This is a genomic window from Mucilaginibacter sp., from assembly GCF_965225845.1.
Classification (GTDB): Bacteria; Bacteroidota; Bacteroidia; order Sphingobacteriales; family Sphingobacteriaceae; genus Mucilaginibacter.
On sequence record NZ_CBDDBL010000002.1, the window covers coordinates 1901440 to 1959110 of the forward strand.

Below are 57671 nucleotides of genomic sequence, written 5' to 3' on the forward strand. Positions count from 1 at the left end.
TGAAAGATCATGGTGTTGAAATGAACTTCGAAAAAAATAAATATTCGATCAACAAAGGTATATGGGGTACTTCAGTTGGTGGCAAGGAAACGTTAACCTCGAACTTAGGTTTACCTGAAGATGCCTGGCCAACTCAAGTTAGCGAAACAGAAACCCGCAATATCGAACTTGAATTCAAGCAAGGTGCTTTAATCGCTATTGACGGCGAGAAATATGATCACCCGACAAAAGCAATACAGGCATTACAAGCTATTGCAGGGCCTTATGGTATCGGTCGCGATATACACGTCGGTGATACCATCATCGGTATTAAAGGCCGCGTTGGTTTTGAAGCCGCTGCGCCAATGGTAATCATCAAAGCACATCATACTTTAGAGAAACATGTGTTAACCAAATGGCAGTTATCATGGAAAGATCAGTTATCTTCTTTCTATGGCAACTGGCTGCATGAAGGCCAATTCCATGACCCGATCATGCGCAATATTGAAGCCTTTTTGAATGATACACAGCAAAATGTCAGCGGTAAAGTGTTTGTTCAATTAAATCCCTACCGATTCCAGGTTGTTGGTATTGAATCAGACCATGACTTGATGTCGAACAAATTTGGCACTTATGGCGAAATGAATAATTCGTGGAGTGGTGAGGATGTAAAAGGTTTCTCGAAAATATTCGGTAACCAGGTGATGATCTATCATAAAGTAAATAATCACGAATAATATGGACAACCCCGTTTTTTCAAAAAGCGAATGCTTGAGCCATTATAAATGGGGTGATGATTGCTATGGATGGAATTTTATTGACACTGATGCCCTATCAGTAAAACAAGAATTGATGCCGCCTGATACTGCTGAACAACTGCATTATCACGATAAAGCCTCACAGGTGTTTTTTATCCTGAAAGGTAAGGCAAACTTTACTATTGATGGCGTTGAAAGCATTTTGAAACCGGAGCAGGGAATAGAGATCAAGCCGGGTCAGAAGCATTTCATCAGTAACAAGGAAAACAGCGATTTAGAATTCATTTTATATTCAACACCTTCAGCAAAAAATGACAGGATCAACATTGAATAAAATCAAAGCCGGAATAATTGGAGGTGCAGGGTATACCGGCGGCGAAATGCTGCGGATACTGGTAAATCATCCAAATGTTGATGTTGCTTTTGTAAACAGCAAAAGCAATACCGGCAACTATATTTACGAGGTTCACACCGATTTGTTCGGCGATACGGATCTGCAATTCAGCGGTAAGATTTCGCACGATATTGATGTATTGTTCTTATGCGTTGGCCATGGTGACGCAAAGAAGTTTTTGGCTGAGAATGAGATACCTGATAAAATCAAAATCATTGATCTGAGCCAGGATTTTCGATTAAGTCAAAATTCAAAAGTAAAAAATAAAGATTTTATCTACGGGTTACCGGAGTTAAATCGCGAAGCCATAAAATCAGCTCAAAACGTTGCTAATCCTGGTTGCTTTGCTACTTGTTTGCAATTGGGGCTACTACCTTTAGCTGCAAGCAACAACTTGAACAGCGAGGTACACATCACCGCGACAACTGGTTCAACAGGTGCAGGGCAAAGCCCGTCAGCTACCACGCATTTCACCTGGAGAAACGATAATTTGTCGATCTACAAAGCATTCGATCACCAGCATTTGGGCGAGATCGGGCAATCGTTAAATCAACTGCAACCTGATTTTGGGCAGACATTGAACTTTGTCCCTTACCGTGGTGATTATACCCGTGGCATTATCGCATCAATTTATTTAGATATCGAATTAAGCGGCGATGAAGCATTTAAACTTTACGAAAATTATTACGCAGCCCACCCGTTTACACATGTGACCAAACGTAATATCGACCTTAAACAAGTTGTGAATACCAATAAGTGCTTTATACAGGTACAAAAATTGGGTAAAAAACTATTGATCACAAGCATAATTGACAATTTGACCAAAGGCGCTTCAGGCCAGGCAGTTCAGAACATGAACTTGCTGTTTGGACTGGAAGAAACTACCGGACTAAAACTAAAGGCTACAGCCTTTTAACTTTCAACTAATATGAAGCTATTTGACGTTTATCCAATCAATCCCATCAACATTGTAAAAGGTGTTGGCAGCCTTGTTTATGACGACAAGGGAACAGAGTATCTTGATCTTTATGGCGGCCACGCTGTAATTTCTATCGGGCATACCAACCCGCGATATGTTAAGCGATTGGAGGATCAGTTACATCAAATAGGTTTCTACTCTAACTCTATCGAGATCCCTTTGCAAAAGGAACTGGCTGAAAAATTAGGCAAAGTTTCCGGCAAAGAGGATTACCAGTTGTTCCTGTGTAATTCTGGTGCTGAAGCAAATGAAAATGCGCTTAAACTTGCATCGTTTTACAATGGAAAAAAGAAAGTTATTGCTTTCAGAAATGCTTTTCACGGCCGTACTTCATTAGCTGTTGCTGTTACTGATAACCCTAAGATTGTAGCACCTGTTAATGAAACGGACAATGTAATTTTTGTTCCCTGGCAGGATGAAGCTGCTTTGGAGCAAGCTTTCGCTAAAAATGAAATCTCATCGGTAATTATTGAAGGTATTCAAGGTGTTGGGGGTATACAAGTTGCCAGCGCAAGTTTCTTACAAAAGATCCGTTCGCTTTGCGACCAATATAACGCGGTATTTATTGCAGATTCTGTTCAATGCGGTTACGGCCGTACCGGCAAATTCTTTTCGCATGATTTTGCAGGCGTTAACGCCGATATCTACAGCATGGCTAAAGGTATGGGTAATGGTTTCCCTGTTGGCGGGATCATTATTTCGCCTAAAATTCAACCGGCTTATGGCATGTTGGGTACTACGTTTGGTGGTAACCATTTAGCTTGCGCCGCGGGATTAGCGGTGTTGGAAGAAATTGAGCAAAACAACCTGATGCAAAATGCTGCTGAAGTTGGTGAATACCTGATCACTGAATTAAGGAAATTTCCGCAGGTTAAAGAGGTTCGCGGCCGTGGTTTGATGATCGGCATTGAGTTACCTGCCGAGCTTTCAAATGTACGCAAGGATCTACTTTTCAAACACCATATTTTCACTGGTGAGGCCAAGCCAAACGTAATCAGGCTTTTACCGGCATTAAACTTAACCAAAGCCTACGCCGACAGGTTTTTAGAAGCATTTACAACTGTATTAAATCAACAATTAGTCCCTTCTTCCTAAACGGAGAAGGCCATTAGCCTATGAAACTTTTCACTTCTGTACATGATGTAACTGATATTAATGCACTTGCTGCCGAGGCTTTGCAGTTAAAGCAAAACCCGTATTCGCAGCAGCATTTGGGCAAAAACAAAACCTTAGGGCTTGTTTTTTTAAACCCAAGTTTGCGTACCCGCATGAGTACCCAAAAAGCCGCCTTGAATTTAGGCATGAATGTAATGGTGCTGAACATGGATAAAGAAGGCTGGGCATTGGAATTACAGGATGGTGTTGTGATGAATGGCACATCTGTAGAACACATTCGTGAAGCTGCGGCTGTATTAGGACAATATGTTGATATTATAGGGGTGCGCTCTTTTCCGGGATTAAAAAATCGTGACGAGGATTATAACGAAGAAATATTTAACAAATTTGTTAAATATTGTGGTGTGCCGGTTGTGAGTTTGGAATCAGCAACCCGTCACCCATTACAAAGTTTGGCTGACTTGGTGACGATCACCGAGTTAAAAACAAAACCCCGCCCTAAAGTGGTATTAATCTGGGCGCCGCATATAAAACCATTGCCTCAAGCCGTTCCAAATTCCTTTGCGGAATGGATGTGTAAAGCTGATGTTGATTTTACCATCACTCATCCAAAAGGTTACGAATTGAGTACCGATTTTACTCAAGGCGCTACAATTACCCATAACCAGGATGAAGCTTTGGCTGATGCTGACTTTATCTATGTAAAAAACTGGTCGGCTTTTGAGCCTTATGGTAAAGTATTGCCCGGTAACGAGGATTGGATGCTGACCAATGAAAAATTGAAGATCACCAATGATGCAAAAGTAATGCACTGTTTACCTGTTCGCCGTAATTTGGAATTGTCTGATGAAATATTGGACGGGCCATCATCTATTGTAGTGCCTGAAGCGGGTAACCGTGTATGGGCTGCCCAGGCTGTTTTGAAACAAATGCTGGAATCACTGTAAAATGTATATACCAAAATTCAATGCTTTCCCGGATAAGAATGAGGTTATCAGCTTTATGCGGAAGTATAGTTTTGGAACGGTCATAACTTCTGTCGATAATTTACCTGTCGCAACGCATTTGCCATTTTTAATAGAGGAAAAAGATAATCAGGTTATGATCTCATCACACTTTGCTAAAGCAAACCCACAAGCTTTGGATGTGGACGGCATTGCTAATCTTGTAATTTTCACCGAGCCACACGCTTACATATCTCCAAAGAATTATCCTAAGGAAGCTGAGGTGCCCACCTGGAATTATATTGCTGTACATGCCTATGGCAAAGCCCGCTTATTAGAAACGGAGGACGAAAATCTGAGCTTATTGAAGCATACGATTAATACCTACGAGCCCGAATACTTCAAACAATGGAAAAAACTACCCCAGGAGTTCAAATCTAAAATGATTAAAGGTATTGTTGGATTTGAAATTGTTGTGACCGACTTACAAGCCAAAAGTAAACTCAGCCAAAACCGTAGCGGGGTTGAGAAGGAAAATATCATCCACTCCTTAAGTAAAAGCCCGTTTGAAAGTGAGCGGGAGATTGCTAAATACATGGCTTCATTAAAAAAGCACTAAACTTCTTTATCCCTGAATGAAAAGTTAATTACCTTGTTTAAGGTGAGCCCCTGCACTACAATCGAAAAGATAACCACGAAGTAGCTACCAGCCAAAATAATTTCGCGGTATGCGGAGTGTGGCAACGAAAGTGCCAGGGCTATCGAAATGCCACCACGTAAACCAGCCCAGGTTAAAATATTTACGTTACTGTAGTTTATTTGTAACGTACGCCTCAAAAAGGTTGATGGTATGGTGATGCTTATCCACCTGGCAATCAGCATTAATATAATAGCAAGCGCGCCTGTCTCTAAATAACCCGTAATAAAGGAAAGATTGATCACTTGTAAACCGAGCATTACAAATAGCACTGTATTTAGCATTTCATCAATCAGCTTCCAGAAATTTTCGAGTGCCTCGTGGGTATGTTGCTTACTATTTGAATTAATGGAGCGATTTCCCATAAACAATCCGGCAGCAACAACAGCCAACGGCACCGATAAACCAGCGTAGATACAAATAATAGATATACTCATTACCAATGCCAGCGACACCAAAACGATTGTTTGAAAATCAGTTATTGAGCGCATTAAACGAAACGCCAGGAAACCCATCAGTACACCCAATGCGATACCGCCAAATACTTCTCTAACAAATAATAAAGCTGTTTTGCCAATGTCGATATTATCAGCACCTGTCCGGGTTATTTCGAGCAGGGTGATAAATAGTACCAGCCCTACCCCATCATTAAATAGAGATTCCCCGGTGATAATGGTTTCCAAATGCGTAGGTAACTTGGACCCCTTAATAACCGCGCCCACGGCAACCGGGTCTGTAGGCGAAATTAAGGCACCGAATAAAAAGCAGTAGATAAGGTTTACATGAATATTAAACAATAAACCAACATAATGAAACATCAACCCAAATACAGCGGTTGAAATTATAACGCCAATAGTGCTTAACACCATAACAGGGAACATTTCCCGGCGCAACTTCTTGGTATCTACATTTAGCGCCCCGGCAAATAACAGGAAAGCCAGCATAATATCCAACACCACTTTAGAAAAGTCGATATTTTTAGCCAGCAGTGTTAAATATCGTGCGACATACGGGTCGGCTTTATCTACTATAAGCGTGATCACAGATACAATTACCGCAATAGTGATTATGCCGATAGTCCCCGGCAGGCGAATAAACCGGGCATTGATATAAGAATAGATAGCGCTTACAATTACCAAAAGGGCTATAATTAAAAACAGATCCATAGGATTATCAATTATTGCCGCTTCGGCATTATACATGATCACTTCGCGTCCGGCTCAGTCATCATCGTTTCGGTGTTAAAATATCTTACCACTAACCTGTTGTCGCTGTTCCTGTTAAAATAGTTCAGGATCCAGGTTAAAAACACACTTAGCTTATTACTAAAGCCGGCCAATGTGAGTATATGCACAAATCCCCAAAGCAACCATGCAAAAAATCCCTGGAAATGAAACATCCCCAGATCGGCTACTGCCTTGTTGCGTCCGATAGTAGCTAATGATCCTTTATCAAAGTATTTAAAAGGCACTGTTGGTTCGCCTTTTATCAGGTGGACAATATTTTTCGCCAGGTGCTGCCCTTGCTGCATTGCGGCCGGAGCTACTCCCGGTAGCCCGTTAGGCATATCCTGTGTGATCATCGCAGCAACATCGCCAATGGCAAAAATATTCTCATAACCATTTACACGACTGATATTATCGGTTAAGATACGGCCCCCTTTCGCAATGTTTTCCTGCGGGATACCGTCGATCAGTTCGCCTTTAACGCCGGCAGCCCAAAACACATTTTTAGTATGGATAACTTTACCATCATCTATCTTCAGTTCATAGCCATCATAGCTTTGCACATGCACGCCATTATATATGGTTACTTCGCCTTTCTCTAAAAACTCCTTTGCCTTTTGTGATGCTTTTGGGGTCATGGCAGCAAGCAACCGATCCTTTCCTTCAACCAGGTACACTTTCATGTGCTGTTTTTTCAAGCCATGATAATCCTTCATTAATATCAGCTGCCGCATTTCGGCTAATGCGCCCGAAAGTTCAACACCGGTAGGTCCGCCGCCCACCACTACAAAGGTCATTAAGGCTTCACGCTCATTGTAAGTTTTAGTAACCAGTGCTTTTTCAAGATTCTGTAAAATTAAGCTTCTCAAGTTCAGCGCCTCCGGTATATTCTTCATCGGCATGGCGAAATGCTCAATCTCTTTATTACCGAAGAAATTGGTATTAGAGCCTGTGGCAATTACCAGATAATCATAGGTTATCTCCCCAATATCTGTACTTACCGTATTGCTTTCAGGATTAACCTTTTGTACATCAGCCAAAAAGAACCTGAAATTATCCTGTTTAGTAAATATTCTCCTGATTGGAAAACCTATGGAATCAGCCGGGATAGCGCCCATAGCAACCTGGTAAAGTAATGGTTGAAAAGTGTGGTAATTATGTTTATCAAGCATTAACACCTTTACAGGAGCATTTTTAAGGTTTTTAGCAAGTTGTATTCCGCCAAATCCCCCGCCTATTATTACAACGCGGGGTACCGTTTTATTTGGTGTGTCCATAATGTAGTATAAGCAATAAAATTACCGTTTGTGTTTTAAATAATATGATAAAGGAATCGCTTAGCAGTTAGAATGACGTATCGGTTACAAAAGCTAATTATTTCCAAATTTTAAATAAGCTAATTTTAAAGTATCATAAGATAATTTTCGATAAAAAATATGAAGTAATTAGATATAGATTTATCATTAAATATGATATTAATACTAAATTAACGGCTAACACTTCATTTTTAGGTAATATTATGTTAATATTTGCTATAAAGTGATTAAATTTTAATAATTATTGAGAACAAATCATTATTTTTAACCGCAACAGCGCTAATAAATGAAAAAAATAGCTCTTTTTATCTGTATAATATTAAATTTTTCAGCATCACAAGCCCAAGTAAAAAAGGTTGACAGCTGGACAGACGGCAAATTTGTAACCGTAAATGGCGCCAAACTTTGGGTAGTAGTTGTAGGCGAAGGCGATCCGATAATTTTCATTCCGGGAGGGCCGGGTGGAAACCATTTAGGCTACCGCGCCTTTGATCCATTGGCAGAAAATCATCACCAGTTAATTTACTTTGATGCCTTTGGCAGAGGTAAATCCGACACGGCAAAAAATGTAAGTGAATATACCCTAGCACGCGATATTGATGATATCGAGGCACTGCGTATAGCCTTAAAACTGGATAAGATCACCCTGCTGGGCCATTCATATGGCGGAGTTGTGGCACAAGGGTACGCCTTAAAATATCCATCGCATTTAAGTCATTTAATTTTGGCGGATACCTTCCACAGCTTTTTAATGTGGCAGGAAAATGATGATAACAGTAACCGCGAAATAAAAACAAATTATCCTGAAATCTGGGATCAGTTAATGAAAATACGCAATGCAGGAGCAATATCAAGTGACCCGGAGCACCAAAAGATTTATGGAGAGGTTCCATACGGTTTTCTATACGCCTGCAACCCTGAAAAGTTTGAATATCATGGAGATACTTCTAATCAAATAGTTAAAATGTATCGTAAGCATGGGCCTTATCCTAACCCAAACAATGCTAAGCTTTACTATCAAATGGTTGGTAAAGATGGAGATTTTATTGTAGGAAGCGATATTGGCACGTTTGATTACCGCAAACAGCTTAAAGACCTAAAAATGCCTGTTTTAATAGAAACAGGCCGATATGATCGTGTTGCAGTGCCGTGGATGGCTTTAAAATTTAAGGAATATTGCCCGCAGGCCGAGTTTGTAATGTTCGAGCATTCGGGGCATAACCCACAGGTTGAGGAACCTGAAAAGGATTTTAAAATAATTAACGATTTTTTAGCTAAACAGTAGCGAAAGTACTTATACATTCGTACAGGTATTTGGTGAGTTATGGATAAAAGTAAAAAGGAAAACGCTTTACATATCATTAAAATTGGCGGGAACGTTATCGACAATTCAGAGAACCTGCATAAATTCCTGAAAGATTTTACAGCACTGGATGGGTTTAAAATATTGGTACATGGTGGTGGTAAGGTAGCCACACAGCTGTCGGAGACATTAGGAATCGAAGCTAAAATGGTAGATGGCAGGCGTATAACTGATATTGAGACTTTACGAATAGTAACCATGGTTTACGGTGGCCTCATTAATAAAAATATAGTAGCACAGCTTCAAAAATTCGGCAATAATGCCATTGGGCTTACAGGTGCCGACGGGAATTTTATACGTACAAAAAAACGACCGGTAAAAACGATTGACTATGGTTTTGTAGGTGATATTGATGATAAATCGGTTGATGCCGAAGGTATAAAACGGTTGATGGAAGCTGGCTTCACCCCGGTTTTTTGTGCAGTGACACATGATGGTGACGGGCAATTATTAAACACCAATGCAGATACTATTGCATCGGCATTAGCGGTATCATTAGCAAAACTCTTTGATACCACACTGATATACTGTTTTGAAAAGCAGGGGGTGCTAAAGGATATTAATGATGAAACATCTTTAATAAAGGAAATTGACCCGGTTTATTACGAAGAATTAAAACAACAAAAAATAATCCACAGCGGGATGCTGCCAAAGCTGGATAACGCTTTTACTGCCATTAATTGCGGTGTAAGCTCGGTTATTATTGGCCATGCCGATAAACTTGGAAAATTAAAACACAATAGCTCATTTGGGACCCGTTTAAGTAAAAATGCATGAATTCACAACAAAATATTGCCATAATCGGCAGCGGAAACATTGGCTTATCATTAGCTAAGGGATTGGTAAAGGGAGGGATATGCAAACCGCATCAGATCATGCTTACCCGAAGAAATATAGCATCATTATCATTACTGGTTGATGAAGGCTATTATGTTACCGATAACAACATTAAAGCCGTTAAACGTGCCGATATAGTGGTATTGGCTGTATTGCCACAGCAACTAAATAAATTGCTTGATGAAATAAAACCCGCCATAAAATCGGAGAAACAATTGCTTGTTTCGGTGATATCTGGCGTTACCTGTGCCGATATCAGGAAACAACTGGATATCAATGTGCAGGTTATTCGCGCTATGCCTAATACGGCTATCGCCATAGGCCACTCCATGACATGTATTGCTACGGATAACGGCAGTAACAAAAATATTAACCTGGTAAAATCTTTATTCGATACGGTTGGTGTAAGCATCCAGATAAACGAAGAATTAATGACATCGGCAACCGCGCTTTGCGCCTGTGGTATCGCATTCTTTTTACGCTCTATACGTGCTGCGTCACAAGGCGGAACAGAGATTGGGTTTCACTCCGCAGATGCGCTTAAAATGGCTGCTCAAACTGCCAAGGGGGCTGCCGACCTGATCCTGCAATTGGCATCGCACCCGGAACAGGAAATAGATAAGGTTACTTCGCCAAGTGGCTGTACTATTGCCGGCTTGAATGAGATGGAACACAATGGTTTTAGTTCGGCAATGATAAAAGGAATTAAATTATCTGCGGATAAAGCCGGTGAGTTATATCATCACGAAAGTTAGTTCTTAATGGATTTTTTTCCTTTTGATACTGTAGGATTAACCGTAAGCCAGTTTGATGATTTTTATCAGACTTATACTAAACTCGATGCGCAATTCAGCATTCAATCCACAGGTAATATTGACTTCCATTTAGATGATTTTGAATCATTCAGATCTTATAGCGACATTAAAGTCAGAGGATCGTTTGTGATCAAGGGATGCAAAAATGATTGTTACATCCTGTTTGTTGAAAGTAACCACAACAGTTTAAGTGATAAAGCAAACAGTACTGACTACCAAATTTGGGCAGTTGCCTATCTAAAACAAGATTTTGGCCGGGTATTGATCCGCAGGGAAACATTAGCTGATAAAATTACAGAGCTGGTTCACCCTGTAGAAATTGATTTTGCGGAGGACAAGGCGTTTAGTGACACTTTTTATGTTTTGGCTAATAACCATCAAAAAGCAGTTGCAGGTATGAACCGCAATTTTAGGAACGCCGTTATGGATACCAGGTCGGATGATTTTATTATTGAGATCAATGAGCATTCATTGCTGATTGGACACCCGAATTCAATCTCAGCAGAAAAATCAGTTCACCTTGCCGAATTTATTAAGCGTATCGCAAATTTGTGTTAAACTTTGATCGTGCTCCTATCCACTTTGTGGATATCGGTATTTAAATAATCTTTTTCCACCAGGCCATCGCGCATGCGTACAATACGGTGTGCGTGCTGGGCAATATCCTCTTCGTGAGTTACCAAGATGATGGTGTTGCCTTTGTCGTGGATATCCTCTATCAATCCCATTATCTCAATGGAAGTTTTGGTATCCAGGTTACCCGTTGGCTCATCAGCCAATATAATAGATGGATTATTGATCAGCGCCCTTGCCACAGCAACACGTTGCCTTTGTCCGCCCGAAAGCTCATTAGGCTTATGCGTTATACGATTGCCAAGGCCTACATTTTCCAGGGATTTTTGCGCCCTGTCAAGCCTTGCATCCCGGCTTATTCCTGCGTATACCAATGGTAATGCTACATTTTCTAAGGCGGTATTACGAGGCAAAAGGTTAAATGTTTGAAAAACGAAACCAATCTCTGAATTACGCACTTCAGCCAGGTCATTTTCAGTCATATGACTTACGTTGATGCCGTTTAGGATATATTCGCCTTTGCTCGGGGTATCCAAACAGCCCAAAATGTTCATCAGGGTTGATTTTCCCGAACCGGAGGGCCCCATCAAAGCCACAAATTCTCCTTTATTAATCGTTAGCGAAACCGATTTAAGCGCGTGAATGGTTTCCGTGCCTATTACATATTTTCGTCCGATATCTTTAATGGTGATTAATGGCTCCATGCGTTTTTGTTTATTGGACTAAGGGTATGATGGTTTTGTTACAGGGGAGTTGAAAGTTTAAAGTGAAAAGTTTAAAGTAAATATCATGCTTAACTTTTCACTTTAAACTTTCAACTATTTCTCTATCACTTTAGGCACTAAAAAATACTCATTCGTATGCTTAGGTGAATTTTTCAAGCCATCTTCTGTAGTTATCTGTTGTTTTACAACATCATCACGTAAAACGTTAACCTCATCGGTCATGTAGATCAGCGGCTCTACGCCAGACGTATCTATCTCATTCAGCTTAGCCATAAAATCAAGTATCTTGTTCATATCCTTAATCATCCCTTCCTTTTCATCTGCTGCCAGTTCAAGGCGGGCAAGGTTAGCTACTTTTTCTACTGTTTCTTTATCGATTATCATGATACTGACTGTAATTTCTGATCCATTATTTCATAAACCCTATCGCGCAGCGCATCAGCGTCATCTACCGTCATACCTGCCGTTACAATAGGCTTATGCACAAATATATGACAAACACCCGGTTTACTGCCATATTTAAGTCCGTCGTCCCATAAAACCTTCCAGGTATCCAGGGCCGTAACCGGGATGATCGGTGCCTGCATTTCTATAGCCAAACGGAATGGGCCATTCTTAAACTCCACTAATCTCGGCGGATAATTGCCTGATATGGTTCCCTCGGGAAAGATAACCATACTCATGCCTTTTTCCATTCGCTCGGCTGCTTTTTTATATGCCCTGAATGAGGCTATTTTACTATTACGGTTTACCGGTATGTCAATGGTTCTAAAATATAAACCCGTAACAAAACCCTTCAGCAGTTCCTCCTTACCCATAAATGAAAAGTTATTTTTGGTGAGAATACTCACAGCAGAAATATCAAGATTAGAGGTGTGATTTGGACAGATCACATAAGTGCGCGACCAATCGACTGCCTCCTCAAATTCAAAATGATAGCGAATTCCTGCAAGTCCTGAGCTTACCAGTCCCCAAAAACGGCGCATTTTATTCATCGAATTATACCGCTCCGGCTTGCGCGAAAAGTAATACATCAACGGCCAAAGAATAATATAAAAAGTGCCCACACTATAACGGTAAAAATAAGTGTGTACTTTTTTTAGGAATAATTTCATTACGCCCAAATGTAATAAATAGTTGATGTTTGGCTGTGCATCAGGCTACCAATTTTTCATTAATTATGCCGTAAACCTTATCGCGTAATTTATCAGCATCTTCCGGTGCAAAGTCAGTTGTATCAATGGGCTTATGCACATAAAAATTACATATGCCGGGTTTAGTACCATGTTTAGTACCATCGTCCCAAAGCATTTCCCATGTATTTGCCGATGAAACCGGGATGATTGGCACTTTTAGTTCGATAGCTAACTTAAACGGCCCGTTTTTAAATGATTGTAAGGTTGGCGGATATTTGTCGCTAATTCCTCCTTCCGGGAAAATAACCACGCTGGTACCACCTTTTATTTTCTCACCAGCTGCCTTAAACGCACGGAATGATGACATTTTGCTCTCCCGATTTACCGGGATATCGACTGTTTTAAAAAACAAGCCTGTAACTATGCCATCCTTTAGCTCCTCTTTGCCCATAAAACAATAGTCGCCTTTTATCATCACGCACATTGCGGCTATGTCAAGATTAGAGGTATGGTTTGGGCATATGATATAAGTTTTACTCCAGTCTATTGCTTGCTCATACTCAAACTTAAAAAAGAATCCCGCCAGGCCCGAACTCACCGCTGCCCAGCCGCGGCGGAATTTATTCATGGTTTTATAACCCGACGGTTTAAGGGATAAAATTTTGATAAATGGCCATGTAGCATAATACGTAAGCACTACGGATACTACGTATAGATATATGTGTACCTTTTTTAATAGTTTCATCTTTACCAAAAATATAAAAATTACTTACTTTCGCCACATGGAAACAGTAGTTAGTGGTATCCGTTCAACAGGAAACCTGCACCTGGGTAATTATTATGGTGCTATTCAGAATTTTATAAAAATGCAGCATGAATATAACTGCTATTTTTTTATTGCCGACCTCCATTCGTTAACCACACACCCCACTCCTGCCGACCTGCACAAAAACGTGAAACAGGTTTTGATAGAGTATCTGGCGGCAGGTATTGATCCTGAAAAATCAACCATTTATGTACAATCACATGTTCCCGAGGTATCTGAATTGTACCTGTACTTGAATATGAATGCCTACCTGGGCGAATTAGAGCGCAGCACATCATTTAAAGATAAAGTTCGCGCACATCCCGATAACGTAAATGCCGGTTTGCTTACCTACCCGGTGCTTATGGCTGCGGATATTTTGATACACAGGGCTACTAAGGTACCTGTAGGTAAAGACCAGGAGCAACATTTGGAAATGGCCCGCACATTTGGCAACCGATTTAACAGGCTGTATAAGCACGAATATTTTCCGGAGCCTTATGCTTTTAACTTTACCGGCAACCTGGTAAAAATTCCGGGACTGGACGGCAAAGGAAAAATGGGTAAATCAGAAGGCGAAGGCAACGCGGTATTTTTATCGGATACGCCCGAAGCAATCCGCAAAAAAGTAATGCGTGCCGTTACTGACGGCGGACCGACTATCGAAAACCAGGAAAAACCTGTTGAAATACAAAATTTGTTTGATCTGATGACCGTGGTATCAACACCGGATACCTATGAGCATTTTGATAATCTTTACAATACTTGCCAAATCCGTTACGGTGATTTGAAAAAACAGTTAGCTGAGGATATGATCATTGCTACAGCGCCTATTCGCGACCGTATTAATGATATCGCCAATGATGAGGTATATTTACGCCAGGTTGCCCGCCACGGCGCTATAAAGGCTCGTGAAAGCGCGCAAAAAACCATTCGCGAGGTAAGAGAAATTATCGGGTTCAGGAGTTTTTAATCAGAACTATAAAATTCAAGAATTTATAGAATTAGTCTGCTAAAATTCGGTTAATTCTGTAAATTAGGAAAATTCTGATTCAGACAAAAGACAAAATCATAACATGCACATTGCTATTGTAGGCAACATTGGAGCCGGAAAAACTACCCTTGCTGAACTGCTGGCCAAAAGCTACGGATGGGACCCGTTATTTGAAGCCGTTGATAACAACCCTTATTTAGAGGATTTTTATAACGATATGAAACGCTGGAGTTTCAACCTGCAGATCTATTTTCTGAACAGCCGCTATCGCCAGTTGATCGACATACAGGAATCAGGCCGCAATGTAGTACAGGATAGGACTATTTATGAGGATGCCTTTATCTTTGCCGAGAATTTGCATGACATGGGCCTGATGACTACCCGTGATTTTGAGAATTACCGTGCGATATTCGATAATATGACGTCGTATATTAAACCACCGGATCTGTTGGTTTACCTAAAAGCATCGGTACCTACTTTAGTTAATAACATCCAGCGCCGCGGTCGCGAGTATGAAATCGGTATTCGTATTGATTACTTATCCAAGCTTAATGAAAAATATCAGAAATGGATAGGTGGTTATAATTTAGGCAAATTGCTGGTTATCGACAAAGATGTTATTGATTTTGCCAACAATACCGAAGATATGGCAACCGTTGTACAATTAATTGAAAGAGAAATAAACGGGTTGTTTTAATCCGTGTTCATTTGAAAAGGTACGGAGGAGATTTTCTGCACCGGGCAAATGACTAATGCATTTCAAAGAAGATTTCTCCCGCTTATCGAAATGACAAAATCTTAATAAGGTTTATGAAAATACTCGGCATCATTCCGGCACGCTACGCCTCTACCCGCTTTCCGGGTAAACCTTTTGTTGATATTGCCGGTAAAAGCATGATCCAGCGCGTTTATGAGCAGGCAAAAAAATGCGATTCATTAGCAGAAGTTATTGTTGCTACCGATGATGAGCGCATATACAAACATGTGCATGATTTTGGGGGCATTGCTTTAATGACATCGCCAGATCATCAAAGCGGAACTGATCGTTGTGCAGAAGTTGCCCTGCAACGCCCGCAATATGATGTGATCATCAACATCCAGGGTGATGAACCTTACATTGACCCGGAACAGATAACTAAGGTCGCTGCCTGCTTTACCAGCAAAGAAGTAGAACTATCAACCCTGATTAAAAAAATAACAACACCAGAGGAATTGAACAATCCCAATTCTCCAAAGGTTATCATTAACAAACATTCCGAAGCAATATACTTTTCACGTACACCGTTACCCTATTTGCGTGCCCATGAGCCGGAGGATTGGTTAAAACACTTTACTTATTTTAAACATATTGGCATTTACGGGTACCGCGCTGATATTTTGCAGGAGTTAACCAAATTGGCTATATCTCCTTTAGAAAAAGCGGAGAGTTTAGAGCAATTGCGCTGGGTAGAAAATGGTTATAAAATAAGAGTTGCTGAAACTGAACTGGAAACTCATGCTATTGATGTACCCGACGATCTGAAAAAACTTAACTTGGGTTAAACAATTAATCTGATAACCTGTTAAACCGATAGATAAGCATGAATATTTAATTCTGTTTGACATCTTTTGAATAAAGTATATATTTGCAGCAGCTTGTCATATAGTCATACTATAAAAATGGGACGTTTTAACTTACATCATCTTCATCTGCATCATCGCCACCACATGGCGACCAGATAATTGTATGTTTCAACTTGAAACTCGAACCTTCTTTTTATTTATAGTTAACACCACATCCATTTGAAAACATTAAAAATCGCGATCCAAAAATCGGGTCGTCTCAACGAAAAATCCGTTGAACTGCTAAAAAACTGCGGTCTGAACTTTGAAAACTACAAAAGCTCATTGATCTCACCGGTTTCCAACTTCCCTTTAGAAATTCTTTTTCTTCGTGATGACGATATCCCCGAGTATGTTCAGGATGGTATTGCCGACCTGGGTATAGTTGGCGAAAATGTTATTGAAGAAACTGAAGTGCAAGTTAATTACCTGCAACGTTTAGGTTTTGGCAAATGCTCATTAAAAATAGCAGTGCCTAATAATAATATAATTACCACCCTCGATCAACTAAATGGTAAATCTATTGCGACCACCTACCCTGTTATTTTAGGAAAATTCCTTAAAAAAGAAGGTATTGAGGCAGATATTCGCACTATCTCCGGTTCGGTAGAAATCTCTCCCGGTTTAGGTTTAAGCGATGCTATTTGCGATTTGGTATCAACAGGTGGTACGCTTAAAAGTAACGGACTGGTGCCTTTTTCTGATGTTATGTCGAGCGAAGCAGTATTGATCTGTAATGAAAACAATTCCGAATTAGATTTGATCAAAGAGTTGGTTCAACGGATACAATCTGTATTGCGTGCTAAAGAAACTAAATACGTGGTTTTAAATGTTCCAAAAGAAAACCTGCCGGCAATAATCGCGCTATTACCAGGCGTAAAAAGTCCATCGGTAGTACCTTTGGCCGAAGATAATTGGGTAGCAGTACACACTGTTATTCCTGAACGTGATTTTTGGGACAAAATAAGCCAGCTTAAACAAGCAGGCGCGCAGGGTATTGTAGTAATGCCAATTGAGAAGATAATATTATAAAAAAGTTATCAGTTCCCGGTGGACAGATCGCATTTGCTACTGTTTACTGTGAAATGACAACTGCAAACTGAAGATGAAAACATACAATTATTCAGACTTAAATTCAAAAGAGATCAAAAAGCTCGTTCAGCGCAATGTTGATCCGGCGCATGAGATCCGTGGTATTGTGGAAGAAATATTAGCCCGGGTTAAGCTGCATGGCGATGCTGCTTTGTATGATTATGCATTAAAGTTTGAGCATGTTTTATTAGACAAACTCTACCTAACTAAAAACGAACTTGCTGAAATTGCCCAGGGAGTTTCTCCTCAGCAAAAGGCTGCTTTAGATACTGCATATAAAAACATATATGCTTTTCACCAAACCCAACTAAAAACCGAGGATAAGGTAGAAACTATGCCCGGCGTAACCTGCTGGCGCGAATTACGGCCAATTGAAAAAGTTGGTTTGTACATCCCCGGCGGAACGGCAGTTTTGCCAAGTACTTTTTTAATGCTGGGTATTCCTGCCCGGATTGCCGGATGCCATGAGATTGTGGTTTGTACGCCGCCACAAAAAGATGGTAAAGTGAACCCTTTTATTGCATATGTGGCTTTACTATTAGACGTAGATAAAGTTTACCTATCCGGTGGTGCGCAGGCCATTGGAGCGATGGCTTACGGTACGGAAACTATTCCTAAAGCGGATAAGATCTTCGGTCCCGGCAATCAATTCGTCACTAAAGCTAAAACTATCATTCAGTCAACAACAACTACCGCTATTGATATGCCCGCAGGACCGTCAGAAGTTTTGGTAATTGCTGATGAAACCGCCAATCCTGTTTTCATTGCAGCTGACCTGTTAGCACAGGCTGAGCATGGTGCTGATAGTCAAGCCGTTTTGGTGACCAATTCGGCAATTATCACGCAGCAAACAATTAAAGAATTAACGCAACAATTATTAGTTTTACCAAGAGCTGAAATTGCGGCGAAAGCTATTGAAAATTCATATATTATTACAACTGCTAATTTGGATGAGGCTATGCAGTTCAGTAACCAGTATGCGCCTGAACACTTGATCTTAGCGACTGAGAACTGGCAGCAAATAGCACCAAAAATTATTAACGCTGGATCAGTATTTTTAGGAAATTTAACTCCTGAAAGCGTTGGCGATTATGCATCGGGTACAAACCATACTTTGCCTACCAGTTCATACGCGAAAGCTTATTCGGGTATATCGGTAGACTCTTTTGTTAAAAAGATCACATTCCAGCATATTACGCCTGATGGTATTAGGAACATCGGGCCAACAGTGGAAATTTTAGCAGAATTAGAAGGTTTACAGGCGCATAAAAATGCGGTCACCGTTAGAAGCCCCTCCCAACCCTCCCTGGAGGTAGGACTGTAGAAAAGTCTCCCCTGCCGGGGTAGATTTAGCGGGGGCTTTGCAATTAAAATAGAATTAAATGTATGTTCAGCATAAATAATATAATCAGGGAAAATATAAAAAACTTAACACCTTACTCTTCAGCACGTGACGAGTTTAAAGGCGAAGCCAGTGTTTATTTAGATGCCAATGAAAATGCTTACGGCTCTCCATTGGAACAACAATATAACCGTTATCCTGATCCGTTACAATACAAAGTTAAAAAGCGTTTAAGCGATATAAAGGGCGTTCCACCACGTAACATTTTTTTGGGAAATGGCAGCGACGAAGCTATTGATATTTTGTTCCGTAGTTTTTGCAATCCAGGAGTAGATAATGTGATATTGGTACCACCAACTTATGGCATGTACCAGGTTTCGGCAAACATTAATGATGTTCACGTCAAAAATGTATTGCTGACCGAAGACTACCAGCTTAACATGGAGGGCATTGCTGAGGCAATAGATAAGCATACTAAAATGATCTTTATCTGCTCACCGAATAACCCTACCGGTAATTCGATCAATCGCGACGATATTGAAACCCTCCTTGCCAACTTTAATGGTTTAGTTGTGGTGGATGAGGCTTATATCAACTTCAGCAGGCAAAAAACATTTATTCAGGAGCTTACTGAATATGCTAATTTAGTTGTATTGCAAACCCTATCGAAGGCCTGGGGCTTAGCAGGTTTACGTATCGGCATGGCTTTCGCCAGCGAAGAAATCATCGAAGTAATGAACAAGGTTAAGCCGCCTTATAACATTAACGAGGCCTCACAGGAGTTGGCTTTAAAAGCATTACAGAATATAGAACAGGTTAACACCTGGATAAAAGAAACATTAAATCAGCGCGACAGATTAGTGCTGAATCTTAAAAACTTAGATTTAGTGCTGGATATCTATCCATCAGACGCTAACTTTATTTTGGTTAAAACAACCGATCCGAAAGCTATTTATAACTTTTTAGTTGAGCGGGGCATTATTGTAAGAGACCGCTCTAAAGTTGACCTTTGCGAAGGGAGTTTACGTATAACGGTGGGAACGCCTGTAGAAAATGATATTTTACTGAATACTTTACAGGAATATAAATGAGCAATCCAAAGAAAATACTTTTCATTGACCGCGATGGTACGCTGATAAAAGAACCGGCTGATGAGCAAATAGATTCGTTTGCTAAACTGGAATTTTACCCCGGCGTTTTACAATACCTGCCTAAAATCGCCAAAGAACTGGATTACGAATTGGTAATGGTAAGCAATCAGGATGGTTTAGGAACTGCTTCTTTTCCTGAAGATACCTTTTGGCCTGTGCAGAATTTTATTCTTACTACGCTAAAAAATGAAGGTGTTGAATTTTCAAATATCTGTATAGATAGGACTTTTCCTGCTGACAACGCACCCACCCGGAAGCCGGGAACTGCGCTGCTTACTCAATATTTCGATACAGAAAAATACGATCTAAAAAATTCATTTACCATCGGCGACCGTAAGAACGATATCCTATTAGGATATAATCTTGGCGCTAAAGCTATCTGGTTAAATGATAACCCAGGCTTGGGCGACAAAGAATTTGGTCAGGATGAAGCTACTAAAATAAAAAGTACCGTGTCTTTACAAACCACGCACTGGGAAAAGATATACGAATTCTTAAAACTGGGTGAACGTGTGGTTGAACATCGACGTATTACCAAAGAAACCGACATCTATATAAAAATAAACCTTGACGGCAGTGGTGAGTCGAAAGTAAAAACGGGACTTCATTTTTTTGATCATATGCTGGATCAAATTGCGAGGCATGGCAGCATCGATCTGGAGGTTATTGCCAAAGGCGACCTGCATATTGATGAGCACCACACCATTGAAGACACAGGAATAGCTTTAGGTGAGGTTTTTGCTGCTGCGTTAGGAAATAAAAGAGGCATTGAGCGTTATGGTTTCTGCTTACCGATGGATGATTGCCTGGCACAGGTTGCCATTGATTTTGGTGGGCGCAACTGGATAGTTTGGGATGCGGAATTTAACCGCGAAAAAGTCGGCGATGTACCTACAGAAATGTTTTATCATTTTTTCAAGTCATTCTCCGATGCGGCTAAATGTAACTTGAATATTAAGGCTGAAGGTCAAAACGAACATCATAAAATTGAAGCTATTTTTAAAGCTTTTGCAAAAGCAATAAAAATGGCGGTAAGGCGTGATGTAAATAATATGGTTTTACCTTCAACAAAAGGTGTTTTATAATAGCATCAAGAGCCAAGATTCAAAAACCAGGAAGCTGCATTTTTCTTGACTATTGAATCTTGATTCCTGACTCTCAATTCAAAAAAAATGATAGGCATAATTAGCTACGGCGCCGGAAATATATTCTCTCTCACTGCTGCATTAGAACGGTTAGGAATTGCCTATGGCATGATCTATAAGGAAGAGGATTTTGAGCAATACGACCGCTATATTATACCGGGTGTTGGCCATGCTGGTGCGGCTATGCATAAGTTGGAACAAACCGGGCTTATACCTAAAATAAAATCGCTTACGAAACCTGTTTTGGGTATTTGTGTGGGTATGCAGTTATTGACTTCTTATTCTGAAGAAGGAGATTCCAGTCTTCTTAATTTATTCCCGATTAAAACGCTTCGATTTAAAGATAGTCCTGACTATAAAGTTCCGCATACAGGTTGGAATACCATCTTTCCTGAGAAGGAAAATCTTTTATTTAAAGATATTCCATCGGGTTCACACTTTTACTTTGTACATTCATACTTTATTGAGTATGACACTGCATATACTTTATCTTCAACTAATTACAACTCACAATTTTCGGCCTCTATTTGGCGGGATAATTTTTACGGGGTGCAATTCCATCCTGAAAAATCCGGCAAGTACGGTGAAACGCTATTAACTAACTTCTCAAATATATAAACAACATGTACATTATTCCTGCAATTGATATTTTAAATAAAAAAGTGGTAAGGCTACGCGAGGGTGATTATGAGCAGGTGACTGAATACGATGTTACTTTAGAAGAAATGATCGAGAGGTACCAGTCATACGGTACAAATTTCATCCACATCATAGATCTCAACGGTGCTAAAAATGATTTTAGCAACCAGCAATACCTGTTTGATGTAATTAAAAAAACATCTATGCAAGTGCAATATGGTGGTGGTATCCGTAGCATTGAAAAAGTTAAAGAACTTTTGGATGCCGGCGTACAGCGCGTAATTGTTGGTACACAAGCTATATCTAACCCGGATTTTTTGAAAAACTTAAGCAAATCCTTAGGCAGTGCTAAATATCTTGACCGTGTAGTGATTGCTATAGACGTGTTAGATGAAGTGATTAAATATTCCGGTTGGATGGAAAGTTCCCCAATTAAGTTGATGGATTATGTTGATAAGTGCCTTGCCCTAGGTTTCTTCCGCTTTTTGTGTACTGATATTAATAAAGATGGCAAATTAGGTGGTGCGGGTATTGACTTATATAAAAAACTACTTGACCATTCACCTTTTATAAAACTGATCGCATCAGGCGGAGTAAGCTCAATGGCTGATATTGACTCATTAAGTAAGATTAAAGTAGAATCATGCGTAGTTGGGAAAGCTATTTATGAAGGCCATATTACTATTGAAGAAATAAAAAACTGGAATTTGGAATCTTTGGTAACGATATAATTCCTCCCATGTTAGCTAAGCGAATTATCCCATGCCTCGACGTTAAAGACGGGCGCACTGTTAAAGGTGTGAATTTTGTCGATTTGCGTGATGCCGGCGACCCGGTTGAATTAGCCTGGAACTATTCACGGCAAGGTGCTGATGAACTGGTTTTCCTGGATATTACAGCAACACATGAGCGCCGTAAAACCATGGTTGAACTGGTTAAAGCTGTAGCAAGACAAATAAACATTCCTTTTACGATTGGCGGGGGTATTAACGAAATTGCAGATGCTGATGCTTTGCTTAATGCTGGCGCGGATAAGATTTCTATTAACTCCGCAGCAGTTCGCAACCCTGCTTTTATCGATGAACTGGCAAAAGCATTTGGTGTACAATTTGTTGTTGTAGCTGTAGATACTAAATTTATAGGCGATAAAAACATTGTGCATTTGAATGGCGGCAGGATCCCCACAAAAAAAGAAACATTAGACTGGATTATGGAAGCTGAAAGCCGTGGTGCGGGTGAAATATTATTGACTTCCATGAGCCATGATGGTACTAAAAATGGTTTTGATAACGGCTTATTGAAACAAGTTAATGACACGGTCCATATCCCGGTCATCGCTTCGGGCGGTGCGGGTTCGGTGCAACATTTTGTGGATGTGTTTGAGAAGACAAATGTGGATGCGGCATTGGCTGCTTCTGTATTTCATTATGGCGAAATACTGATTCCCGATCTAAAAGAGATATTAAGACAAAACAATATAGAAGTTCGTACTATTGCTTAATAAGCAGCATATATAATAATTAATGGAAATAGATTTTGATAAAACCAGCGGTTTAGTACCCGTAATTATACAGGATGAGCAAACTTTAGAGGTACTAATGCTTGGTTACATGAACCAGGAAGCCTATGATAAAACCGTTCAGGAAAATATAGTTACTTTCTTCTCTCGTACCAAAAACCGATTATGGACCAAAGGCGAAACCAGCAATAACTTTCTACATGTTAAAAGCATGGCGATTGATTGCGACAACGATACCATCCTGATAAAAGTAAAACCTGACGGCCCAACCTGCCATACCGGCGACCGCAGTTGCTTTAAAACAGAGTTTAATCAAAATTTTATTCTTGAACTTGAAAACATCATAGCTGATCGATATGAGAACCCGGTTGAAGGGTCATATGTTAATAAACTTCGCCAAAAAGGGCTTAATAAAATAGCGCAAAAAGTTGGTGAAGAAGGCGTGGAAACCGTTATCGCAGCTTTAGCTGAAACTGAGTTTGAAATGATCAATGAATCATCTGACTTAATTTTTCACCTGTTAGTTTTGCTGCGCGAAAAGGGATTAAGTTTGGAAACTATCGCTAAAAACCTGGAGCAAAGACATAAGTAATCTGAGTTAACAGTTGAAGGTTGAAAGTCTAAACTTTAGACTTTCAACCTTCAACTGTTAACTTTCAACTAAAAAAATGATCACCGTAGAAAAAACAGCCGAGCTTACAGGCCATAGCAACCCTATTTTTACATTAGAGCTTTCGCAAAAGCCGGGAATATTATTTACCGGTGGCAATGATAAAGGTGTTGTGGAATGGAGCTTAAAAACCAACAGCTTTATTAAGGTGATGTTTCCGGTTCCCGCGTCGGTTTATACTATACATTGCCCGGTAGGTTTACCTTTGATGTTTACCGGTTTGCGAACAGGTGATGTGCCAGTATTTGATTTCATCCAGCAGAAAGTCATTACTATCCTTAAACATCATACAAAACCCATCTTTGATATTAAGTCAGTTCCCTTTAAAAATGAGTTGCTTGCAGCCTCTGAAGACGGAACAGTATCCGTATGGGACCTGAACACGCTTAAACTATTACATGTAATCCAAGTATCCGCAGATACTATACGAAGCATAGCTATTGAACCTATACTTCAACAAGTCGCTTTCGGCTGCCGAGATAATAAGGTTAAAATTTACGACCTTGTTGATTATTCCTATATCACAACTTTGGAGGGGGAATTTGGTCACACAATGGCTGTATTCTCAACGCAATATTCACCTGCAGGTGATTACCTGGTAACTGGTAGCCGCGATGCACAGGTAAAAATTTGGAATACGGCAAATTATGAACTGATGCAAAATATTGCCGCGCACTTGTTCGCCGTAAACGCGATTGCCTTCCATCTTACCCAGCCTTATTTTGCTACCGCGAGTATGGATAAAAGCATCAAACTTTGGGGAGCAGATGATTTTAAATTATATAAAGTTATCAGTCGCGATAAAGGCCATCCCGGGCATGTGTTATCTATAAATAAATTGGTTTGGAACGGTGACGACCTGATTTCTGTAAGTGACGATAAAAGAATAATTATCTGGAAAATACAGTTTGATTAGCCACTAATTTATCGTGCCTTTTAATAGAATGAAGTGTATGGGTATAGCGTTTCAATTCTTCTGAATAGATGCCGTCATCATCAATACTATCGATCTTTACTTTTCCTGATGCGTGAATAATTTGCTTTTCGTTAAGCATAATCCCTACATGAACTACTTTCATTTCTGCATTCTTAAAAAAAGCCAGGTCTCCTAAACGCGCATCTGTTAAGCCAGCAACGGTAGTCCCTTGTTCAGCTTGTTGAGAAGCATCCCTTAACAACTTTATGCCATGTAATTTGAATACAGCCTGCACATACCCAGAGCAATCAATACCGAAATGCGTACGCCCGCCCCACAAATAAGGTGCATTTATAAATGATTTAGCTGTTGAAAAAAAATTTTCAATATCCCCTTTAGGGCCAATTATCTCAAATTTTTCGTTGCCTATTTTGCATCGGTTACCTTCTAAAAAAGAAAGCGAGCTACCTACCGGTAGATATAATACAGTGTTATCAGATTTTTTCCAGGCTTGGGTTACCGTACCATAAGTTAGCGGCGAAGATTTTTTAATTAGATCCTGATAGGCCAAATGGCCTAACATAACAAATTGTAAGCGGCTTACCCACCCAGTATAGCTATCAAAAGTTGTAGTAATTTTAGCCCACTTGTCTGTCCACTCAATAATTTCAAAAGTTTCGCCAAATAACACCTGCGATGTCATCTCACTCAACTCTTTCGGTTCAGCTCGCATGGGTATTACCGCTAAATTACAAATACCGTATTCCATATAAATAAGGTCCGCAATACAGTTTTAAATATTGTACGCTTCGTAAGGTTATTTTATTGTTTAAAAAAATAAACATAATAAAAAAAGGAAGACAAATTGCCTTCCTTTTAATAATAATTAAATTAATATTATTCGTTCATGTGCAGCCAATCTTTTTTGGCAAGCAATTCTTCTTGAGTTTCACGTACATTTTCGTCATCTACACAGCAATCAACCGGGCATACTGCAGCACATTGCGGTTCATCATGAAAACCTACACACTCGGTACATTTATCAGGCACAATGTAATAAATATCATCAGATAAAGCTGCCTGTGTTTCCTCTGCGTTTAAAGTTACACCATCGCCAAAATCAATAATTCCCTTTAAACCTGTACCGTCAGAGAAACGCCAAGCTGCTCCTGCATCATAAATTGCATTATTTGGGCACTCAGGTTCACAAGCTCCACAGTTTATGCATTCATCTGTGATTATAATCGCCATATTGTATAAAATATCTTATATTCTGAATTAACTTTGCCCCGCCGTTAAACGAGTACGCAAATATAACAAAAAAACGGTTTAAGGGTTTAGTATACTTACCATTTATATGTCAAAAATTAACATACCGGATTTAATTAATATATTTTCAACCTTAGGTGAACAACTTTCCAACCCCGATGAACAATTAATAGAGATCATTAACGATGAATTGCATTACAACGCCTGGTTTACCCCTGATAATGTAGCGAAAGCCGTTAAGGCTATTGGTAAATCACTTAATCGTGCCGACCTGCAAACTTGGCTGGGCAAATACAACTTCAATAGTTCAAACAAAAAAGTTGGATTGATCCTTGCCGGTAATATCCCAATGGTTGGATTTCATGATGTTTTATGCGTGTTGGCAAGTGGAAACTATGCATTAATAAAAACATCATCGCAAGATAATCACCTGATAAAGTATGTATTGCAGAAGTTGGTTGAAATTCAACCGGCCCTTGCTGATCAATTCAGTTATGTTGAGAGATTGGAGAAATTTGATGCAGTTATAGCTACTGGCAGCAATAATACCTCACGCTACTTTGACTACTATTTTGGTAAAGTTCCTAACATCATCCGTAAAAACAGAAACAGTACTGCTGTATTAACAGGTAATGAAACCGAACAACAATTGCATGAATTAGGCCATGATATTTTTGATTATTACGGCTTAGGCTGTAGAAATGTATCTAAATTGCTGGTGCCGGAAGGTTATAACTTCAATTTCTTTTTCGAGTCGATACAGAGTTATGAGGATATCATTCATCATCATAAATACAACAATAATTACGATTATAATAAATCTATTTATTTAGTGAATCGCGATGAACATTTAGATAATGGCTTTTTACTTGTAAAAAAAGATGAACGCTTAACCTCGCCGCTTGCTGTGTTGTTTTATAGTAATTACAAAATTTTGCATGATGCTGAGCAAATGATCAATGCAGAAAGCGAAAAGATACAATGCGTTGTAAGTGATGAAAAGTTAAATGTCAGTAACCAGGTTGTTGATTTCGGCCAAAGCCAGCAACCCAAACTATGGGATTATGCCGATGGCATTGATACGATGGATTTTTTGTCAAATCTTTAAAATAACAATACCTTTGGAATGTGTTAAAAGTGGAAAATTCAAAGTAAAAGTTAATCACAGCTTACACTTTCAACTTTATAACTTTACCTTCAACAACGAAATGTATATAATTAAAGTTAAAGGCGTAGCTAAAATACCTGATTACGTACAGTTAAGGGACGATAAGTTTACGCTGCTGGCTTATTTCAGGGTCGACAGGCCGGATAAATCGCTGGATAAAGTTGGGCTTGCCGAAAAAGCTGAATACATAATGAATATTGTTAAAGAATTGCCTTTTGGGCAGATATTGAAATTAGACCTGTAAGATGATAGGAAACTCTATAATAAGACTGAATAATGTTGATATTTTTCAACAAAAACACCTGGTATTATCAAATGTTAACCTACATATTGATAAAGGCGATTTCGTTTGGCTGATCGGTCAAACAGGATCAGGTAAAAGCAGTTTGTTAAAAGTACTTTATGGCGATCTGAACATAAATAATGGAACAGGCCATGCCTGTGGATATGAATTGGATAAATTAGAGAGTAAAAACATTCCATTCCTGCGCCGTAAATTGGGTATTGTTTTCCAGGATTTTCAATTATTGACAGATCGTTCGGTTGAAAAAAACCTGGAGTTCGTAATGCGCGCTACCGGCTGGACAGACAAAAAACTGATCTCCGATCGTGCATTGGACGTGCTTGAGAAAGTTGGTCTTCGCTCGAAACTTAAAAAAATGCCGCATGAGCTCTCAGGTGGTGAACAGCAACGTGTAGTAATTGCACGTGCTTTACTGAATGACCCTGAAATAATACTTGCTGATGAGCCAACCGGCAACCTTGACCCGGATACCTCTGAAGAAATTGTACTGTTACTCAAACAAATTGGACAGCAATTGGGCACCGCGGTTATAATCGCTACTCACGATTACCACATTATTCGTACTTTCCCGTCACGTATTATTAAATGCGAGAATGGTAAAGTGCTGGAGGATGTGCAAATATCTTAAAAAGCTTGCAGTATGCAGTTTGCTTACAGGCAATCAACTACATCTAAGCATTTCAAATAAAATACTGACAACTGTGTATTGTAACTGCAAATGTTATGACACCATGTCGCGTTTTTAAAAGTGGCAGGATACTTGATTTGCACCATTTAATCATAACAATGATATGTTAAAGAAGAAAAAAATGGATTCAACTGAAAATATAACAGGCGAAATGGACGAAACGACACAAGGTGCCGAAAACAGTGCTGTAGAAAATGAACTTTCAGCCGAAGAAAAATTAAAAACTGAATTAGTTACAGCTAATGATAAGTACTTGCGTTTGTTTGCCGAATTTGATAACTTTAGAAGGCGTACTTCAAAAGAACGTGTTGACCTGCTGCAAACGGCCGGTAAAGAGATCATCATATCACTTTTACCTATAATGGATGATTTTGAGCGTGCTATACGTTCAATGGATAATGCTACCGATGTTGAGGCTGTTAAGGCTGGTGTTGAATTGATTTATAATAAATTGAGCAATACATTAACTCAAAAAGGTTTAAAGCCAATGGCTGCACTTGGTGAAAATTTTGATGCAGATATACACGAGGCTATCACCAACGTACCCGCCCCTACCGATGATTTAAAAGGTAAGGTGATTGACGAAATGGAAAAAGGTTATTACCTGGGCGATAAAGTGGTAAGGTTTGCTAAGGTTATTGTAGGTGCATAATTAATACCGATTTCGATTGTTCGATTTGGCAGTTATCCTTATCGAAATCTAAATCTTTCCTGATAAACTATTGAAAAATCCGAAATCGAAAATTCGACTTTCGAAATAAAAAGAAACATGGCTAAAAGAGATTATTACGATGTACTTGGTGTTGCTAAAGGTGCTGATGCAGATGAAATAAAAAAAGCATATCGTAAAATGGCTATAAAATATCACCCGGATAAAAATGAAGGTGATAAAGCTGCCGAAGAAAAATTTAAAGAAGCGGCAGAGGCTTACGAAGTATTAAGCAACCCCGAAAAACGCCAGCGTTACAACCAGTTTGGCCATGCAGCCAATGCCTCATCACCAAATGGTAGCGGCGGTTATGGCGGTGCAGGCATGAATATGGACGACATATTCAGCCAGTTTGGCGATATTTTCGGCGGTGGTGGCGGCAGTCCGTTTGAAGGTTTCTTTGGCGGCGGCGGAAGGCAAGGTGGCGGTGGCCGTCGTGTGGCACGAGGTAGCAACTTGCGTATCAAAGTAAGGCTTACCGTTGAAGAAATTGCCAACGGCGCCGAAAAGAAAATAAAGGTTAATAAGCAAATACTTTGTAAAACCTGCGAGGGTACAGGCGCAAAGGACAAATCATCCTTCCAAACCTGTAAAACTTGTGGTGGACAAGGAGCTGTTCGCCGGGTGACCAACACTATTTTAGGCCAGATGCAGACTACCAGTACCTGCCCTACCTGTAACGGCGAAGGCTCGGTTATTACTTCGAAATGTACGGTTTGTCATGGCGATGGTTTAGTTCGCGGTGAAGAAACGATTACTATAAACATTCCTGCCGGTGTAAGCGAAGGCATGCAATTAAGCATGAGCGGTAAAGGTAACGCAGCACCACGCGGTGGCGTACCGGGAGACCTGATTATTTTGATTGAAGAGATCCCGCATGAAACTTTAAAACGTGATGGCAATAATATTATTTACGATCTGCACATCAACTTTGTGGATGCAGCTTTAGGCACTACAGTTGAGGTGCCTACCATTGATGGTAAAGCCAAAATAAAAATTGAACCGGGTACACAAGGAGGTAAAATACTTCGCTTAAAAAGCAAAGGAGTACCGGAAGTTAATTCATACCATCGTGGCGACCAATTAGTTCATATCAATATCTGGACTCCAAAAGCGTTAAGCAAAGAAGAGCGTGAATTATTAGAGAAACTACAATCATCACCTAACTTTAAACCGAATCCGGGTAAAAACGAAAAAAGCTTTTTCGAACGGATGAAAGAATATTTTGAATAGGTGTTAGACGAGAAATACAAAAATATAAAAGCTCGAAACTGTTGTGGTTTCAAGCTTTTTTTGTTTTATATTGATTCTAAGAGTATATTAATTAAACCATTAACGTAATATTTGGTTTAGCTTTTTACATGACCGACAGATCAGATAAAAATGGTACCGTTGCTGTAATGGACCTTGGTACCAATACTTTTCATTTGTTGATTGCCCGGGGAATCCCATCAAACCCAGAAGAACTTTACCACACTACCGTACCTGTACGCTTAGGAGAAGGCGGTATTAATAATGGTATAATCCAGCCCGCGGCATATAAGCGCGGGATTGATACCATGAATGAATTTAGCGAACGCATAAGAGAATATAACGCTTTAACAATAAAAGCTATTGCTACGTCAGCTTTGCGAAATGCATCCAATGGAAAAGATTTCATTGACGAAGTGAAAGCTAAAACAAGTATTCAAATTGAAGTAATCGATGGTGCCCGAGAAGCGGAGTATATTTATGAAGGTGTAAAAGCCGGCGGTTGCCTATCTAAACAAAACTCGCTGATATTGGATATTGGCGGAGGAAGTGTGGAGTTTATAATAGGTAATAAAGATAAGATCGTCTGGAAACAGAGCATTGAAATAGGCGCTGCGCGAATGTTGGATAGATTCCATCGGATAGACCCTATTCCTCAATTATTTATAGATGAAATGAATACTTATTTGGAAAATGCTTTAATTCCATTTTTTAAGGCCGTAAGTCATATTAAAATTGATAATATTATCGGTTCATCCGGATCATTTGAAACTTTTGCAGAATTGGTCGAATTGCAAAAAGGTAATGATTTCGAATTAAAACACAACCCACAATATACATTTAATCCTAGAGACTTCGTTAAAATAACCGACTGGCTTATCAAGTCTACTCATCAGGAGAGAGCGGATACAAAGGGCATTATCCCGGTTCGCGTGGATATGATCGTTTCTGCATCACTCATTACCCGCTACGTCATGCAAAAGCTTAATATAGATAAAGTGATCATGACGGTTAATTCATTAAAAGAGGGAATTTTGGCCGAAGCACTGGCATAAGGTTAGATTTTACGCTGATAATATAAATTTAGCATGATCCTTTGTATATTGCTTGCTCAATAACTGATCTTATGAAACTCAAAATTATCGGCCTTGGGGCTCTTGTGTTTTTAAACTTTGCATCGCAAGCACAACGCCATCGCAGGGCGCCAAATCCTAATGATACTATCTCCTCAAACTATGATCCTTCAGCGTTATTTACGCCCATGTTCTATACCGAGCACGGCAACGAATTTCATTCTGCTAATGGCGAACCCGGCCCTAAATACTGGCAGAATCGGGTCGATTATACCTTAAAGGCAAACATCGATACGATTACAAAAGTACTGAGCGATAACGAGGTGATCAGTTACACTAACAATAGCCCGGATGCGTTACAATACCTATGGCTGCAATTGGATCAGAATACTTATAAAAAAGATGCCCGGTCAAACTATTATACCCCATCTGCACCAAAACCGGCACAACACACTAAAGGCTATGAGTTTGAATCGGTAGAGATCAGCCAAAACGGTAAAACCCAGAAAGCGGATTATGTAATCAGCGATACCCGCATGCAGATCCGTTTAGCAAACGCGTTGATCCCAAATGGAGGCAAAATCACTATCCTGATCAAATATCATTATACCATGCCAGCTGATTTCGGCGGCAGAAATGATTATTTTGATACTAAACATGGCAAAATATACGAAGTAGCCCAATGGTTCCCACGGATGTGTGTTTATGATGATTCACATGGATGGGATACGTTACCTTTTCTGGGAAGTGGTGAGTTTTACTGCGAATATGGGGATATAGATTATACAGTAACCGCACCGGCAGATATGCTTTTGGCAGGATCAGGTGAATTATTAAATCCAACCGAAGTACTGACTCAAAAAGAAATCAGCAGGCTCGCTATCGCACGTAACAGTGACAAAACAGTGATGATACGCACGTTAAGTGATGTTACCATACCCTCAACCCGCAAGGGCAACTTAACCTGGCATTTTAAAATGTTTAATACGCGCGATGTTGCCTTCGGCGCATCAAAAGCCTATATATGGGATGCGGCGAGGATCAATTTACCGGAAGGTAAAAAGTCAATGGCCATGTCGGTTTACCCGGTTGAGAGCGTTGGCGATACAGCCTGGACACGTGCTACAGAATTCTTAAAGGGATCTATAGAGCATTTCTCATCCAAATGGTTTGTTTACCCCTACCCGGTTGCCATAAATGAGGCAGGTATAGCCGGTGGCATGGAATACCCGGGTATAACGTTTGATGATTACAGATCAAGCGGTAAAGATCTATTTGCTTTAATTGCACACGAAATAGGCCACAACTGGTTCCCAATGATCGTAGGATCAGATGAGCGTCGTTACGGCTGGATGGATGAAGGATTGAATACCTTTATCGACATTTATGCTTCAGATGCCTTTAACAAGGGTGAGTATGCACCAAAACGTGATGGAGAGTATGCGCCCAAAGGTGGCTATCCTGCGGATGAGATAGTGCCAACTCTTGCTGACCCAAATGCTATCACCATCATGACACCCGCGGATGCTGTGGCGGAAAAATATCGTCACCCAATCACCTATTTTAAAACCGCACTTGGTTTAGAATTGCTGCGCGAGCAAATTATTGGTAAAGAAAGATTTGATTATGCTTTCCGCAACTATATCCACAAATGGGCCTTTAAACATCCACAACCTGATGACTTTTTCAGATCGATGGATAATGGTGCCGGCGAAGATCTATCTTGGTTTTGGAAAGGCTGGTTTTATAACAATTACCAGCTGGATTTAGCTTTGATCGATGCCCGTTATGTTGACAAAGATCCATCAAAGGGCATACAGGTAACTGTTGCCAATAAAGAGCAAATGGCTATGCCTTTTACAATTGAAGTTAAATTGAAAGACGGTAGTAAATACCGCATGAAGTTACCGGTTGAAACCTGGTTGCAGGATAAAGCGATAACTTTTGTAATCCCAACTACAACAGAGGCTGAAAGTGTTACAATCGACCCGGATCATGCCATACCTGATATGAACAGGGCAAATAATAGCCTAAAGATTAAATAGATAAGATATACAATAAACAAAAAGAGCCGCTAACCAGTCGCTCTTTTTTGTTTATTGAATATTAGGTATCAAATTTTTCCAATAACTTTAACAATGTTTCAAAATCCTTCGGATATGGCGCATGTATAGTTACCGGTGTGCCATCAAGTAATTTAAAAGTAACCTCGTAAGCATGCAGCGCAAAACGTTTCATGATTGGTAATTCTTCCTGATCTTTACCTAAGTGATATTTGCGTTTGATAGCCGAAAGAAATACCGGTTTGCCCTTATACATTTCATCACCCGCAATCGATGCTCTTTGTGTGGCCAGATGTATACGAATCTGGTGCATACGACCTGTTACAGGACGGCATTCCACCAAAGTATAATGTTTGAAATATTTTAATGACTGAAACCAGGTTTCGGCACGTTTGCCATCTTGCTTACTAATTGTTACTGAGCCCTTACCAACATTTAGTATCGGCAGGTCAATAAAAAGTTCCTCAAAAATGTGTGTACCTTCAATAATAGCATGATACACCTTTTTTACCTGGCGTTTTTCAAATTGCATGCTTATATGGCGATAAGCTTCAGGGTTCTTGGCTATAATTAAAGCTCCTGAAGTTTCTTTGTCAAGGCGATGGCATATTTGTGCATCATCGCTGTATTGTTTAGCTAAACGCAGCATATTAATGTCGCCGCCCTCACGCTCGTCAAGCGAACTGATAAATGGTGGTTTATTTACCACAATAACATCATTGTTTTCAAATAAAATCAGGTCGGCAAGTTTGGGCATTTTCATATCGGCTCCAAAAATACGGTTAAATTAATAAAGTTTATAGGGCGGGTCCTGGTAGCGGTCTTTCTACTACTAATCATCAGATTTACTTTTAGCTTTCGTCCCAAAATCTTAATTTCGCCATACAGAAAAGAGGAAAAAGATTTGGATTATTTAGAGGGATTAAACCCGGAACAACGCGGCGCGGTAGAACAAATTAATGGCCCGGTAATGATTATTGCGGGTGCCGGTTCGGGCAAAACGCGTGTTATAACTTACCGTGTGGCACATTTGATTCGCAAGGGTGTCGATTCATTTAACATACTTGTATTAACCTTTACCAATAAAGCCGCCCGCGAAATGCGCGAGCGTATCTTAAGCCTGGTTGGCCCTGAAGCAAAAAACATTTGGATGGGCACCTTCCACTCGGTATTTGCCAAAATATTAAGGGTTGAGGCTGATAAATTAGGCTATCCAAGCAACTTTACCATATATGATACGGATGACAGCAAAAGTGTAATAAGAGCCATTTTGAAAGAAATGAGCCTTGACGATAAACTGTACAGCGCTAACTTAGTGCTTAACCGGATATCTGCAGCAAAAAACAACCTCGTGTCGTGGCAGGAATATCAAAAAAACGAACAGATACAGGCTGATGATTTTTCATCGGGCAGAGGTCAGTTAGGTTTAATTTATAAAACTTATGCTACCCGTTGCTATCGTGCCGGTGCAATGGATTTTGATGATTTGCTTTTTAAAACCAACGAGTTGCTGAAGCTATATCCCGATGTACTTAACAAGTACCAGCATAAGTTTAAATATTTAATGGTTGATGAGTATCAGGATACTAACTTTTCACAATACTTAATTGTTAAAAAACTGGCAGCTGTTAACGAAAATATTTGTGTGGTTGGTGATGACGCGCAAAGTATCTACGCTTTTCGCGGTGCCAATATCCAGAACATATTAAACTTCGAAAAGGATTACCCTGATCTGAAGATATTTAAGCTGGAGCAGAACTATCGCTCAACCCAAAATATTGTAAATGTTGCCAATAGCATCATCGCCAATAATAAAGAACAGCTTAAAAAGAATGTATTTTCCGAAAAAGAGGCCGGCGATAAAATAAAAGTGATGCGCGCCTTCAGCGATAATGAAGAAGGCAAGCAAGTTGCTGAAGCGATCATGTTTCAACGTACAACACATGGACTAAAATGGCATGATTTTGCTATTTTATATCGCACCAACGCGCAATCGCGTTCAATGGAGGAGGCTTTGCGGAAACTGGGCATCCCATACAAAATATATGGTGGTTTGTCTTTCTATCAAAGGAAAGAAATAAAGGACCTGATTGCTTATTTCCGCCTCACATTTAATGCGAATGATGAGGAAGCATTAAAACGTGTTATCAATTATCCACGCCGTGGAATTGGAGATACCACCGTAGACCGTATCATTGTAAGTGCAGATCAAAATGAAATAACACCTTTTGAAGTTACCCTTAACCCTTCCAAGTATTTGGACGGGCGTACATCTGCAGCTGTTGGAACGTTTGCCACGATGATCCAGAGTTTTCAGGTGATAGCCAAAAACTTATCGGCCTATGAAGCTGCTTTACATATAGCGCAACATTCAGGCCTGTTAAAGGATTTGTATGAGGATAAGTCGGTTGAAGGGCTAAACCGTTACGAGAATATCCAGGAGTTACTAAATGGTATAAAGGAATTTTCGGAGCGTGAAGACCTGGAGGAAAAAGGGCTTGACATTTTTATGCAGGATATAGCCTTGCTTACCAATGATGATAACGATAAAAATAAAGATGCTGACACGGTGTCTTTAATGACAATCCACTCATCAAAGGGACTTGAATTTAAACAAGTGCATGTGGTTGGTTTGGAAGAAAACCTTTTTCCATCGCAAATGGCACTCAACTCACGCAGCGACCTTGAAGAAGAACGCCGGCTATTTTATGTAGCCATAACCCGTGCCGAAAATAAGCTTACCATAAGTTATGCTACGTCTCGTTTTAAGTTTGGGACCTTAATAAGCTGTGAACCAAGTAGGTTTTTAGATGAGATTGATGCCCGTTACCTTGAGCTTGATTTTACCGCTAAACCAGAACCTGTAAAAGGGTCATCCTATGACGATGACCGCGAAGCCTGGAGCAGGCGCGGCGATACATTCTCTAAGCCTAAAGCAGCCGTGGCCCAGCCTATTAAAACAACTTCTTTGCTGGCAAAGGCACATGTACCATCGCCGGGATTTAAACCATCGGATACATCAGATCTACAAGTGGGAATGGAAGTGGAGCATGAACGTTTCGGTTTTGGAAAAGTAATTAGCCTTGAAGGAAAAAAGCCAGATGTTAAAGCAACTATTTTCTTTAAAGAAATTGGCCAGAAACAATTATTACTAAAATTTGCTAAATTAAGTATACTTGGTCGCTGATAGGTATTGCATAAATTCTACATATATCGGGGAAAAAATTACCCAAAAATAAAATTAATTTTCCCCAAACATCGTATTTTATTCTAAATAGCATTAAATTAAACATGGCATAACTTTGGTAATATCTTAAATACCCTTTCCCTAATTAATTTAATTTACAATTAAAAATGAGCGACAACGCAAAAAAAAGAACCAATAAATCGGTTGGAATGAATATCAGGACTCTTCGCCACCAACACGGATGGAGCCAGGAAGATATAGCAGATCGTTTAGGTATTTCTATTCCTGCTTTTTCAAAAATCGAAACCGGAGTAACCGATATCAATCTATCCCGTCTTGAACAAATTGCAAATGTTTTTGAGGTTAGCGTAGTTTACTTATTAGCAATGGATATTAAGGAGGCTGAACATGAGCCATCACATCTTAGTATAGCTCAAAAGAAACTCATTGATAGAGAAAATGAAATAGCCACATTACAGCGTAAAGTTATATTACTGTACGAAGAACTAAGAAATAAAACGTATGTAGCGGTTTAAAGATTATTGTTTATTAAACCCGACACTTTTCACATAAAATATGCCTATAATTGTTTTAATATATTAATCTTCATATCAAAACATTAATTGAAGATTAATATATTTAATCGTTTTATTAAATATTCATATATAATTACCAATATCAATGGCTTTGGAGTAAAAGTTGCAATATAAGTGTACAAAACTTATGTTATGGCAAATTATCTAATATCCATTGCAAACGATGCATCTGTTAAAGATAGCACAATCCACGACCCAAGTACTAAACTAAAGGTTAAGGTTTATGATAGCATAAAGTCGAAATTTAAACCGAGCAAAGGTGAGGTAAGATTTTTTGTTACTGCAGGTAACGAAACTATAGCTTTTGAAACAAAAGGATATCAAAAACATCGTGAAATACTTATTCTGCACATGATATCCTGGTATTGTGTATATCTGGGCTTGCTAGAAGCTCAAATACATGCCAACTGGCCTATGGCTTCCTGATTACATTGTTAATTTACAGGTATGCTCACAAGGCACTTTTTGAATCGTGCATCATGTCACTCATTTCAATTATCTTCTCGTCAATTTCCAAAACACATTTATTCATCATCGTTATACATTCTTGCATATCCACTAATCCTTCTTTCTCAAGGTTCATCAAGCCTTTAAGTGTAGCTATAGGTCCGCGTATTTGATGCGACAAATAAGACGAATATTCTGATAATTTCTTATTTTTAATCTGAAGGTCTTTTGTCCTCTCATCAATAATTTCTTCCAAATGATGGTTTACGCGATCCAGATTGTCTTTCTGCCGTGATACTTCGGTATTTAAAGATGTAAGCTGAATATTGGTTTTGGTTTTGCGTTTTACATTGTTCACCAATAGGCCAATAACAATCAGACACAAGCCAGCTGCTGTAGTAGCACCCCAAAACCTTACATTTTCGTATTGTATCCGCTGTTCATTAAGTTGATTTATTCTTTGTTCAGCCTCTTGTTTATTTTTTATAAAATATAAGTTTAACTGTGATGTAAGATTGGTTTTTTCATCCACACTATCTCTATGATAAACTTCTTTTAAATACCCCAAGGCCTTTAGATAGTTTTTACGTTTATATTCTAACTCATAACCTGTATAAGTAAAATCAAGAACTAATTTCTCATCCTTAATAATATTTGAATATGTTAAGCCTTCTGCTATTACATTGTCGGCCTTATCTAATTTATTTGCTTTTATATAGAGATCAGCCAATGTAAGATCGATACTTGCAACAGACTCGTTCAAGTCTCTTTCTTTCGATCTCTTATTAGCATCGGTTAATAACTTTTCGGCTAAGTCTAATTGGTTTAATCTAAAATAAACCACGCCAATATTTCGTGATGATTGGATAATATTTACCGAATCTTTTAATTCGCTAAATAAAGATTTGCTTTGATTGTAGTATTTTAAAGCTTCATTAAAACCTTGTTTTCTGGAATAAAAGTTACCTAAATTTAAATATGCCGAAGCTATAATAGATTTATCGGAAAGTTTATTCCCTATTGCCAATGCCTTGTTGAAATAATTTAATGACCTGTCATAATCATTATCTTTATATAAGTTACCAATATTATTATCCACCCTGGCTTCACCACGTTCATCACCTATTTTTAAAAAATACGTTAATGCACTTAAGTAACTATTAATTGATTCTTCAGGCATATTTAAATAATATTGCCCTATGCCAATCGTACGATAAGCTTCTGCAATACCTTTATCGTAATTTAGTTTAATAGCTAACGCTAATGCTTTGTTACCTATTATAACAGTTTGTTCCGGATTGGTAAGCCTAGTATCATATGCCCCCTTATTCAAGCTACTTACATCGCTAGTATCTTGAGACATTAAATTTTTCACACTGTCTGACGCATGCACCGAAAGAGCCAAGAATAGAAAAAGTAAAGCTGAATAAAGTTTTTTCATTTACGTTGAATAGGCTCTAATTTCACCCTAAGATATGAAAAACAATACCGATAAAATCACGCGCGTACAACTATTTAGTTTATAATTATTAATAAAATAACTATATTTCGCTTAAAATACACATAAACTAAAGTATATGTTTATGCGCAATTTACTGATAATCAATTGTTTGTATATATTAATCTACCTTATGATGTCTTTTTTATGCTCACACCTTTACGATAAAAATGAGGTTTGGGTTTCATTTAAAATAAAATAAGGTGATTTTTTGTTAAAAACTTTAATAATTATTTATATAAAATTATAATAAAATAAACTGATAAAAACTTATCCCTAAACCATTAAAAATGCATAACTATCTTTTTAACAAAAACTTATAGGATTATAATTATGCTTAAAGCGTTGCTACATAATATTAGCTAATTGTTATCACAAGAATATAAAAATATTAAATCAAAACATTCAAAAATTAAGAAATGAAAAAAATCGTCATCGCAGCAGCATTGGTTATTACAACCGGTGTGCTTGCATCTCGCCCTATAATCAATAAAACATCAAAAATGGTTGAAAAACCAGCCATGCAAACCTCATTTTCTACTAACAGCAAAGAACTTGCTAGCGGAGACTAATTAACTATCAAATTAAAATATTAAAAATAAAAATCATGAAAAAAATCATCATCGCAGCAGCTTTAGTTATTACAACCGGCGCGCTGGCATCTCATTCCAAAACTAATAAAACATCAAAAGTGGTTGAAAAACCAGCCATGCAAACCTCATTTTCTACTGACAGCAAAGAACTTGCCAGCGGAGACTAATTAATTAGCAAATAAAAATATTAAAAATAAAATCATGAAAAAGATCATCATCGCAGCAGCTTTAGTTATTACAACCGGCGCACTTGCATCTCGCACTACAACTAATAAAACATCAAAAGTGGTTGAAAAACCGGCTATGCAAACCTCATTTTCTACTGACAGCAAAGAACTTGCCAGCGGAGACTAGTTAAACACAATAGATAATAAAAATACAATTAAAACATGAAAAAGATCATCATCGCAGCAATAGTAGTTTTCATAACAGGTGTAGCCTCTCTTCACACTAAATATAATAGCGCACATGTTAATCACGCTACAATTAAAATAACTGTATTTGGAAACGCTAAAGAATTGGGTAGTGCTGATTAATTAATTGTAAAAACATACACATTATAACTAATTAAATAACAAACAAATAAAAATAAAATTTTAAAAAAACAGATCATGAAAAAAGTATTTATAGCAACCGCATTATTTTTCACTACAGGTTTAGTTTCGTCTTTTACAACAGTCAGGAATTCAGAAAATAGTACAGTGCAATTAATAAGCGCTATTGATAAGAAAGATCAAGGCACTGCCGATGACAAAAAAGACCAGGGCACTGCTGACGCAAGATTAGCTGTTATTGATAAAAAAGACCAAGGCACTGCTGATGATAAAAAAGACCAGGGTACTGCTGACGCAAGATTAGCCGCTATCGATAAGAAAGACCAAGGCACTGCTGATGACAAAAAAGACCAGGGTACTGCTGACGCAAGATTAGCCGCTATCGATAAAAAAGACCAAGGAACTGCTGATGATAAAAAAGACCAGGGTACTGCTGACGCAAGATTAGCCGCTATTGATAAAAAAGACCAAGGCACTGCTGATGACAAAAAAGACCAGGGTACTGCTGACGCAAGATTAGCCGCTATTGATAAAAAAGACCAAGGCACTGCTGATGACAAAAAAGACCAGGGTACTGCTGACGCAAGATTAGCTGTTATCGATAAGAAAGACCAAGGCACTGCTGATGACAAAAAAGACCAGGGTACTGCTGACGCAAGATTAGCCGCTATTGATAAAAAAGACCAAGGCACTGCTGATGACAAAAAAGACCAGGGTACTGCTGACGCAAGATTAGCCGCTATCGATAAAAAAGACCAAGGAACTGCTGATGATAAAAAAGACCAGGGTACTGCTGACGCAAGATTAGCCGCTATCGATAAAAAAGACCAAGGCACTGCTGATGACAAAAAAGATCAGGGTACTGCTGACGCAAGATTAGCCGCTATCGATAAAAAAGACCAGGGTACTGCTGATGACAAAAAAGATCAGGGTACTGCTGACGCAAGATTAGCCGATATCGACAAAAAAGACCAGGGTACTGCTGACGCAAGATTAGCCGCTATCGATAAAAAAGACCAAGGTACTGCTGATGACAAAAAAGACCAAGGTACTGCTGATGACAAAAAAGACCAGGGTACTGCTGACGCAAGATTAGCATAATTATTTTTTAATTCTTAAAAATGAAAAAGATCATCATTATAGCAGCAATAATCACAACAGCAGGTTTAACAACTTATTGCGTAAATGCTAAGCAAAATAAGACCAATTCAGATACTACCTTGAAAGTAAATAAAGCAGATTTTGCTGTAAAAAGTGTAGACGTGGCAAAATCTGGTTTAGGCACTGCCGATTAATTAATCCAATACATTTTGCATGTTTTCCTAAAATCAACCTATACCTTAAAATATTTAACAGCTTACAAATGGTAAGCTGTAGCTTTTATAACTATTAGCAATTTGCTTCCGGTTTTGCCGCTTGGATTTGGTTTGCATTTTGGAATGATCAATCTATTTCAAAATATTTTCAGCATCCCAAGGCTTTAAGGGTGGGGCAATAGATTATATTTGCAGCAAAACCAATATTTATGCAGACTATAAAACAGTATGTAGAAGATAACAAACAACGTTTGTTAGATGAACTATTTGCCTTATTGCGCTTCCCATCTGTAAGTGCTGATCCCAAATACAAAACCGAAGTTTTAAAAACCGCCGACTACGTAGCCCAAAAACTTGTTGATGCCGGTGCTGAAAAAGTTGAGGTTTGCCAAACAGCGGGGTATCCCATTGTTTATGGAGAAAAGATAATTGATGCATCAAAGCCTACTGTTTTAGTATATGGCCATTATGATGTTCAACCTGCAGATCCTTTGGAATTATGGAAAACACCAGCTTTTGAACCAACAATTCGCGATGGTAAAATATATGCACGTGGCGCTTGCGATGATAAAGGCCAGTTTTATATGCACGTAAAGGCTTTTGAATTGATGGTGAGAACCGATACCCTACCTTGCAATATCAAATTTATGATTGAAGGTGAAGAGGAAGTTGGATCAAACAACCTGGGCATCTTTGTAAAAGAAAATAAAAATCGTTTAAAAGCTGATGTGGTACTGATCTCTGATACTTCGATGATCAGTATGGAGAACCCATCGTTAGAAACTGGATTACGCGGCTTGTCGTATTTAGAAGTTGAAGTAGTAGGCCCGAACCGCGATTTGCATTCAGGTGTGTATGGTGGCGCAGTTGCTAACCCTGCAACTATATTGGCTAAAATGATAGCGTCACTACATGATGAGAATAACAAGGTGAATATTCCTGGCTTTTATGATAAGGTAATCAATCTTACACAGGCAGAACGTGATGCATTAAATGCTGCCCCATATGATGAAGAAGAATATAAAAAAGACCTGGATATAGCCGAGGTTTGGGGTGAAAAAGGATACAGTACTTTAGAGCGCACCGGCACCCGCCCCACCCTTGAGGTAAATGGCATTTGGGGTGGTTACATTGGTGAAGGAGCTAAAACAGTATTACCGTCAAAAGCCAGTGCTAAAATTTCAATGCGTTTGGTCCCCAATCAAACATCCGAAGAGATTACTAAACTTTTCACCCAACATTTTGAAAGTATTGCTCCAAAATCAGTAAAGGTTACTGTAACCCCTCACCATGGCGGCGAACCGGTGGTTACTCCTACCGATAGTATAGCATATAAGGCAGCGCAAAAAGCAATTGCGGAATCGTTCGGTAAAGATCCAATTCCTACCCGTGGTGGTGGCAGTATACCTATCGTAGCTTTATTTGAAGCTGAATTAGGTATTAAAACTGTATTAATGGGTTTTGGTTTGGATAGCGATGCATTGCATTCACCTAATGAAAAATACGATATCTATAATTATTACAAGGGCATTGAAACTATCCCTTTATTTCATAAATACTTTGCTGAATTAAGCGAAAGCAAATAATTCATTGTAGACTTAAGGAGTTTTAAAGACTTCTTAAGTCTTACTTTATTGCTTATGAGATTGTGAGCTTTTCACATCCTCTCAAAAAAACTTCATCAGCATCCGCGCCAATTCCTATGTTTTCATCAATGTTCAAGAAATACCCATCATAAGTTACTCCGCCTCCACAAGGATCAACCTTATGTCCGAGCATGCAGGTATCCATGTCATAAAACTTAATATTAGGACTGGCATATACAAAATGCAGTTTTGCGCTTAACGCGATGCGGCTCTCCAGCATTCCGCCCATCATGCAAGTAATACCTTTTTCGGCAGCTACATCATGAATTTTTATGGCCTCAAATATACCACCTGATTTTGCCAGCTTAATGTTTATATAATCGCATGAGCGGCTATTAATTTGTCGCCGGGCATCATGATGATTATACACACTTTCATCAGCCATAATTTTAACCGGTGACAGCTGCATTAATTCAGGCAAACGATCATCCCTCCATGATCGCATGGGTTGTTCACAAAACTCGATATCATAATCATCCAAACTTTGCAAGGCGAAAACTGCCGCGTCAAAAGTCCAGCCTTGGTTGGCATCGATCCTGATCTTCATATCTTTGCCTACCGCTTTACGGATCTGTTTTATTCGTTCAACATCTTCCATAGCGCCTTTTCCAAGTTTCACTTTTAATATATGGGCTCCTGAGGCTTTAAATTTTTTTGCTTTTTCGGCCATTACTTCGGGGCTGGCAATTCCAATTGTTATATCACTTTCAACAATACGTTTTTCACCACCTAAAAATTTATATAACGGCAAACCAGCATTTTTAGCAGTAATATCGTAGAGTGCCATATCAAATGCGCTTTTAATAGTTGTATTCCAGGCAGCAAAATGATGCAGATCTTGTAATCGGCTCTCAATATCAAGCCCATCCTTACCAATCCACAATTTTGCAAACTCTTTAGCCATTACTAAACAGGTATCCTGTGTTTCACCAACGATCATTGGGAAAGCCGAGCACTCGCCAACCCCATAAAAGCCAGCATCAGTATGCACCCTGATAAACACATTTTGTGCATGATCCATAGTCCCGGTTGCAATGGTAAATGGAACCATAGGTATACTGAACCTATAAATATCAATGCTGGTAATAATCACTTGTTCAGCCATATTACTAAATTTTATAATGCTCTAACTTAATTATATTATACTTATTATCGCTATTAACACTAAATTTTGTTTGTTCAAAACATTAGATTACATTTGTGCTTCTTCGTTAATAAATAATTCAATTTTTAGCCGTCTGTACCGTTAAATCCGGGAAAGATTCCTGGCTAAATTTAAAACTTTCATAAAAATTTAAAATTATATGGCTCAAGACAACACGCCTATATTTGATTATAATTCTACCAGGAATAAACTTATACTGTCAGAATATGGCCGCAACGTCCAAAACATGGTTAAATACATTGTTGCGTTGCCCACAAAAGAGGAACGCAACCGTTACGCTCAGGTAGTTATTGACCTGATGGGCTTTTTAAACCCGCACTTGCGCGACGTTGCCGATTTTAAGCACAAGCTTTGGGATCACCTGCACATCATATCTGACTATAAGATAGATGTTGATGCGCCATACCCAAAACCAACCCCCGAGGCTGCGCATATCAAACCAAAACCTTTGCGTTACCCGCATCAGCGTATCAAATACAAGCACTATGGTAAAACCATTGAACTGATGATTGATAAAGCGAAGGCTATCGAAGAGCCTGAGCGCAAAAAGTACATGATCCAGTCCATAGCTAACTTTATGAAGATGGCTTATGTGCAATGGAATAAGGATTCAGTTACAGATGAAAGCATCCTATCTGACCTTTACGCTATGTCTGGCGGTGAATTGAAAGCTGAAGAAGGCATCAACCTTAACCGTGTAGAATATCGCCCTGCACCACAAAGCAATGCCAATAATAATAACCGCGGTCGTAATAACAATCAAAATAATCGTGGAGGCAGTGGCGGAGGCCGTACCAATAATAATAACAACCCGCGCAATAACAATCAAAATAACCGTAACCGGGGCGGCGGCAGCGGCGGTGCACGTAAATATTAATTTTTGTTTATAAGTTTTAATTCATGGTTTGTTGTTGATGGTTCATGGTAACAGATTTATTTTTAATCTTTGCATGAGTGTTGCTGATATAAATATCAGTAAAAATAAAGACCATGAATTATAAACCATCAACTGATATATACAACTATGAATAACGCCTTTGAAATAATTGGTGGCAAGCCTTTAAAAGGCGAAATAACTCCTCAGGGTGCAAAAAACGAAGCTCTACAAATACTTTCGGCAGTTTTATTAACCGAAGAAAAAGTTACGGTAAGCAACATTCCTGATATTAAGGATGTAAATAAACTGATTGAGCTTTTGGCTGACATGGGTGTTTTAGTGGAGCAATTGGCTCCGGATACTTATACTTTTGAAGCTAAAAATATTGATCAGGATTTTTTCGTTTCCGATGCTTTTAAAGCAAAGGGTGGTGGCTTACGTGGGTCAATCATGATCGTAGGACCACTGCTTGCACGTTTTGGAAAGGCATCGATCCCAAAACCCGGTGGCGATAAAATCGGCCGACGCCGGCTGGACACCCACTTCCTTGGCTTTGAAAAACTGGGAGCACAGTTCCACTATAACCCAGAAAATGGCTTTTTTAATGTAGACGCCTCTAACTTAAAAGGCACCTACATGCTTTTGGATGAAGCATCGGTTACCGGCACGGCCAACATTGTGATGGCCGCTGTTTTAGCTGAGGGTACAACTACTATTTATAATGCTGCGTGCGAACCTTATTTGCAGCAACTTTGTAAAATGCTTAACCGCATGGGCGCAAAAATTTCGGGAATTGGCTCAAACCTCCTAACCATTGAAGGTGTAAAAAAACTTGGTGGAACCGAACATACAATGCTGCCCGATATGATCGAGATCGGCTCATTTATTGGCTTGGCTGCCATGACAGGCTCCGAGATTACCATTAAAAATGTTCATTACAAGGAATTAGGAATGATCCCTGATGTGTTCCGTCGGTTAGGCATAAAACTGGAACTTAGGGGCGATGATATTTACATCCCTGCACAAGAGCATTACGAGATAGATACTTTTATCGATGGTTCCATCATGACCATCGCCGATTCGCCCTGGCCTGGCTTTACACCCGACTTGCTTAGCATTGTATTGGTAGTAGCCATACAAGCCAAAGGCTCTGTCCTGATCCATCAAAAAATGTTCGAGAGCCGTCTGTTCTTCGTGGATAAATTGTTGGATATGGGTGCCCAGATCATTCTTTGCGATCCGCATCGCGCGACAGTTATTGGGTTAGACCACCAGGTAAAATTGCGTGGAATATCCATGACCTCACCAGATATCCGTGCAGGGGTATCACTACTGATTGCAGCCTTATCGGCACAAGGAAAATCCACAATTTATAACATTGAGCAAATAGAACGCGGTTACCAACATATCGACGAACGTTTACGTGCATTAGGTGCTGATATTAAAAGAGTTTAAGTAAATAGGGCTAAGGATAAAGGTAAAGGGCTAAGGTATTATTATAATTTAGCCCTTTTTATTGATCATTTGCAAACCTTTATCCTTTTATCTTAAATCTTTTTCCTTTCACCGTAAAAACATATCTTTAGTCACCGAAGAAAATTCATGTATTTAAATAGAAGATCGACCTACACCGTTTTTATAATGGTGTTTGTTGCCATAAAAGTTTTATTAAACCTGTTGGCCATGTCGCATTTTGGCTTTCATCGGGATGAACTTTTACATCTGGCACTCGGCGATCATTTAGCCTGGGGGTATAAGGAAGTACCACCTGTAGTTGCGGTAATAGCGAAACTATCCTCAACCCTTTTTGGCAATTCCGTATTTTCGACACGCATATTTTGCACTATTTTTGCGGGATTGATAGTATGGTTCACAGGCTTAATAACTGTTGAATTAGGCGGAAAGAAATTTGCTGTCGCGCTTGCTTGTTTGGGAATAATTTTGGCGCCTGCGTTTGTAGCAAGTGAATACCTGCTTCAACCAGTAATTTTCGATCAGTTTTGGTGGGTATTAACAGTATATCTTATCGTTAAATATATCAATTCATCTTCGGTAAAATACATTTATTTTATTGGTATCGCGATAGGTTTGGGCTTGCTCACCAAATATACTATGGGCTTTTTTTCCTTCGCATTGTTGATTGGCTTACTATTTACCAAACAGCGCAGGTTATTAGCTAATAAGCATGTTATCGGTGCAGTATTGATTGCACTGTTGATATTTTTGCCGAACATGATATGGCAGTTCACCCATCATTTACCGGTGATCACGCATATGAGTAATCTGCAGAGAACCCAACTTAACTATATAAAACCATCAGATTTTATCACCCAGCAACTACTGGTTAACGGCAGTTTTATTTTGTTATGGCTCACAGGTTTCTTTTTTCTGATATTTTCATTCAAATTACGCAAATACCAGTTTTTGGCATTCGCTTATGTTGCCATCTTCCTGTTTTTAATGGAAATGAGCGGCAAGGTTTATTACATATTTGGTGCTTATCCCATGCTTTTTGCGGCGGGTGGTTTTGGTATTGAACGATGGATAAAAAACAATAAGTACCAATTACGCACATTGGCTTTTGTTATTTTAACTATACCATGCCTGCCAATTTTCCCAATGTTGCTACCTATTCTGCCCTTAAACCAAACGCTGTCATTCTTTCAGTTTAACAGAAAATATAATTCAGCCTTAGATTTTGTAGTAACTTGGGAAGATCAAAAAAAGCACCCTACAACGCAAGATTACGCGGATATGCTCGGCTGGGATGAATTGGCCAAAAAAGTAGCTGACACCTATCACTCGCTCACCCCCGATCAGCAGAAGCATACCATTATTTGGGCTGATAATTATGGCGAAGCCGGTGCAATACATTATTACAGAAAATTATACGGCCTGCCTGATGTTTATAGCCTTGACAGTAGTTTTACGCTATGGACACCGCCATCACTGCCAAATATAGATTATATTATTTATGTTGATAACGATGATAATGTTACCCGAAGACTGGCACCCTATCTACAGAGCTACAAAAAGATCGGCGAAGTAGCTAACCCACTCGCCCGAGAAAAGGGAACAGCAGTTTACCTGTTAATCAAACCAAACTCGATGTTCACCTATATCTATCAGCATGAGCGCGCTAAAAAGCTTTTAGAGTAACTATTGAAGCATCACCTCTATTACAGGTATTTCATAAGGCGGCTTTTTAGTTGGTAATGTCATCACGAGATCATCACTGCCGGAATCTTTGTATAATATCTCTGACGCATCATTCAGAAACTGTGCGTATTTAATTTTGTCTTTATATCCTTTTAATATAAGCTTCCCGTTTGGATAATCATACAAGTGAATGTATAGTCGTTTTGTTGCTTTGTTGTAGGTTATTTTTGTGCCTTCGGGAATTTTAAAACTATCTGGTGCATAAGTACAATTATAAATTGACCTGCTATTTGCATGCATCCAGTAAGCCAAACTGTCAAGTGCGTTTGTTGCTCTGTAATCAAACTCGCCACGGGCAGTTGGACCAACATTTAATATTAAATTACCTCCATTGCTTACCGACGTAATTAATAGATCAAGTAACTGCCTGTGCGTTTTCCATGTGTTCTCATCCCTGTAATATCCCCAAGAGCCCGAAAATGTTTGGCATGTTTCCCAGGTCCTCCCACGATACGGAATTAGTTCGGCAGAGCTTACCTGCTCAGGTGTTTCAAAATCAGCACCGTCTTTATAATCGGCAAGATCAAGCCTGTTATTGATGATAATACCGGGCTGTAATTTTCTTATCAATTTAACCAATTCTACCGATCCCCAATCGTTCGCACCTTTACCAACTCCTCTTATTTGCTCTTCCTTCGACCAAGACCAATCCAACCATATTATATCAATCTTGCCATAATTGGTCAATAGTTCGGTTATTTGGCTACGCATATATTGGCGATATTTTGCCATATCACGTCCTTTATTTAACCGTGCATAATTAGCTTTAGATGTATCGTTATGCACCAATGGATGTACATTATCCATTGTATAATCAGGGTGATGCCAATCCAATAAAGAGTAATAAAAGCCCACTTTTAAGCCTTGCGATCTGAAAGCATTCACATATTCTCTTACTAGGTCGCGTTTAGCAGGCGTATTCGTAGCTTTATAATCAGTGTATTTCGAGTCGAATAAACAGAAGCCTTCATGATGCTTGGTAGTTAAAACTGCATATTTCATTCCTGCCGACTTAGCTGCCTTGGCCCACTTTACCGGATCGAATAAATCAGGATTAAATTGATCAAAATATTTTTGGTACTGTTCATTGGTTATGCCTTCGTTGCTCTTAACCCACTCATGACGTGCCGCTTCTGAGTATAAACCGAAGTGAATAAACATTCCAAAACGTGCGTTTTTCCACCACTCTAAACGTTTCTCTTTTTGCGCGTCTGTTTCGTTACCAATCATTTTGGTTTGGGCGAACAAAAAAGGATATGTTATGAAAATCAACAATAGTATTAAAAGAAGTTTTTTCATTATAAAAAGGCTTTACCAAACTTAATAAATAAGCATTCTATTTCTTATAAAAACAGCTTAGCTTGAAACTAAAAAAGGTGCTGATTAACAAATCAACACCTTTATAATATCAACATTAGCTGTTAAGCTGATATCGCATTTATAATATCATACTGCGTAATAATTTCAATCTCACCCTCAGACTCCACCAGAACAGCTATATTATCCTTGTTGATCATCGACGAGATCCTGTCTATAGAAGTATTCAAATCAACAAACGGGAATGGTGCAGTTGTAATATTTTTTATAGGCTGAGATTTTAATGATGGATTCTCGAGTAAAGCGTCCAGAATATCACTTTCTGTAATCTTACCTATTACCATTCCTTGTTGTGTAACCGGAATTTGCGAGATATTTAAGGATTTGATGGTATTTATTGCTTCCAATACTGATTTGTCGCAGTCAATAGTAACAATTTCCTGGCTTTCTTTTTTGGAGATTATATCCCGTGCGGTTAGTTTTTCATCTTTCAGGAATCCGCGGTCACGCAGCCAATCTTCGTTGTACATTTTGCCTAAATAACGCGTACCATGGTCAGGGAAGATGACAACCACTATATCTCCCTCTTTAAACATATCCTTCATCTGCAACACACCTGCCACAGCTGAACCGGTTGAGTTACCAGCGAAAATACCTTCCTTGCGGGCTATCTCGCGCGTCATTAAGGCCGCATCTTTATCAGATACTTTTTCGAAGTGATCTATTAAGCTGAAATCAACATTGGCTGGTAAGAAATCCTCGCCGATCCCTTCGGTTATGTACGGATATATCTCGTTCTTATCAAAAATTCCGGTCTCTTTATATTTCTTAAAGACAGAACCATAGGTATCGATACCTAAAACTTTAATGGCCGGATTCTTTTCCTTTAAAAATCTTGCAATTCCTGATAATGTACCACCTGTACCAACCCCAGCAACGATGTGCGTAACCTTACCGTTAGTTTGCTCCCATATCTCAGGCCCTGTAGATTCATAGTGAGCCTGTGAATTAGATAAGTTATCATACTGGTTAGGCTTCCATGAATTTGGAACCTCACGTTCCAAACGTGATGAAACAGAATAATATGAACGCGGATCCTCAGGCTCAACATTCGTTGGACAAACAATAACCTCGGCACCAAAGGCACGTAAGGCATCGAATTTCTCTTTAGACTGTTTATCGGTACTGGTAAAAATACACTTGTATCCTTTAATAACCGCAGCTATCGCCAAACCCATCCCGGTATTGCCTGATGTACCTTCGATAATAGTGCCCCCTGGCTTCAGTTTACCGCTTTTCTCGGCATCTTCAATCATTTTAAGGGCCATACGATCCTTAATTGAGTTGCCGGGATTAGTAGTCTCGATTTTGGCTAAAACCGTTGCAGGAATATCCTTGGTGATCTTGTTAAGTCTTACTAAAGGAGTATCGCCAATGGTTTCCAGTATATTATTATACCACATAGTAATTGTTTAAGTATAGTAATCTCATAGAGATTAGCACAAAAGTAATATTATTACTTAATTAGATGCTAAAGAATAGAGATTAGTGGAATATCTTAACGCCTAATATCTAATTAACTAACCTCAAAACTTAAGGTGTTTAACAGTCAATCCATTATTTATCAATTGTTTTAATGATTCAATACCAATGTGCAAGTGTGTTTCTACATATTGTTCAGTTACTTTTGAATCACTTTCGCTTGTTTTAACACCTTCAGGTATCATGGGTTGATCGGACACTAACAGTAACGCACCTGTTGGTATTTTATTAGCAAAACCGGTCACGAATATGGTTGCTGTTTCCATGTCTACGGCCATCGCACGTAGTTCTTTTAAATATTTCTTGAACTCCTTATCATGCTCCCAAACACGGCGGTTAGTGGTATAGCAAGTGCCTGTCCAGTAATCGCGTGAGTAATCGCGAATAGTAGTTGATATTGCTTTCTGCATAGCAAATGCAGGTAATGCGGGCACGGCGGCAGGCATATAATCGTTAGATGTACCTTCCCCCCTTATAGCAGCAATTGGCAGTATTAAATCACCTACATTAACCCTCTTTTTTAAGCTACCGCATTTGCCCAAAAATATTACCGCCTTCGGACTGATAGCAGTAAGCAGATCCATTACCGTTGCCGCAACCGAGCTACCCATACCAAAGTTTACAATGGTAATACCGTTAGCGGTAACGCTTTGCATAGGTTTATCCAGCCCTAAAACCGGTGCATCATCATTCCACTGCGAAAATAGCTGTATGTATTTAGAGAAGTTGGTTAAGATGATATATTTACCGAAATCCTCCAAAGGCCTTCCGGTATAACGCGGCAACCAGTTGGCAACAATTTCTTCCTTGGTTTTTAGCCCTCCTTTTATAGGGGATTGTATTTCCTTTTGTTGTTTTGATTTATTAACCAATTCTTCGTCTTTTTTAATGCTGATTTCCTCGTTCATTGTGATAAAATTTATTTTGTAATAAACAATTCGCTTATTACGTTAGTGTTAATATCCTCTCAATAACCAATTATAAAATGCCGGAAAATCAGTATTCCATTGCTTTTCATTATGCTTGGCCCCTGGCATGATCACAGTAGGGATGTTATTTTCGTTGATGCCTTTGGCTTGAATTATCTCCACCATTTTTTGCATATCTGATACCATCGTCTTATCCTCGCTATCGCCGCAAACAAAGTAAATACGGGATTTAGAAGACAGTTTTGACTGCTGCGCATATTGGTAAATATCGGGCGCTATCCAAAATGCAGGTGAAAATACCCCGGCATTACCGAAAATATTCGGATATTTCAATATCGCATACATAGCGATCAAGCCTCCCATTGAGCTGCCAGCAATTGTTGTATGCTGTGCGTTCTTTTCAGTGCGGTAATTGGCATCAATGTAAGGCTTTAACGTTTTAACTATAAACTCTACATAATCATCACCTCTTCCTTTGCCATATTTAGAATTGTAAGGATCGTACTCCATGATCCTGTTCTCGCCGCCATGGTCTATTCCTACAATAATGCTTTCATCTTTTGCAGGTAACTTATCCATAATTTCATCAATTTCCCACTCACCATATCCTGATGTATATTCATCAAACAAATTCTGCCCATCATGCATATAGACCACCGGATATTTTTTGCGCGAGGTAACATAATCAGCAGGCAAATAGATCCATACCCTGCGCTTCCTGCCTAATTGTGGCATATCAAAATTTTCGCTGGTAATATGCACATTGGCACTTGCCGTATGTTTTTTCGGTTCCACCGGATGATTGTCTTTCCAGCCTTGAACATTCATAACTATAATGGTATCATGTGCAATAATTACATCCCGATTGGCAATATCCTTACCAGACGATTCACTCTCCACACTTTCCCAACTGCCTTTGGTAATTTTAAAACTGATGTTACCTTTTGGTAACATTTTAACCAATTGATATCGGCCTGCTAAATCAGGTTTCATTTTCCAGGCAGTATCGGCAGCATTCCAGTTGTTAAAATCCCCGGCTAAAAATAAGTTTTGAGTCGATGCTTTTACTAACGACACTTTATCTGTAATAAATGTAACTCTTGCCTGGGCAAATGCTATTGCCTGGCAGAGTAAAAGAACAAACACAAATAAAAATATTTTTATCATTTTGCTATTTACAAAAAAGGCCCCGAAATCGGGGCCTTTTAATAAAGAGAATATATTATCTATCCTTAATATCAGTATAATCCCGGTCGGTGGCACCAGTATAGATCTGTCGCGGACGGCCAATTGGTTCCTTGTGCTCCTTCATTTCTTTCCATTGCGCAATCCATCCCGGTAAACGGCCAAGAGCAAATAATACCGTGAACATATCCGTAGGAAAACCTAAAGCGCGGTAAATAATTCCAGAATAAAAATCAACGTTTGGATATAATTTACGCTCGATGAAATATGGGTCCTTCAAAGCAACTTCTTCCAGTTTCTTGGCTATTTCCAATACCTCATCATCAATACCTAATTTCTCTAAAATATCATCGCAAGCTTTTTTGATGATTTTAGCACGCGGATCAAAGTTTTTATAAACACGGTGACCAAATCCCATTAAACGGAACGGATCGTTTTTATCTTTCGCTTTGGCGATCCATTTATCGGTATCACCACCATCTTCCTGTATTTTTTGCAGCATTTCGATAACTTCCTGGTTAGCGCCACCGTGAAGCGGGCCCCACAAAGCAGATATACCGGCAGATACCGAAGCATAAATATTTGACGCCGATGAACCTACAATACGCACAGTTGATGTAGAGCAGTTTTGCTCGTGATCAGCATGTAGTATTAACAAAGTATTCATGGCACTTACTATAACCGGATCAATATCCACAACCTCTGTACGCTGGCCAAAAGTCATGTTCAGGAAGTTAGTTACATAATCGTATTTGTTTTGCGGATAAATGTAAGGATGACCTAATGATTTTTTATATATCCATGAAACTATCGTCGGCATTTTAGCTAATACCTTAATAATACTAAGGTTAAGCTCTTCAGGCGTTTGGTTTTGCTTTAACGATTCAGGGTAAAAAGCAGATAGTGAGCAAACTAATGAGCTTAATTGACCCATTGGATGTGATTTTGACGGAAACCCATCAAAAAACTTTTTCATATCCTCGTGAACAAGGGTATGGTGGCTCAAATCAAAGTTGAAAGCTTTTAATTGTTCTTCTGTTGGTAATTCACCGTAGATTAACAAATAAGCAACTTCAATAAAGCTTGATTTTGCAGCTAATTGTTCGATTGGGTAACCGCGGTATTTCAATATACCCAATTCACCATCTAGAAAAGTAATTGCACTTTGTGTAGCGCCGGTATTTTTGTAACCAATATCAAGCGTTACATAACCGGTTAAGTCTCTAAGTTTTGATATATCAATGGCTTTTTCACCTTCTGAACCCTCGATTATAGGTAGATCGTAGGTTTTATCGCCAATATTCAGTTGAGCTGTTTCTGACATAGATGTATTTGTATGACGCAAATGTAATAAAATATGCCTGTAAATATCTGCGTTCAAACATACTTATTGTAAAAATTTAACTGATTATTTTTTACAAATGACTTTTAAACTAGTTAGAACGGATAGCCTCAACAGGGTTAAGCCTTGACGCCGAATATGCCGGAATAATACCCGAAATAATACCAATACTTACCGACATGCCAATACCCCATACAATATTGCTCATATCCAGTACTATTTTTACATCAGCGATAGCTTTTAGAGCAAATGTGCCTAAAAATACTACACCAAGCCCTATCAATCCGCCTATAAAACATAAGGTGATCGATTCGATCAGGAATTGCAATAGTATAAAATAATTTTTCGCGCCCAATGATTTTTGTATACCTATTATGTTGGTACGTTCTTTAACAGATACAAACATGATGTTGGCTATACCAAAACCGCCAACCAATATTGAAAACCCGCCAATAATTGCACCCCCGATGTCAAGTACGCCAAATAATTGGTCTAATCCGTTTGTGAGTATAGTAGTTTGATTTAGTGCAAAACTATCATCCTGATTAGGATGTAATCTCCTGATTGACCGCATTAACTGGTGTAATTCACTCACCAATTGCTCGGATGTAATGCCTTTTTTACCACGTACCACAATAGTTGGCTGATAATTATCACTTTGTACATCAACAACATTTTTGGCGAAGTTTATCGGTACCAAAACGCTTTTATCGTCGCTATTGCCAAGCATATCGTCCCCTTCTTTGGTAAATACTCCTATAATAGTGATCTGCCGGCCCATCACTTTAATTTGTTTACCGGAGGCTGTACCTCCGGGAAAAAGATCCTGAGCAATATCATATCCAATTACCGCCACCGGCGCGCCGGTTCTTGATTCGATATCAGTAAAATATCGGCCTTCGGCTAAGTCAAAATTCCAAACCTTATTATGATCCTGTGACACAGCGTTTATGGTTGCACCGGATACCGTATTGCTTTTATATTTTATAATTCTGCTATCTATGTTGATCTCGTAAGAAATGCCGTCGGCATCTGTAACACGCTTTTGCAACTGATCAAATTCACGCAGGCTTGGTTCTGGTCGCTGCATATATTTCCACCAGGGGTAATCGCTGTCTCCAACAGCCCACGGCCATTTGCCAATGTATATACTGTTATTACCCAGCTTATTAACGCTTTCCTGCAAATTATTACGCAAAGTATCAACTGCGGAAAACACCGCTATAATGGTAAATATACCAATGGTAACACCCAATAGTGAAAGCATGGTACGCAGCTTATTTTGCCTTAATGCATCAAAAGCGAATAAGAAGCTTTCCCTAAAGAGTTTTAAAAATAGCATAGTGTTTTGGCTGATCTGGTTTTTAGACGTTTATACGACCGTTAAGTTACAGTAATTTTTATTTTATATTAGTGAATAAAACAATCATTAATGCTATTTGTACTTAAGGTTGCAATTGTATAAGATAATTAGTGAAATATCCAAAAGCAATCGATGCAAATCATTAAAAAATCACTACATTTGCACCCTGAAAATTCATATAGATAAGCATGAAATTATCTCAATTCAAATTTAATTTACCAGAATCATTAATTGCAAATACCCCTTCAGAAACCCGCGATGAAGCCCGTTTAATGGTTTTACACAAGGACTCGGGTAAAATTGAGCACAAAATATTTAAAGACATACTGGATTATTACGATGATCAGGATGTGATGATCTTAAACAATACAAAGGTATTCCCTGCCCGTATGTATGGCAATAAGGAAAAAACCGGCGCTACTATTGAAGTTTTTTTGTTGAGAGAGCTTAATAAAGAATTACGCCTTTGGGATGTTTTGGTTGATCCGGCACGTAAAATACGTGTTGGTAACAAGCTTTATTTTGGCGATGACGATTTGCTAATTGCCGAAGTTGTTGACAATACCACTTCTCGCGGCCGTACTATCCGTTTCTTATTTGATGGCACTGATGAAGAATTTCGCCGCAATGTGGAGATATTAGGTGAAACTCCGTTACCAAAATATATAAAACGTAAAGCTACTGCCGAAGATAAAGAGCGCTATCAAACCGTTTTCGCTAAACACGAAGGCGCAGTTGCCGCCCCTACTGCCGGGTTACACTTTAGCCGCGAGTTAATGAAACGACTTGAACTAAAAGGTATTGATTTTGCCGAGGTTACGCTTCACGTAGGTTTGGGCACCTTCCGCCCTGTAGAGGTTGAGGATTTGACCAAACACAAGATGGATTCAGAGCAATTCATTATTGAACAAAAACAAGCTGACATTGTAAACCGTGGTATAGAACGGAAAAAGCGAATTTGCGCAGTTGGTACAACATCTATGCGTGCTATTGAATCGTCAGTATCCGCAAACAAAACGCTTAAAGCAGCTAACGACTGGACCAGCAAATTCATTTTCCCGCCATATGATTTTAGCATTGCTAACTCAATGGTTACCAATTTCCACACACCTGAATCAACATTATTAATGATGATCAGCGCGTTTGGCGGTTATGAACATGTAATGAATGCCTATGAAGTTGCCGTTAAAGAAAAATACCGCTTTTATAGCTATGGCGATGCCATGCTAATTATCTAATTAGATTTGATATTAGATGAGAGATTTGAGATTATTCAAATCTCTCATTATTTAAAGCCAATCTCCATGAGTGCTTCTGATCTCAAATCTCAAATCTCAAATCCTGAATCTAATTTCGCAATAATTGTTGCCGGCGGTTCCGGCACCCGTATGCAAAGCGCGTTACCTAAGCAATTTTTATTGCTTAACGGATTGCCTGTTTTAATGCATACCTTACAGGCATTTCATTCGGCAGAATCAAAACCACAATTAATTTTAGTACTGCACCCGGATTATCATAATCATTGGCTGGAGTTGTGTAACAAGCATAATTTCACTATTCCGCATCAATTAATAAAAGGTGGCAAAACCCGCTTTCATTCTGTTAAAAACGGGCTAAATATTATTGACAATAAAAAT

At 39.0% G+C, this 57671-nt stretch carries 61 protein-coding genes (2 of these 61 only partly in view); 44 read left to right on the top strand and 17 right to left on the bottom strand.

All coding sequences use genetic code 11. From position 1 onward, the window contains the following. The 6 genes in view from argG to ACYZ0U_RS12530 are tightly spaced (at most 20 nt apart) and all read left to right on the top strand, a layout consistent with a single transcriptional unit that may run on beyond the window. Window positions 1–716, top strand: the 3' portion of a protein-coding gene (argG, locus tag ACYZ0U_RS12505; RefSeq protein WP_461452710.1) for an argininosuccinate synthase. It extends 478 nt beyond the left edge of the window; only the last 716 of its 1194 coding nucleotides appear in the window; its start codon lies off the left edge, out of view; the stop codon is at window positions 714–716. Window position 717: 1 nt separating this feature from the next. Further along, window positions 718–1071 (top strand): cupin domain-containing protein, encoded by a 354-nt coding sequence (locus tag ACYZ0U_RS12510; RefSeq protein ID WP_461452712.1) that lies wholly within the window; start codon window positions 718–720, stop codon window positions 1069–1071. Continuing rightward, a complete protein-coding gene (argC, locus tag ACYZ0U_RS12515; RefSeq protein WP_461452714.1) occupies window positions 1049–2047 on the top strand; it encodes an N-acetyl-gamma-glutamyl-phosphate reductase in 999 nt (332 codons plus the stop codon). The genes ACYZ0U_RS12510 and argC overlap by 23 nt, the downstream gene beginning before the upstream one ends. A 12-nt stretch (window positions 2048–2059) precedes the next feature. Continuing rightward, window positions 2060–3205 (top strand): aspartate aminotransferase family protein, encoded by a 1146-nt coding sequence (locus ACYZ0U_RS12520; RefSeq protein WP_461452716.1) that lies wholly within the window; start codon window positions 2060–2062, stop codon window positions 3203–3205. 20 nt (window positions 3206–3225) lie between these two features. After that, the gene (locus ACYZ0U_RS12525; RefSeq protein WP_461452718.1) at window positions 3226–4173 is read left to right on the top strand and encodes an N-acetylornithine carbamoyltransferase; all 948 of its coding nucleotides are present in this window, start codon (window positions 3226–3228) and stop codon (window positions 4171–4173) included. A 1-nt stretch (window position 4174) separates the two neighbouring features. After that, a complete protein-coding gene (locus ACYZ0U_RS12530) occupies window positions 4175–4789 on the top strand; it encodes an FMN-binding negative transcriptional regulator (protein ID WP_461452720.1) in 615 nt (204 codons plus the stop codon). Here the strand turns inward: ACYZ0U_RS12530 and ACYZ0U_RS12535 are convergent. Continuing rightward, window positions 4786–6069: a cation:proton antiporter gene (locus ACYZ0U_RS12535; protein ID WP_461452722.1), complete on the bottom strand. Its 1284-nt coding sequence runs from the start codon at window positions 6067–6069 to the stop codon at window positions 4786–4788. The two genes, ACYZ0U_RS12530 and ACYZ0U_RS12535, sit on opposite strands and share 4 nt — an antisense overlap. A 2-nt stretch (window positions 6070–6071) precedes the next feature. Further along, window positions 6072–7370, bottom strand: a complete 1299-nt coding sequence (locus tag ACYZ0U_RS12540) for an NAD(P)/FAD-dependent oxidoreductase (protein WP_461452724.1) — start codon at window positions 7368–7370, stop codon at window positions 6072–6074. A gap of 325 nt (window positions 7371–7695) precedes the next feature. Between ACYZ0U_RS12540 and ACYZ0U_RS12545 the strand changes: the two genes are divergently transcribed. The 4 genes from ACYZ0U_RS12545 to ACYZ0U_RS12560 are packed head-to-tail and all read left to right on the top strand — an operon-like array spanning window position 7696 to window position 10982. Then, window positions 7696–8694, top strand: a complete 999-nt coding sequence (locus ACYZ0U_RS12545) for an alpha/beta fold hydrolase (protein WP_461452726.1) — start codon at window positions 7696–7698, stop codon at window positions 8692–8694. Window positions 8695–8733: 39 nt separating this feature from the next. Beyond that, a complete protein-coding gene (gene argB, locus ACYZ0U_RS12550) occupies window positions 8734–9549 on the top strand; it encodes an acetylglutamate kinase (protein WP_461452728.1) in 816 nt (271 codons plus the stop codon). Beyond that, window positions 9546–10364 carry a pyrroline-5-carboxylate reductase gene (gene proC / locus ACYZ0U_RS12555; RefSeq protein ID WP_461452730.1) on the top strand — a complete coding sequence of 273 codons (819 nt, stop codon included), beginning with the start codon at window positions 9546–9548 and terminating at the stop codon, window positions 10362–10364. The genes argB and proC overlap by 4 nt, the downstream gene beginning before the upstream one ends. A 6-nt stretch (window positions 10365–10370) precedes the next feature. Next, window positions 10371–10982 carry a hypothetical protein gene (locus tag ACYZ0U_RS12560; RefSeq protein ID WP_461452732.1) on the top strand — a complete coding sequence of 204 codons (612 nt, stop codon included), beginning with the start codon at window positions 10371–10373 and terminating at the stop codon, window positions 10980–10982. Here ACYZ0U_RS12560 and ACYZ0U_RS12565 read toward each other — a convergent pair. From ACYZ0U_RS12565 to ACYZ0U_RS12580, 4 genes are all read right to left on the bottom strand, one after another. Continuing rightward, window positions 10979–11701: an ABC transporter ATP-binding protein gene (locus ACYZ0U_RS12565; protein ID WP_461452734.1), complete on the bottom strand. Its 723-nt coding sequence runs from the start codon at window positions 11699–11701 to the stop codon at window positions 10979–10981. The two genes, ACYZ0U_RS12560 and ACYZ0U_RS12565, sit on opposite strands and share 4 nt — an antisense overlap. 114 nt (window positions 11702–11815) lie before the next feature. Next, complete coding sequence (gatC, locus tag ACYZ0U_RS12570) at window positions 11816–12106, bottom strand: Asp-tRNA(Asn)/Glu-tRNA(Gln) amidotransferase subunit GatC (protein WP_461452736.1); 291 nt, start codon at window positions 12104–12106, stop codon at window positions 11816–11818. Next, window positions 12103–12837, bottom strand: a complete 735-nt coding sequence (locus tag ACYZ0U_RS12575) for a lysophospholipid acyltransferase family protein (protein ID WP_461452738.1) — start codon at window positions 12835–12837, stop codon at window positions 12103–12105. Before ACYZ0U_RS12575 ends, gatC begins: the two co-directional genes overlap by 4 nt. 40 nt (window positions 12838–12877) lie before the next feature. Continuing rightward, entirely contained in the window at window positions 12878–13603 is a 726-nt protein-coding gene (locus ACYZ0U_RS12580) for a lysophospholipid acyltransferase family protein (protein WP_461452740.1), read from the bottom strand. Window positions 13604–13640: 37 nt separating this feature from the next. On the opposite strand from ACYZ0U_RS12580, the gene trpS reads away from it, so the two are divergent. The 12 genes from trpS to ACYZ0U_RS12640 all read left to right on the top strand — a co-directional run bounded on the left by trpS (window position 13641) and on the right by ACYZ0U_RS12640 (window position 24733). After that, window positions 13641–14636 (top strand): tryptophan--tRNA ligase, encoded by a 996-nt coding sequence (gene trpS, locus ACYZ0U_RS12585; RefSeq protein ID WP_461452742.1) that lies wholly within the window; start codon window positions 13641–13643, stop codon window positions 14634–14636. 103 nt (window positions 14637–14739) lie between these two features. Next, entirely contained in the window at window positions 14740–15354 is a 615-nt protein-coding gene (locus ACYZ0U_RS12590; protein WP_461452744.1) for a deoxynucleoside kinase, read from the top strand. 113 nt (window positions 15355–15467) lie between these two features. Further along, entirely contained in the window at window positions 15468–16199 is a 732-nt protein-coding gene (gene kdsB, locus ACYZ0U_RS12595) for a 3-deoxy-manno-octulosonate cytidylyltransferase (protein ID WP_461452746.1), read from the top strand. Window positions 16200–16439: 240 nt separating this feature from the next. Then, entirely contained in the window at window positions 16440–17291 is an 852-nt protein-coding gene (gene hisG / locus ACYZ0U_RS12600; protein WP_461452747.1) for an ATP phosphoribosyltransferase, read from the top strand. Window positions 17292–17364: 73 nt separating this feature from the next. Then, window positions 17365–18675: a histidinol dehydrogenase gene (gene hisD, locus ACYZ0U_RS12605; RefSeq protein ID WP_461452749.1), complete on the top strand. Its 1311-nt coding sequence runs from the start codon at window positions 17365–17367 to the stop codon at window positions 18673–18675. Between the two features lie 62 nt (window positions 18676–18737). Continuing rightward, the gene (gene hisC / locus ACYZ0U_RS12610) at window positions 18738–19784 is read left to right on the top strand and encodes a histidinol-phosphate transaminase (RefSeq protein ID WP_461452751.1); all 1047 of its coding nucleotides are present in this window, start codon (window positions 18738–18740) and stop codon (window positions 19782–19784) included. Next, entirely contained in the window at window positions 19781–20929 is a 1149-nt protein-coding gene (gene hisB, locus ACYZ0U_RS12615) for a bifunctional histidinol-phosphatase/imidazoleglycerol-phosphate dehydratase HisB (RefSeq protein ID WP_461452753.1), read from the top strand. The genes hisC and hisB overlap by 4 nt, the downstream gene beginning before the upstream one ends. An 87-nt stretch (window positions 20930–21016) precedes the next feature. Continuing rightward, window positions 21017–21607: an imidazole glycerol phosphate synthase subunit HisH gene (gene hisH / locus ACYZ0U_RS12620; protein WP_461452755.1), complete on the top strand. Its 591-nt coding sequence runs from the start codon at window positions 21017–21019 to the stop codon at window positions 21605–21607. Window positions 21608–21612: 5 nt separating this feature from the next. Next, the gene (locus tag ACYZ0U_RS12625; protein WP_461452757.1) at window positions 21613–22359 is read left to right on the top strand and encodes a 1-(5-phosphoribosyl)-5-[(5-phosphoribosylamino)methylideneamino]imidazole-4-carboxamide isomerase; all 747 of its coding nucleotides are present in this window, start codon (window positions 21613–21615) and stop codon (window positions 22357–22359) included. An 8-nt stretch (window positions 22360–22367) separates the two neighbouring features. Continuing rightward, window positions 22368–23129, top strand: a complete 762-nt coding sequence (hisF, locus tag ACYZ0U_RS12630; RefSeq protein ID WP_461452759.1) for an imidazole glycerol phosphate synthase subunit HisF — start codon at window positions 22368–22370, stop codon at window positions 23127–23129. Between the two features lie 22 nt (window positions 23130–23151). Next, a complete protein-coding gene (gene hisIE / locus ACYZ0U_RS12635; protein ID WP_461452761.1) occupies window positions 23152–23739 on the top strand; it encodes a bifunctional phosphoribosyl-AMP cyclohydrolase/phosphoribosyl-ATP diphosphatase HisIE in 588 nt (195 codons plus the stop codon). A 76-nt stretch (window positions 23740–23815) separates the two neighbouring features. After that, the gene (locus ACYZ0U_RS12640) at window positions 23816–24733 is read left to right on the top strand and encodes a WD40 repeat domain-containing protein (protein ID WP_461452763.1); all 918 of its coding nucleotides are present in this window, start codon (window positions 23816–23818) and stop codon (window positions 24731–24733) included. Here ACYZ0U_RS12640 and ACYZ0U_RS12645 read toward each other — a convergent pair. Together ACYZ0U_RS12645 and ACYZ0U_RS12650 are read right to left on the bottom strand one after the other, a co-directional pair. Beyond that, window positions 24708–25466, bottom strand: a complete 759-nt coding sequence (locus ACYZ0U_RS12645; protein WP_461452765.1) for a C40 family peptidase — start codon at window positions 25464–25466, stop codon at window positions 24708–24710. The genes ACYZ0U_RS12640 and ACYZ0U_RS12645 overlap by 26 nt on opposite strands. Before the next feature lie 164 nt (window positions 25467–25630). Further along, a complete protein-coding gene (locus tag ACYZ0U_RS12650; protein WP_461452767.1) occupies window positions 25631–25984 on the bottom strand; it encodes a 4Fe-4S dicluster domain-containing protein in 354 nt (117 codons plus the stop codon). A 106-nt stretch (window positions 25985–26090) separates the two neighbouring features. On the opposite strand from ACYZ0U_RS12650, the gene ACYZ0U_RS12655 reads away from it, so the two are divergent. From ACYZ0U_RS12655 to ACYZ0U_RS12685, 7 genes are all read left to right on the top strand, one after another. Next, window positions 26091–27110 carry an acyl-CoA reductase gene (locus tag ACYZ0U_RS12655; protein ID WP_461452769.1) on the top strand — a complete coding sequence of 340 codons (1020 nt, stop codon included), beginning with the start codon at window positions 26091–26093 and terminating at the stop codon, window positions 27108–27110. Between the two features lie 100 nt (window positions 27111–27210). Further along, window positions 27211–27414: a fructose-6-phosphate aldolase gene (locus tag ACYZ0U_RS12660; protein WP_461452771.1), complete on the top strand. Its 204-nt coding sequence runs from the start codon at window positions 27211–27213 to the stop codon at window positions 27412–27414. Window position 27415: 1 nt separating this feature from the next. After that, window positions 27416–28102: a cell division ATP-binding protein FtsE gene (locus ACYZ0U_RS12665; protein ID WP_461452773.1), complete on the top strand. Its 687-nt coding sequence runs from the start codon at window positions 27416–27418 to the stop codon at window positions 28100–28102. Between the two features lie 163 nt (window positions 28103–28265). After that, window positions 28266–28814: a nucleotide exchange factor GrpE gene (locus ACYZ0U_RS12670; RefSeq protein ID WP_461452775.1), complete on the top strand. Its 549-nt coding sequence runs from the start codon at window positions 28266–28268 to the stop codon at window positions 28812–28814. 117 nt (window positions 28815–28931) lie between these two features. After that, the gene (gene dnaJ / locus ACYZ0U_RS12675; RefSeq protein ID WP_461452777.1) at window positions 28932–30104 is read left to right on the top strand and encodes a molecular chaperone DnaJ; all 1173 of its coding nucleotides are present in this window, start codon (window positions 28932–28934) and stop codon (window positions 30102–30104) included. A 128-nt stretch (window positions 30105–30232) separates the two neighbouring features. Beyond that, the gene (locus ACYZ0U_RS12680; protein ID WP_461452779.1) at window positions 30233–31177 is read left to right on the top strand and encodes a Ppx/GppA phosphatase family protein; all 945 of its coding nucleotides are present in this window, start codon (window positions 30233–30235) and stop codon (window positions 31175–31177) included. A 71-nt stretch (window positions 31178–31248) separates the two neighbouring features. Further along, window positions 31249–33240, top strand: coding sequence for a M1 family metallopeptidase (locus tag ACYZ0U_RS12685; protein ID WP_461452781.1), 1992 nt, complete (start codon window positions 31249–31251; stop codon window positions 33238–33240). A gap of 61 nt (window positions 33241–33301) precedes the next feature. On the opposite strand, the gene ACYZ0U_RS12690 is transcribed toward ACYZ0U_RS12685, so the two are convergent. Next, complete coding sequence (locus tag ACYZ0U_RS12690; RefSeq protein ID WP_461452783.1) at window positions 33302–34021, bottom strand: RluA family pseudouridine synthase; 720 nt, start codon at window positions 34019–34021, stop codon at window positions 33302–33304. Between the two features lie 141 nt (window positions 34022–34162). On the opposite strand from ACYZ0U_RS12690, the gene ACYZ0U_RS12695 reads away from it, so the two are divergent. From ACYZ0U_RS12695 to ACYZ0U_RS12705, 3 genes are all read left to right on the top strand, one after another. Next, complete coding sequence (locus ACYZ0U_RS12695; protein ID WP_461452785.1) at window positions 34163–36445, top strand: ATP-dependent helicase; 2283 nt, start codon at window positions 34163–34165, stop codon at window positions 36443–36445. A 167-nt stretch (window positions 36446–36612) separates the two neighbouring features. Beyond that, window positions 36613–36981, top strand: coding sequence for a helix-turn-helix domain-containing protein (locus tag ACYZ0U_RS12700; RefSeq protein WP_461452787.1), 369 nt, complete (start codon window positions 36613–36615; stop codon window positions 36979–36981). A 192-nt stretch (window positions 36982–37173) separates the two neighbouring features. Next, window positions 37174–37467 (top strand): hypothetical protein, encoded by a 294-nt coding sequence (locus ACYZ0U_RS12705; protein WP_461452789.1) that lies wholly within the window; start codon window positions 37174–37176, stop codon window positions 37465–37467. Between the two features lie 25 nt (window positions 37468–37492). Here the strand turns inward: ACYZ0U_RS12705 and ACYZ0U_RS12710 are convergent, their stop codons facing one another. Beyond that, window positions 37493–38929 carry a tetratricopeptide repeat protein gene (locus ACYZ0U_RS12710; RefSeq protein ID WP_461452791.1) on the bottom strand — a complete coding sequence of 479 codons (1437 nt, stop codon included), beginning with the start codon at window positions 38927–38929 and terminating at the stop codon, window positions 37493–37495. Between the two features lie 476 nt (window positions 38930–39405). Here ACYZ0U_RS12710 and ACYZ0U_RS12715 point away from each other — a divergent pair, with 476 nt between their 5' ends. The 7 genes from ACYZ0U_RS12715 (at window position 39406) to ACYZ0U_RS12745 (ending at window position 43035) form a co-directional block, all read left to right on the top strand. Next, window positions 39406–39558 carry a hypothetical protein gene (locus ACYZ0U_RS12715; protein ID WP_461452793.1) on the top strand — a complete coding sequence of 51 codons (153 nt, stop codon included), beginning with the start codon at window positions 39406–39408 and terminating at the stop codon, window positions 39556–39558. Between the two features lie 35 nt (window positions 39559–39593). Beyond that, complete coding sequence (locus tag ACYZ0U_RS12720; protein WP_461452795.1) at window positions 39594–39746, top strand: hypothetical protein; 153 nt, start codon at window positions 39594–39596, stop codon at window positions 39744–39746. Window positions 39747–39780: 34 nt separating this feature from the next. Then, window positions 39781–39933: a hypothetical protein gene (locus tag ACYZ0U_RS12725; protein WP_461452797.1), complete on the top strand. Its 153-nt coding sequence runs from the start codon at window positions 39781–39783 to the stop codon at window positions 39931–39933. Between the two features lie 35 nt (window positions 39934–39968). Next, the gene (locus tag ACYZ0U_RS12730; protein WP_461452799.1) at window positions 39969–40115 is read left to right on the top strand and encodes a hypothetical protein; all 147 of its coding nucleotides are present in this window, start codon (window positions 39969–39971) and stop codon (window positions 40113–40115) included. Window positions 40116–40190: 75 nt separating this feature from the next. Beyond that, window positions 40191–41234: an RNA polymerase sigma factor gene (locus ACYZ0U_RS12735; protein WP_461452801.1), complete on the top strand. Its 1044-nt coding sequence runs from the start codon at window positions 40191–40193 to the stop codon at window positions 41232–41234. A gap of 20 nt (window positions 41235–41254) precedes the next feature. Beyond that, window positions 41255–41428, top strand: coding sequence for a hypothetical protein (locus tag ACYZ0U_RS12740; RefSeq protein ID WP_461452802.1), 174 nt, complete (start codon window positions 41255–41257; stop codon window positions 41426–41428). A 230-nt stretch (window positions 41429–41658) separates the two neighbouring features. Next, a complete protein-coding gene (locus ACYZ0U_RS12745; RefSeq protein ID WP_461452804.1) occupies window positions 41659–43035 on the top strand; it encodes a dipeptidase in 1377 nt (458 codons plus the stop codon). Between the two features lie 52 nt (window positions 43036–43087). Here the strand turns inward: ACYZ0U_RS12745 and ACYZ0U_RS12750 are convergent, their stop codons facing one another. Next, window positions 43088–44200, bottom strand: coding sequence for a mandelate racemase/muconate lactonizing enzyme family protein (locus ACYZ0U_RS12750; protein ID WP_461452806.1), 1113 nt, complete (start codon window positions 44198–44200; stop codon window positions 43088–43090). A gap of 199 nt (window positions 44201–44399) precedes the next feature. Between ACYZ0U_RS12750 and ACYZ0U_RS12755 the strand changes: the two genes are divergently transcribed. The 3 genes from ACYZ0U_RS12755 to ACYZ0U_RS12765 all read left to right on the top strand — a co-directional run bounded on the left by ACYZ0U_RS12755 (window position 44400) and on the right by ACYZ0U_RS12765 (window position 48296). Then, window positions 44400–45137 (top strand): DUF4290 domain-containing protein, encoded by a 738-nt coding sequence (locus tag ACYZ0U_RS12755; RefSeq protein ID WP_461452808.1) that lies wholly within the window; start codon window positions 44400–44402, stop codon window positions 45135–45137. A 147-nt stretch (window positions 45138–45284) separates the two neighbouring features. Continuing rightward, entirely contained in the window at window positions 45285–46592 is a 1308-nt protein-coding gene (gene murA / locus ACYZ0U_RS12760) for a UDP-N-acetylglucosamine 1-carboxyvinyltransferase (protein ID WP_461452810.1), read from the top strand. 147 nt (window positions 46593–46739) lie between these two features. Continuing rightward, window positions 46740–48296 (top strand): glycosyltransferase family 39 protein, encoded by a 1557-nt coding sequence (locus tag ACYZ0U_RS12765; RefSeq protein WP_461452812.1) that lies wholly within the window; start codon window positions 46740–46742, stop codon window positions 48294–48296. On the opposite strand, the gene ACYZ0U_RS12770 is transcribed toward ACYZ0U_RS12765, so the two are convergent. The 6 genes from ACYZ0U_RS12770 to ACYZ0U_RS12795 form a co-directional block, all read right to left on the bottom strand. Continuing rightward, a complete protein-coding gene (locus tag ACYZ0U_RS12770; RefSeq protein ID WP_461452814.1) occupies window positions 48297–49655 on the bottom strand; it encodes an alpha-L-fucosidase in 1359 nt (452 codons plus the stop codon). Window positions 49656–49777: 122 nt separating this feature from the next. Further along, on the bottom strand, window positions 49778–51136 hold the full coding sequence (locus tag ACYZ0U_RS12775) for a pyridoxal-phosphate dependent enzyme (protein WP_461452816.1): 1359 nt from the start codon (window positions 51134–51136) through the stop codon (window positions 49778–49780). Window positions 51137–51259: 123 nt separating this feature from the next. Then, the gene (locus tag ACYZ0U_RS12780; protein ID WP_461452818.1) at window positions 51260–52123 is read right to left on the bottom strand and encodes an AMP nucleosidase; all 864 of its coding nucleotides are present in this window, start codon (window positions 52121–52123) and stop codon (window positions 51260–51262) included. Between the two features lie 48 nt (window positions 52124–52171). Further along, entirely contained in the window at window positions 52172–53311 is a 1140-nt protein-coding gene (locus tag ACYZ0U_RS12785) for an alpha/beta hydrolase (protein ID WP_461452820.1), read from the bottom strand. 55 nt (window positions 53312–53366) lie between these two features. Beyond that, window positions 53367–54653 carry a citrate synthase gene (locus ACYZ0U_RS12790; protein ID WP_461452822.1) on the bottom strand — a complete coding sequence of 429 codons (1287 nt, stop codon included), beginning with the start codon at window positions 54651–54653 and terminating at the stop codon, window positions 53367–53369. Window positions 54654–54762: 109 nt separating this feature from the next. After that, window positions 54763–56013, bottom strand: coding sequence for an ABC transporter permease (locus tag ACYZ0U_RS12795; protein ID WP_461452824.1), 1251 nt, complete (start codon window positions 56011–56013; stop codon window positions 54763–54765). 209 nt (window positions 56014–56222) lie between these two features. On the opposite strand from ACYZ0U_RS12795, the gene queA reads away from it, so the two are divergent. Then, window positions 56223–57272, top strand: coding sequence for a tRNA preQ1(34) S-adenosylmethionine ribosyltransferase-isomerase QueA (gene queA / locus ACYZ0U_RS12800; RefSeq protein WP_461452826.1), 1050 nt, complete (start codon window positions 56223–56225; stop codon window positions 57270–57272). Between the two features lie 66 nt (window positions 57273–57338). Further along, window positions 57339–57671 carry the start of a 2-C-methyl-D-erythritol 4-phosphate cytidylyltransferase gene (locus ACYZ0U_RS12805; protein ID WP_461452828.1) on the top strand. Its footprint extends 387 nt past the window's final position, so 333 of the gene's 720 nt are visible here — the first part of the coding sequence; it begins with the start codon at window positions 57339–57341; its stop codon lies beyond the right edge, outside the window.

Bases quoted from the DNA above. Each gene is read 5' to 3' on its own strand.
- ACYZ0U_RS12510 (WP_461452712.1), top strand. From the start codon at position 718: ATGGACAACCCCGTTTTTTCAAAAAGCGAATGCTTGAGCCATTATAAA.
- argC (WP_461452714.1), top strand. From the start codon at position 1,049: ATGACAGGATCAACATTGAATAAAATCAAAGCCGGAATAATTGGAGGT.
- ACYZ0U_RS12520 (WP_461452716.1), top strand. From the start codon at position 2,060: ATGAAGCTATTTGACGTTTATCCAATCAATCCCATCAACATTGTAAAA.
- ACYZ0U_RS12525 (WP_461452718.1), top strand. From the start codon at position 3,226: ATGAAACTTTTCACTTCTGTACATGATGTAACTGATATTAATGCACTT.
- ACYZ0U_RS12530 (WP_461452720.1), top strand. From the start codon at position 4,175: ATGTATATACCAAAATTCAATGCTTTCCCGGATAAGAATGAGGTTATC.
- ACYZ0U_RS12535 (WP_461452722.1), bottom strand. From the start codon at position 6,069: ATGTATAATGCCGAAGCGGCAATAATTGATAATCCTATGGATCTGTTT.
- ACYZ0U_RS12540 (WP_461452724.1), bottom strand. From the start codon at position 7,370: ATGGACACACCAAATAAAACGGTACCCCGCGTTGTAATAATAGGCGGG.
- ACYZ0U_RS12545 (WP_461452726.1), top strand. From the start codon at position 7,696: ATGAAAAAAATAGCTCTTTTTATCTGTATAATATTAAATTTTTCAGCA.
- argB (WP_461452728.1), top strand. From the start codon at position 8,734: ATGGATAAAAGTAAAAAGGAAAACGCTTTACATATCATTAAAATTGGC.
- proC (WP_461452730.1), top strand. From the start codon at position 9,546: ATGAATTCACAACAAAATATTGCCATAATCGGCAGCGGAAACATTGGC.
- ACYZ0U_RS12560 (WP_461452732.1), top strand. From the start codon at position 10,371: ATGGATTTTTTTCCTTTTGATACTGTAGGATTAACCGTAAGCCAGTTT.
- ACYZ0U_RS12565 (WP_461452734.1), bottom strand. From the start codon at position 11,701: ATGGAGCCATTAATCACCATTAAAGATATCGGACGAAAATATGTAATA.
- gatC (WP_461452736.1), bottom strand. From the start codon at position 12,106: ATGATAATCGATAAAGAAACAGTAGAAAAAGTAGCTAACCTTGCCCGC.
- ACYZ0U_RS12575 (WP_461452738.1), bottom strand. From the start codon at position 12,837: ATGAAATTATTCCTAAAAAAAGTACACACTTATTTTTACCGTTATAGT.
- ACYZ0U_RS12580 (WP_461452740.1), bottom strand. From the start codon at position 13,603: ATGAAACTATTAAAAAAGGTACACATATATCTATACGTAGTATCCGTA.
- trpS (WP_461452742.1), top strand. From the start codon at position 13,641: ATGGAAACAGTAGTTAGTGGTATCCGTTCAACAGGAAACCTGCACCTG.
- ACYZ0U_RS12590 (WP_461452744.1), top strand. From the start codon at position 14,740: ATGCACATTGCTATTGTAGGCAACATTGGAGCCGGAAAAACTACCCTT.
- kdsB (WP_461452746.1), top strand. From the start codon at position 15,468: ATGAAAATACTCGGCATCATTCCGGCACGCTACGCCTCTACCCGCTTT.
- hisD (WP_461452749.1), top strand. From the start codon at position 17,365: ATGAAAACATACAATTATTCAGACTTAAATTCAAAAGAGATCAAAAAG.
- hisC (WP_461452751.1), top strand. From the start codon at position 18,738: ATGTTCAGCATAAATAATATAATCAGGGAAAATATAAAAAACTTAACA.
- hisB (WP_461452753.1), top strand. From the start codon at position 19,781: ATGAGCAATCCAAAGAAAATACTTTTCATTGACCGCGATGGTACGCTG.
- hisH (WP_461452755.1), top strand. From the start codon at position 21,017: ATGATAGGCATAATTAGCTACGGCGCCGGAAATATATTCTCTCTCACT.
- ACYZ0U_RS12625 (WP_461452757.1), top strand. From the start codon at position 21,613: ATGTACATTATTCCTGCAATTGATATTTTAAATAAAAAAGTGGTAAGG.
- hisF (WP_461452759.1), top strand. From the start codon at position 22,368: ATGTTAGCTAAGCGAATTATCCCATGCCTCGACGTTAAAGACGGGCGC.
- hisIE (WP_461452761.1), top strand. From the start codon at position 23,152: ATGGAAATAGATTTTGATAAAACCAGCGGTTTAGTACCCGTAATTATA.
- ACYZ0U_RS12640 (WP_461452763.1), top strand. From the start codon at position 23,816: ATGATCACCGTAGAAAAAACAGCCGAGCTTACAGGCCATAGCAACCCT.
- ACYZ0U_RS12645 (WP_461452765.1), bottom strand. From the start codon at position 25,466: ATGCGAGCTGAACCGAAAGAGTTGAGTGAGATGACATCGCAGGTGTTA.
- ACYZ0U_RS12650 (WP_461452767.1), bottom strand. From the start codon at position 25,984: ATGGCGATTATAATCACAGATGAATGCATAAACTGTGGAGCTTGTGAA.
- ACYZ0U_RS12655 (WP_461452769.1), top strand. From the start codon at position 26,091: ATGTCAAAAATTAACATACCGGATTTAATTAATATATTTTCAACCTTA.
- ACYZ0U_RS12660 (WP_461452771.1), top strand. From the start codon at position 27,211: ATGTATATAATTAAAGTTAAAGGCGTAGCTAAAATACCTGATTACGTA.
- ACYZ0U_RS12665 (WP_461452773.1), top strand. From the start codon at position 27,416: ATGATAGGAAACTCTATAATAAGACTGAATAATGTTGATATTTTTCAA.
- ACYZ0U_RS12670 (WP_461452775.1), top strand. From the start codon at position 28,266: ATGTTAAAGAAGAAAAAAATGGATTCAACTGAAAATATAACAGGCGAA.
- dnaJ (WP_461452777.1), top strand. From the start codon at position 28,932: ATGGCTAAAAGAGATTATTACGATGTACTTGGTGTTGCTAAAGGTGCT.
- ACYZ0U_RS12680 (WP_461452779.1), top strand. From the start codon at position 30,233: ATGACCGACAGATCAGATAAAAATGGTACCGTTGCTGTAATGGACCTT.
- ACYZ0U_RS12685 (WP_461452781.1), top strand. From the start codon at position 31,249: ATGAAACTCAAAATTATCGGCCTTGGGGCTCTTGTGTTTTTAAACTTT.
- ACYZ0U_RS12690 (WP_461452783.1), bottom strand. From the start codon at position 34,021: ATGAAAATGCCCAAACTTGCCGACCTGATTTTATTTGAAAACAATGAT.
- ACYZ0U_RS12700 (WP_461452787.1), top strand. From the start codon at position 36,613: ATGAGCGACAACGCAAAAAAAAGAACCAATAAATCGGTTGGAATGAAT.
- ACYZ0U_RS12705 (WP_461452789.1), top strand. From the start codon at position 37,174: ATGGCAAATTATCTAATATCCATTGCAAACGATGCATCTGTTAAAGAT.
- ACYZ0U_RS12710 (WP_461452791.1), bottom strand. From the start codon at position 38,929: ATGAAAAAACTTTATTCAGCTTTACTTTTTCTATTCTTGGCTCTTTCG.
- ACYZ0U_RS12715 (WP_461452793.1), top strand. From the start codon at position 39,406: ATGAAAAAAATCGTCATCGCAGCAGCATTGGTTATTACAACCGGTGTG.
- ACYZ0U_RS12720 (WP_461452795.1), top strand. From the start codon at position 39,594: ATGAAAAAAATCATCATCGCAGCAGCTTTAGTTATTACAACCGGCGCG.
- ACYZ0U_RS12725 (WP_461452797.1), top strand. From the start codon at position 39,781: ATGAAAAAGATCATCATCGCAGCAGCTTTAGTTATTACAACCGGCGCA.
- ACYZ0U_RS12730 (WP_461452799.1), top strand. From the start codon at position 39,969: ATGAAAAAGATCATCATCGCAGCAATAGTAGTTTTCATAACAGGTGTA.
- ACYZ0U_RS12735 (WP_461452801.1), top strand. From the start codon at position 40,191: ATGAAAAAAGTATTTATAGCAACCGCATTATTTTTCACTACAGGTTTA.
- ACYZ0U_RS12740 (WP_461452802.1), top strand. From the start codon at position 41,255: ATGAAAAAGATCATCATTATAGCAGCAATAATCACAACAGCAGGTTTA.
- ACYZ0U_RS12745 (WP_461452804.1), top strand. From the start codon at position 41,659: ATGCAGACTATAAAACAGTATGTAGAAGATAACAAACAACGTTTGTTA.
- ACYZ0U_RS12750 (WP_461452806.1), bottom strand. From the start codon at position 44,200: ATGGCTGAACAAGTGATTATTACCAGCATTGATATTTATAGGTTCAGT.
- ACYZ0U_RS12755 (WP_461452808.1), top strand. From the start codon at position 44,400: ATGGCTCAAGACAACACGCCTATATTTGATTATAATTCTACCAGGAAT.
- murA (WP_461452810.1), top strand. From the start codon at position 45,285: ATGAATAACGCCTTTGAAATAATTGGTGGCAAGCCTTTAAAAGGCGAA.
- ACYZ0U_RS12765 (WP_461452812.1), top strand. From the start codon at position 46,740: ATGTATTTAAATAGAAGATCGACCTACACCGTTTTTATAATGGTGTTT.
- ACYZ0U_RS12770 (WP_461452814.1), bottom strand. From the start codon at position 49,655: ATGAAAAAACTTCTTTTAATACTATTGTTGATTTTCATAACATATCCT.
- ACYZ0U_RS12775 (WP_461452816.1), bottom strand. From the start codon at position 51,136: ATGTGGTATAATAATATACTGGAAACCATTGGCGATACTCCTTTAGTA.
- ACYZ0U_RS12780 (WP_461452818.1), bottom strand. From the start codon at position 52,123: ATGAACGAGGAAATCAGCATTAAAAAAGACGAAGAATTGGTTAATAAA.
- ACYZ0U_RS12785 (WP_461452820.1), bottom strand. From the start codon at position 53,311: ATGATAAAAATATTTTTATTTGTGTTTGTTCTTTTACTCTGCCAGGCA.
- ACYZ0U_RS12790 (WP_461452822.1), bottom strand. From the start codon at position 54,653: ATGTCAGAAACAGCTCAACTGAATATTGGCGATAAAACCTACGATCTA.
- ACYZ0U_RS12795 (WP_461452824.1), bottom strand. From the start codon at position 56,013: ATGCTATTTTTAAAACTCTTTAGGGAAAGCTTCTTATTCGCTTTTGAT.
- queA (WP_461452826.1), top strand. From the start codon at position 56,223: ATGAAATTATCTCAATTCAAATTTAATTTACCAGAATCATTAATTGCA.